58 protein-coding genes, 1 tRNA gene, 1 other RNA gene and 2 pseudogenes (2 of these 62 cut by a window edge) are annotated in these 57,671 nt (G+C 39.3%); 35 read left to right on the top strand and 27 right to left on the bottom strand.

The annotated features are described in order from the left end of the window. Both thiD and thiE read left to right on the top strand, forming a co-directional pair. Positions 1-777, top strand: the 3' portion of a protein-coding gene (thiD, locus tag EAL04_RS03010) for a bifunctional hydroxymethylpyrimidine kinase/phosphomethylpyrimidine kinase (RefSeq protein WP_162982467.1). 33 nt of this gene lie to the left of the window's left edge; only the last 777 of its 810 coding nucleotides appear in the window; the start codon falls outside the window, past its left edge; the stop codon is at positions 775-777. Then, entirely contained in the window at positions 770-1,432 is a 663-nt protein-coding gene (gene thiE, locus EAL04_RS03005) for a thiamine phosphate synthase (RefSeq protein ID WP_120973187.1), read from the top strand. Before thiD ends, thiE begins: the two co-directional genes overlap by 8 nt. A gap of 31 nt (positions 1,433-1,463) precedes the next feature. Here the strand turns inward: thiE and EAL04_RS03000 are convergent, their stop codons facing one another. The 9 genes from EAL04_RS03000 to der form a co-directional block, all read right to left on the bottom strand. Then, positions 1,464-2,201 carry a hypothetical protein gene (locus tag EAL04_RS03000; protein WP_120973185.1) on the bottom strand — a complete coding sequence of 246 codons (738 nt, stop codon included), beginning with the start codon at positions 2,199-2,201 and terminating at the stop codon, positions 1,464-1,466. Next, positions 2,201-3,478, bottom strand: coding sequence for a bifunctional phosphopantothenoylcysteine decarboxylase/phosphopantothenate--cysteine ligase CoaBC (gene coaBC / locus EAL04_RS02995; RefSeq protein ID WP_120973183.1), 1,278 nt, complete (start codon positions 3,476-3,478; stop codon positions 2,201-2,203). Before coaBC ends, EAL04_RS03000 begins: the two co-directional genes overlap by 1 nt. Then, on the bottom strand, positions 3,475-4,458 hold the full coding sequence (gene pseB, locus EAL04_RS02990) for a UDP-N-acetylglucosamine 4,6-dehydratase (inverting) (protein WP_162982472.1): 984 nt from the start codon (positions 4,456-4,458) through the stop codon (positions 3,475-3,477). Before pseB ends, coaBC begins: the two co-directional genes overlap by 4 nt. Positions 4,459-4,479: 21 nt before the next feature. Next, positions 4,480-6,243 (bottom strand): OmpP1/FadL family transporter, encoded by a 1,764-nt coding sequence (locus EAL04_RS02985; protein ID WP_120973179.1) that lies wholly within the window; start codon positions 6,241-6,243, stop codon positions 4,480-4,482. After that, positions 6,240-6,857 carry an HP0838 family lipoprotein gene (locus EAL04_RS02980; RefSeq protein ID WP_001268719.1) on the bottom strand — a complete coding sequence of 206 codons (618 nt, stop codon included), beginning with the start codon at positions 6,855-6,857 and terminating at the stop codon, positions 6,240-6,242. The genes EAL04_RS02985 and EAL04_RS02980 overlap by 4 nt, the downstream gene beginning before the upstream one ends. Before the next feature lie 18 nt (positions 6,858-6,875). Beyond that, positions 6,876-7,481 (bottom strand): LPP20 family lipoprotein, encoded by a 606-nt coding sequence (locus EAL04_RS02975; RefSeq protein WP_100980359.1) that lies wholly within the window; start codon positions 7,479-7,481, stop codon positions 6,876-6,878. 548 nt (positions 7,482-8,029) lie between these two features. Continuing rightward, positions 8,030-8,106, bottom strand: a tRNA-Arg gene (locus EAL04_RS02970). Positions 8,107-8,168: 62 nt separating this feature from the next. After that, positions 8,169-8,453 (bottom strand): HU family DNA-binding protein, encoded by a 285-nt coding sequence (locus EAL04_RS02965; RefSeq protein ID WP_001029061.1) that lies wholly within the window; start codon positions 8,451-8,453, stop codon positions 8,169-8,171. A 141-nt stretch (positions 8,454-8,594) separates the two neighbouring features. Continuing rightward, positions 8,595-9,983: a ribosome biogenesis GTPase Der gene (gene der, locus EAL04_RS02960; protein WP_120973177.1), complete on the bottom strand. Its 1,389-nt coding sequence runs from the start codon at positions 9,981-9,983 to the stop codon at positions 8,595-8,597. A gap of 76 nt (positions 9,984-10,059) precedes the next feature. Here der and EAL04_RS02955 point away from each other — a divergent pair, with 76 nt between their 5' ends. From EAL04_RS02955 to EAL04_RS02925, 7 genes are all read left to right on the top strand, one after another. Continuing rightward, the gene (locus tag EAL04_RS02955) at positions 10,060-10,941 is read left to right on the top strand and encodes a hypothetical protein (protein ID WP_120973175.1); all 882 of its coding nucleotides are present in this window, start codon (positions 10,060-10,062) and stop codon (positions 10,939-10,941) included. 86 nt (positions 10,942-11,027) lie between these two features. Beyond that, positions 11,028-11,816: a spermidine synthase gene (locus tag EAL04_RS02950; RefSeq protein ID WP_120973173.1), complete on the top strand. Its 789-nt coding sequence runs from the start codon at positions 11,028-11,030 to the stop codon at positions 11,814-11,816. A gap of 1 nt (position 11,817) precedes the next feature. Next, on the top strand, positions 11,818-12,408 hold the full coding sequence (gene coaE, locus EAL04_RS02945) for a dephospho-CoA kinase (protein WP_120973170.1): 591 nt from the start codon (positions 11,818-11,820) through the stop codon (positions 12,406-12,408). A 58-nt stretch (positions 12,409-12,466) separates the two neighbouring features. After that, complete coding sequence (gene gatA / locus EAL04_RS02940) at positions 12,467-13,828, top strand: Asp-tRNA(Asn)/Glu-tRNA(Gln) amidotransferase subunit GatA (RefSeq protein ID WP_120973168.1); 1,362 nt, start codon at positions 12,467-12,469, stop codon at positions 13,826-13,828. Positions 13,829-13,837: 9 nt separating this feature from the next. Further along, positions 13,838-15,283 carry an IMP dehydrogenase gene (guaB, locus tag EAL04_RS02935; RefSeq protein WP_053575352.1) on the top strand — a complete coding sequence of 482 codons (1,446 nt, stop codon included), beginning with the start codon at positions 13,838-13,840 and terminating at the stop codon, positions 15,281-15,283. A gap of 121 nt (positions 15,284-15,404) precedes the next feature. After that, on the top strand, positions 15,405-16,085 hold the full coding sequence (locus EAL04_RS02930) for a F0F1 ATP synthase subunit A (protein WP_000401209.1): 681 nt from the start codon (positions 15,405-15,407) through the stop codon (positions 16,083-16,085). Positions 16,086-16,413: 328 nt separating this feature from the next. Continuing rightward, a complete protein-coding gene (locus EAL04_RS02925) occupies positions 16,414-16,662 on the top strand; it encodes an RNA-binding protein (RefSeq protein WP_000790557.1) in 249 nt (82 codons plus the stop codon). 219 nt (positions 16,663-16,881) lie between these two features. On the opposite strand, the gene EAL04_RS02920 is transcribed toward EAL04_RS02925, so the two are convergent. From EAL04_RS02920 to EAL04_RS02890, 7 genes are all read right to left on the bottom strand, one after another. Beyond that, positions 16,882-17,703: a glycosyltransferase family 25 protein gene (locus tag EAL04_RS02920; RefSeq protein ID WP_120973166.1), complete on the bottom strand. Its 822-nt coding sequence runs from the start codon at positions 17,701-17,703 to the stop codon at positions 16,882-16,884. A 357-nt stretch (positions 17,704-18,060) separates the two neighbouring features. Further along, positions 18,061-18,996, bottom strand: a complete 936-nt coding sequence (trxB, locus tag EAL04_RS02915; RefSeq protein WP_108321668.1) for a thioredoxin-disulfide reductase — start codon at positions 18,994-18,996, stop codon at positions 18,061-18,063. Positions 18,997-19,001: 5 nt separating this feature from the next. Further along, positions 19,002-19,322 carry a thioredoxin gene (gene trxA, locus EAL04_RS02910; RefSeq protein ID WP_000020199.1) on the bottom strand — a complete coding sequence of 107 codons (321 nt, stop codon included), beginning with the start codon at positions 19,320-19,322 and terminating at the stop codon, positions 19,002-19,004. An 88-nt stretch (positions 19,323-19,410) separates the two neighbouring features. Then, positions 19,411-19,755 carry a YraN family protein gene (locus tag EAL04_RS02905; RefSeq protein ID WP_001211699.1) on the bottom strand — a complete coding sequence of 115 codons (345 nt, stop codon included), beginning with the start codon at positions 19,753-19,755 and terminating at the stop codon, positions 19,411-19,413. After that, a complete protein-coding gene (locus tag EAL04_RS02900; RefSeq protein WP_120973164.1) occupies positions 19,756-21,021 on the bottom strand; it encodes a homoserine dehydrogenase in 1,266 nt (421 codons plus the stop codon). It lies immediately after the preceding gene. 10 nt (positions 21,022-21,031) lie between these two features. Then, positions 21,032-22,816: an excinuclease ABC subunit UvrC gene (gene uvrC, locus EAL04_RS02895; RefSeq protein WP_120973162.1), complete on the bottom strand. Its 1,785-nt coding sequence runs from the start codon at positions 22,814-22,816 to the stop codon at positions 21,032-21,034. Beyond that, positions 22,817-23,278 (bottom strand): hypothetical protein, encoded by a 462-nt coding sequence (locus EAL04_RS02890; RefSeq protein ID WP_120973160.1) that lies wholly within the window; start codon positions 23,276-23,278, stop codon positions 22,817-22,819. It abuts the gene before it with no gap. Here EAL04_RS02890 and EAL04_RS02885 point away from each other — a divergent pair. Then, positions 23,270-23,449 carry a hypothetical protein gene (locus EAL04_RS02885; protein ID WP_039082895.1) on the top strand — a complete coding sequence of 60 codons (180 nt, stop codon included), beginning with the start codon at positions 23,270-23,272 and terminating at the stop codon, positions 23,447-23,449. The two genes, EAL04_RS02890 and EAL04_RS02885, sit on opposite strands and share 9 nt — an antisense overlap. 11 nt (positions 23,450-23,460) lie before the next feature. On the opposite strand, the gene egtV is transcribed toward EAL04_RS02885, so the two are convergent. The 7 genes from egtV to EAL04_RS02850 form a co-directional block, all read right to left on the bottom strand. After that, on the bottom strand, positions 23,461-24,102 hold the full coding sequence (gene egtV / locus EAL04_RS02880) for an ergothioneine transport ATP-binding protein EgtV (RefSeq protein WP_120973158.1): 642 nt from the start codon (positions 24,100-24,102) through the stop codon (positions 23,461-23,463). Positions 24,103-24,104: 2 nt separating this feature from the next. Beyond that, entirely contained in the window at positions 24,105-25,766 is a 1,662-nt protein-coding gene (gene egtU, locus EAL04_RS02875) for an ergothioneine transport permease/ergothioneine binding protein EgtU (protein ID WP_120973156.1), read from the bottom strand. A gap of 69 nt (positions 25,767-25,835) precedes the next feature. Further along, the gene (locus EAL04_RS02870) at positions 25,836-26,282 is read right to left on the bottom strand and encodes a hypothetical protein (RefSeq protein WP_001081239.1); all 447 of its coding nucleotides are present in this window, start codon (positions 26,280-26,282) and stop codon (positions 25,836-25,838) included. Continuing rightward, positions 26,279-27,052, bottom strand: coding sequence for a flagellar motor protein MotB (motB, locus tag EAL04_RS02865; protein ID WP_001085334.1), 774 nt, complete (start codon positions 27,050-27,052; stop codon positions 26,279-26,281). The genes EAL04_RS02870 and motB overlap by 4 nt, the downstream gene beginning before the upstream one ends. Before the next feature lie 2 nt (positions 27,053-27,054). After that, the gene (gene motA / locus EAL04_RS02860) at positions 27,055-27,828 is read right to left on the bottom strand and encodes a flagellar motor stator protein MotA (protein WP_000366185.1); all 774 of its coding nucleotides are present in this window, start codon (positions 27,826-27,828) and stop codon (positions 27,055-27,057) included. A 15-nt stretch (positions 27,829-27,843) separates the two neighbouring features. Next, positions 27,844-28,611, bottom strand: a complete 768-nt coding sequence (locus EAL04_RS02855; protein ID WP_120973154.1) for a HesA/MoeB/ThiF family protein — start codon at positions 28,609-28,611, stop codon at positions 27,844-27,846. After that, positions 28,612-29,229: an MBL fold metallo-hydrolase gene (locus EAL04_RS02850; RefSeq protein WP_120973152.1), complete on the bottom strand. Its 618-nt coding sequence runs from the start codon at positions 29,227-29,229 to the stop codon at positions 28,612-28,614. Positions 29,230-29,337: 108 nt separating this feature from the next. On the opposite strand from EAL04_RS02850, the gene EAL04_RS02845 reads away from it, so the two are divergent. From EAL04_RS02845 to EAL04_RS02820, 6 genes and pseudogenes are all read left to right on the top strand, one after another. After that, positions 29,338-30,372 carry a class I SAM-dependent methyltransferase gene (locus tag EAL04_RS02845; RefSeq protein ID WP_162982471.1) on the top strand — a complete coding sequence of 345 codons (1,035 nt, stop codon included), beginning with the start codon at positions 29,338-29,340 and terminating at the stop codon, positions 30,370-30,372. A 346-nt stretch (positions 30,373-30,718) separates the two neighbouring features. Next, entirely contained in the window at positions 30,719-31,045 is a 327-nt protein-coding gene (locus tag EAL04_RS02840) for a dihydroneopterin aldolase (protein ID WP_120973150.1), read from the top strand. Next, positions 31,024-31,626: a 16S rRNA (guanine(966)-N(2))-methyltransferase RsmD gene (gene rsmD / locus EAL04_RS02835; protein ID WP_120973148.1), complete on the top strand. Its 603-nt coding sequence runs from the start codon at positions 31,024-31,026 to the stop codon at positions 31,624-31,626. The genes EAL04_RS02840 and rsmD overlap by 22 nt, the downstream gene beginning before the upstream one ends. 8 nt (positions 31,627-31,634) lie before the next feature. After that, positions 31,635-32,186: a flagellar basal body-associated protein FliL gene (fliL, locus tag EAL04_RS02830; protein ID WP_000797032.1), complete on the top strand. Its 552-nt coding sequence runs from the start codon at positions 31,635-31,637 to the stop codon at positions 32,184-32,186. Between the two features lie 6 nt (positions 32,187-32,192). After that, complete coding sequence (acpS, locus tag EAL04_RS02825; protein ID WP_120973147.1) at positions 32,193-32,552, top strand: holo-ACP synthase; 360 nt, start codon at positions 32,193-32,195, stop codon at positions 32,550-32,552. 175 nt (positions 32,553-32,727) lie between these two features. Then, positions 32,728-35,106 (top strand): annotated as a pseudogene (locus EAL04_RS02820) (TonB-dependent receptor family protein). A gap of 10 nt (positions 35,107-35,116) precedes the next feature. Here EAL04_RS02820 and EAL04_RS02815 read toward each other — a convergent pair. Continuing rightward, positions 35,117-35,737 (bottom strand): M48 family metallopeptidase, encoded by a 621-nt coding sequence (locus EAL04_RS02815; RefSeq protein ID WP_120973145.1) that lies wholly within the window; start codon positions 35,735-35,737, stop codon positions 35,117-35,119. Between the two features lie 81 nt (positions 35,738-35,818). On the opposite strand from EAL04_RS02815, the gene EAL04_RS02810 reads away from it, so the two are divergent. From EAL04_RS02810 to EAL04_RS02735, 16 genes and pseudogenes are all read left to right on the top strand, one after another. Next, positions 35,819-36,664 (top strand): glycosyltransferase family 25 protein, encoded by an 846-nt coding sequence (locus EAL04_RS02810; protein ID WP_120973143.1) that lies wholly within the window; start codon positions 35,819-35,821, stop codon positions 36,662-36,664. Positions 36,665-36,761: 97 nt separating this feature from the next. Further along, positions 36,762-37,796: a bifunctional 3,4-dihydroxy-2-butanone 4-phosphate synthase/GTP cyclohydrolase II gene (locus tag EAL04_RS02805; protein ID WP_120973141.1), complete on the top strand. Its 1,035-nt coding sequence runs from the start codon at positions 36,762-36,764 to the stop codon at positions 37,794-37,796. A 179-nt stretch (positions 37,797-37,975) separates the two neighbouring features. Continuing rightward, complete coding sequence (locus EAL04_RS02800) at positions 37,976-38,722, top strand: DUF3943 domain-containing protein (protein WP_240454668.1); 747 nt, start codon at positions 37,976-37,978, stop codon at positions 38,720-38,722. Positions 38,723-38,810: 88 nt separating this feature from the next. Beyond that, positions 38,811-39,389 (top strand): GTP cyclohydrolase II, encoded by a 579-nt coding sequence (gene ribA / locus EAL04_RS02795; protein WP_000825061.1) that lies wholly within the window; start codon positions 38,811-38,813, stop codon positions 39,387-39,389. A gap of 88 nt (positions 39,390-39,477) precedes the next feature. Then, a complete protein-coding gene (locus EAL04_RS02790; protein ID WP_156594649.1) occupies positions 39,478-39,699 on the top strand; it encodes a MoaD/ThiS family protein in 222 nt (73 codons plus the stop codon). Continuing rightward, positions 39,700-40,137, top strand: coding sequence for a molybdopterin synthase catalytic subunit (locus EAL04_RS02785; protein WP_120973134.1), 438 nt, complete (start codon positions 39,700-39,702; stop codon positions 40,135-40,137). Positions 40,138-40,149: 12 nt separating this feature from the next. Continuing rightward, positions 40,150-40,680: a molybdopterin adenylyltransferase gene (mog, locus tag EAL04_RS02780; protein WP_001193317.1), complete on the top strand. Its 531-nt coding sequence runs from the start codon at positions 40,150-40,152 to the stop codon at positions 40,678-40,680. A gap of 8 nt (positions 40,681-40,688) precedes the next feature. Beyond that, positions 40,689-41,165, top strand: coding sequence for a cyclic pyranopterin monophosphate synthase MoaC (moaC, locus tag EAL04_RS02775; RefSeq protein WP_001131545.1), 477 nt, complete (start codon positions 40,689-40,691; stop codon positions 41,163-41,165). A 118-nt stretch (positions 41,166-41,283) separates the two neighbouring features. Beyond that, positions 41,284-42,066 carry a flagellar sheath lipoprotein HpaA gene (gene hpaA, locus EAL04_RS02770; RefSeq protein WP_120973132.1) on the top strand — a complete coding sequence of 261 codons (783 nt, stop codon included), beginning with the start codon at positions 41,284-41,286 and terminating at the stop codon, positions 42,064-42,066. Positions 42,067-42,095: 29 nt separating this feature from the next. Next, positions 42,096-42,932, top strand: a complete 837-nt coding sequence (locus tag EAL04_RS02765; protein ID WP_120973130.1) for an outer membrane protein — start codon at positions 42,096-42,098, stop codon at positions 42,930-42,932. A gap of 111 nt (positions 42,933-43,043) precedes the next feature. After that, entirely contained in the window at positions 43,044-44,399 is a 1,356-nt protein-coding gene (gene tig, locus EAL04_RS02760) for a trigger factor (RefSeq protein WP_120973128.1), read from the top strand. Positions 44,400-44,419: 20 nt separating this feature from the next. Further along, positions 44,420-45,007 (top strand): ATP-dependent Clp endopeptidase proteolytic subunit ClpP, encoded by a 588-nt coding sequence (clpP, locus tag EAL04_RS02755; protein WP_000540573.1) that lies wholly within the window; start codon positions 44,420-44,422, stop codon positions 45,005-45,007. A gap of 4 nt (positions 45,008-45,011) precedes the next feature. Further along, positions 45,012-45,536: a peptide deformylase gene (def, locus tag EAL04_RS02750; protein ID WP_120973126.1), complete on the top strand. Its 525-nt coding sequence runs from the start codon at positions 45,012-45,014 to the stop codon at positions 45,534-45,536. 5 nt (positions 45,537-45,541) lie between these two features. Next, on the top strand, positions 45,542-47,062 hold the full coding sequence (locus EAL04_RS02745; RefSeq protein ID WP_120973124.1) for a YifB family Mg chelatase-like AAA ATPase: 1,521 nt from the start codon (positions 45,542-45,544) through the stop codon (positions 47,060-47,062). A gap of 24 nt (positions 47,063-47,086) precedes the next feature. Continuing rightward, entirely contained in the window at positions 47,087-49,147 is a 2,061-nt protein-coding gene (locus tag EAL04_RS02740) for a heavy metal translocating P-type ATPase (protein WP_120973122.1), read from the top strand. A gap of 42 nt (positions 49,148-49,189) precedes the next feature. Beyond that, positions 49,190-50,488: pseudogene (locus tag EAL04_RS02735) on the top strand (restriction endonuclease subunit S). A gap of 319 nt (positions 50,489-50,807) precedes the next feature. On the opposite strand, the gene hofF reads toward EAL04_RS02735, so the two are convergent. The 3 genes from hofF to secA all read right to left on the bottom strand — a co-directional run bounded on the left by hofF (position 50,808) and on the right by secA (position 56,409). Next, on the bottom strand, positions 50,808-52,307 hold the full coding sequence (hofF, locus tag EAL04_RS02725; protein ID WP_120973120.1) for an outer membrane beta-barrel protein HofF: 1,500 nt from the start codon (positions 52,305-52,307) through the stop codon (positions 50,808-50,810). 282 nt (positions 52,308-52,589) lie between these two features. Continuing rightward, positions 52,590-53,822, bottom strand: coding sequence for an ABC transporter permease (locus tag EAL04_RS02720; RefSeq protein ID WP_120973118.1), 1,233 nt, complete (start codon positions 53,820-53,822; stop codon positions 52,590-52,592). After that, positions 53,812-56,409, bottom strand: coding sequence for a preprotein translocase subunit SecA (gene secA / locus EAL04_RS02715; protein WP_120973116.1), 2,598 nt, complete (start codon positions 56,407-56,409; stop codon positions 53,812-53,814). The genes EAL04_RS02720 and secA overlap by 11 nt, the downstream gene beginning before the upstream one ends. Positions 56,410-56,556: 147 nt before the next feature. On the opposite strand from secA, the gene lolA reads away from it, so the two are divergent. The 3 genes from lolA to EAL04_RS02700 all read left to right on the top strand — a co-directional run. Continuing rightward, complete coding sequence (gene lolA, locus EAL04_RS02710) at positions 56,557-57,111, top strand: LolA-like outer membrane lipoprotein chaperone (protein ID WP_120973114.1); 555 nt, start codon at positions 56,557-56,559, stop codon at positions 57,109-57,111. 55 nt (positions 57,112-57,166) lie between these two features. Next, positions 57,167-57,552, top strand: a transfer-messenger RNA (tmRNA) gene (ssrA, locus tag EAL04_RS02705). 42 nt (positions 57,553-57,594) lie between these two features. Beyond that, positions 57,595-57,671, top strand: the 5' portion of a protein-coding gene (locus tag EAL04_RS02700; RefSeq protein WP_001168785.1) for a hypothetical protein. Its footprint extends 451 nt past the window's final position; 77 of the gene's 528 nt are visible here — the first part of the coding sequence; it begins with the start codon at positions 57,595-57,597; its stop codon lies off the right edge, out of view.

The raw sequence follows: 57,671 nt of genomic DNA, 5'->3' as shown, positions 1-57,671 counted from the left end.
GGTAGCGATAGCGGTGGGGGCGCTGGGATACAGGCCGATTTGAAAGCGTTCCAAACTTTGGGCGTGTTTGGGACAAGCGTGATCACTTGTATCACCGCGCAAAACACACAGGGCGTGCATGGGGTGTATCCGTTGAGTGTAGAGAGCGTGAAAGCGCAAATCCTAGCCATTAGAGATGATTTTTCTATCAAAGCGTTCAAAATGGGGGCGTTATGCAACGCTAAAATCATTGAATGCGTGGCTGACACTTTAGAAACTTGTGATTTTGGGTTGTGCGTTTTAGATCCGGTCATGGTGGCAAAGAATGGGGCTTTGCTTTTAGAAGAAGAGGCGATTTTAAGCTTAAAAAAACGCCTTTTACCTAAAACCAATTTACTAACCCCTAACCTCCCTGAAGTTTATGCGCTCACAGGCGTTCAAGTGCGAGACGATAAAAGCGCTTCAAAAGCGATGGGCATTTTAAGGGATTTAGGCGTTAAAAACGCTGTGATTAAAGGGGGGCATACAGAGCGTTTTCAAGGGGAGTTTAGCAACGATTGGGTATTTTTAGAAGATATTGAATTTATCTTAAACGCCAAGCGCTTTAACACCAAAAACACGCATGGTACGGGTTGTGTTCTGTCTAGCTTGATTGTGGGCTTACTCGCTCAAGGACTGGATTTAAAAAACGCTATCACAAAGGCTAAAGAGCTTTTAACTACCATCATTCAAAACCCCTTAAACATTGGGCATGGGCATGGGCCTTTGAATTTGTGGAGCATCAAAAAGCATGTTTGATGCGAATTGTTTGAAACTCATGTTTGTGGCCGGCTCGCAAGACTTCTACCACATAAAGGGCGGCAAAAACGATAGGATAAACGCGCTTTTAGAGACTTTAGAATTGGCTTTAGAATCCAAAATCACAGCGTTTCAATTCCGCCAAAAAGGCGATTTAGCCTTACAAGATCCTACTCAAATCAAACAATTAGCCCTAGAGTGTCAAAAATTATGCAAAAAATACGGCGCGCCTTTTATTGTCAATGACGAGGTGCGACTCACGCTAGAATTAAAGGCTGATGGCGTGCATGTGGGGCAAGAGGACATGGCTATAGAAGAGGTAGTAACTTTATGCCAAAAGCGCCTTTTTATCGGTTTGAGCGTCAATACTTTAGAGCAAGCCCTAAAAGCGCGCCATTTAGACGCCGTAGCCTATTTAGGGGTAGGCCCTATTTTCCCCACACCATCTAAAAAAGACGCTAGAGAAGTTGTAGGCGTCAATCTTTTAAAAAAAATACACGATAGCGGGGTGAAAAAACCCCTCATAGCGATTGGGGGCATCACGATGCATAACGCTTCAAAATTGCGCGAATATGGGGGTATCGCAGTCATTAGCGCGATCACGCAAGCCAAAGATAAAGCCTTAGCGGTTGAAAAACTTTTAAACAATGCGTGAGGGATTCTAAAATCCCACAATGAAAATTTTTCTACCCTATCGTGTCTAATAAACGCTCTTCAAAGGCAAAAAGCATGGGGGTTTTTTCGCACACGATTTCCACAAAAGAAAAGCCTAAAAGGGTGTTTTGAGCCTCTTTTAAAACCTCTTTAGTCCTTTGGAGGGTGGTTTTTAAAAAAAGCTGTTTTTCTTTTTCTTTCAAGTAAATAACGCCGCCAATTTCGCCCAAGTTAGGATACAGAGCGTAAAAATCAACGCTTTGTTTTTTGGCTTTCATCTGTAAAAAAGCTTTTTTGCGTTCGTTTTCAACCACGAAGCTTAAAACCTGCGATTGCAAGCTCAAAAGCATGTTGGCCGTATTCAAAAACTCTTGCGAATTTTTAGCATGGACTAATTTTTCGCTCAAAAACTCTTTGTATTCTTTTAAAGGGGTATTGTCTTTAGTGCTCAATATTTCTTTGATTTTCTTCATTTCAATAGCGGGCAAATCGTCTAATGCGTCTAAGATTTTTGGGGCAGGCACTAAATTTTTAAGCACAATATCGCCCAGCTGATTTTTTTGCATGGTCGCAAAATAAGGCTGATTGATTTTCAATTCCTGTTCGCTTTTGGTGGGGATAATTTTATTACCCACTTGCAAAAGAAAAAGATCTTTATCTTGTTTTTCCAAAACCTTTAAAAGAATGGGTAAAGTGGCGTTAAAATGGTGCGAGGCGTTTTTGGAATGAAGGGCGTTAAGCTGGTTTAGGGCGTTTAGGGCTTCTAACATTAAAGGGCGTTGTCTTTGATAAAATCAAGGATTTTAAAACTCGCTTCTAATTTATTCATAGAAGGGATTTTCTGGGTTTTTTTATGGCTAAAAAGCCACAATTCATTCTCTAATGAGCCAAAGGGGCGTGAATCTTTAATGAGATTCAAAGCAACCACAGAGCAATCCTTGCCGTTATCTTGAAAAGGTTTTAAAAGATTTTGAGCGTTTTTGATAGCGTTTTGTTGATCGTCTTCAGCTTTAAAGCCGATTTTAACGAATTGATTGGGATTGACAGAAGCCAGTAGATCCTTATTTTGAACGCATTCAACGTTTAGGGTTTCACCGATTTCGCTTTTTTTAAGCTTATGGTTAAAAGAAATTTTAGGCAAATAATCGCTAATGGCGGCTAAATTGAAGAGTAGGGGTTTTAAGGCATGCTTTTGCAGGTTTTTAGCGGCGTTATTTAGGGCGTTTTCATAAGAAGCGGTGTCGCTAACTAAAACGCTTGTGATTTCTTTAGGCAAAGGGGTGGGGAATCTTGATGCAATCAAAGTCACTTTCGCTCCCTTAAAATATAACGCTAGGGCTAACGCGCTCGCTTGAATCCCGCTAGAAAGATTGCTAATGACTCTAACGCTATCAATCTTTTCCACGCTCGCGCCACCCATGACTATGACTTCTCTGTTTTCAAAATAAGCGTCTTTTAAGAGCGTTTGGGTGGCTTTAAAAAGGATTTCTAAAGGCTCAGCCATTGCCCCATCGCCTTTAGTGTCGCATGCTAAAAGGGCGTTTTGCGTGTCTAAAACAATATGATTGGAATCTTTCAAGCGTTTTAAATGGCTTTGAATGATAGGGGAATGAAGCATGTTAGTGTTCATGCTGGGGGCTAGGATTTTAGGGGAAGCGCAAGCTAAAAAAGTCGTGCTGATGGTATTATCCGCTAAAGCGTGAGCGATTTTAGACAAGCTGTTAGCGCTTAAAGGGGCAAAGATGAGTAAATCAGTATTAGCAGCACATGCGATGTGGTTATGGTGCAAGGCGTTTTGGTGGTTGTAATACCATTTTTCATTATGATCATGCAAGACTTTATGGTGGCTCAAAGCTTCAAAGCTTAAGGGCTTGATGAATTTTTTTGCGGCCTTGCTCATCACCACTTGAACACTGGCCCCACTTTTAAACAACAAACGCACTAATTCTAGGGATTTATACGCCGCAATAGAGCCGCTCACGAGCAATAAAACGCGCTTGTTTTCTAATAACCTTAAGGGGTAAAACAAATCTTCTAAAAAATTCATAGTAATTTTAACAAATCATCAGGCTCTAGCCATTGGTTATTATTGTGGCTACTGTATTCAAAATCAGGGGCGACTTTTTGGCCTTTTTCGTGGAGTTTGGTGAGCGTGTAATCTTTAGGCGTTTGGAAGCTTATGGTGGGCTGAATAATAAAAAAGTCTTCAAATTCTAGGGCCAAATGGCTTTCATCTTTAGGGATCATCACTTCATGGAGTTTTTCGCCCGGGCGAATCCCTATGATTTTAGTAGGAATATTGGGGGCTAGGGCTTTAGCGAGATCAGTCATTTTCATGCTAGGGATTTTAGGCACAAAAATTTCACCCCCATGCATTCTTTTCAAGCTTTTAAGCACAAAAGAAACCCCCTCATCTAAGGTGATCCAAAATCGTGTCATGCGAGTGTCGGTAATGGGGATTTCACTCGCTTTGTTTTGGACTAATTTCTTAAAAAACGGCACCACGCTCCCACGACTCCCCACCACATTACCATAACGCACCACGCCAAATTGCGTTTGAGAAGAGCCTTTAAAATTATTCGCGCTCACAAAGAGCTTGTCGCTGCACAATTTCGTTGCGCCGTAGAGGTTAATGGGGTTAGCGGCTTTATCGGTGCTTAGGGCGATAACCTGGCTGATTGCGTTTTTTAAACATGCGTTAATCACGTTGCTCGCTCCCATGATATTGGTTTTAATGCATTCTAGGGGGTTGTATTCAGCGATAGGCACATGCTTGAGCGCGGCTGCATGGATACAAATATCCACGCCCTCTAAAGCGTAATTCAAGCGCTCTAAATCCCTGACATCGCCGATAAAAAAACGCATCCTGGGATCATTAAATTCCATGGCCATTTCGCTTTGTTTCAATTCATCTCGGCTATAAACAATGATTTTTTTAGCGTTGGTGGTGTCTAAGACCTTACGAACAAAGCGTTTGCCAAAACTCCCAGTGCCACCGGTGATTAAAATCGTTTGGTTGTCTAGCATGTTTTGATGATTTGGCATGTTTTACCAGCGATAGCCTAAAGAAGCGCTAAAGATTCTCAATTGCCCAATACTTGGGGATTGATACAAACTAGAGCGGTTGCTTTTAAAAGTGAAACTCCCCGCTACGCCCAAATCAAAACCTCTAAAATTGTATTTCGTCCCAAAAGCCACGGTATAGCCATTAGAATCTGGGATACCTATCGCATCTTGAGGGCTTGGGGCTTGGTCATAATCAATAGCACCCATCAAACGCAAGCTTTTACCCATGTAAGTTACCCCTAATCTAAAGGTGTTAGTATCCCTCCAGCCAGCCCCCATGTTCATCACGCTTTTAAAATTCGCTAAGCCTACCATTTTTTTAAGCGTTTCAGAGTCTAGTGAAGCCACTGTTCCGCTCAAGCCCTTGTAGGTAGCGTTCGCAAAATCAGGGGTTACTAAAAATTTATTCCCTTGACTCCAAAAAGTGCGCTCAAACACCCCCTCTATTCTTAAATGGTCTTTAAAAAATTGGTGGGCGTAGGCTAGGCTTAGGGTTTGGGGGAGTGAAACATTGATATTCAAGCTGCCTTTAGTCAAAACGCTCCCTAAAGAAGGGCCAAGCTCTGTGATAGCCACTAAACCGCCTTTCATGTTAAAGGTAACTGAAGAATTATACACCACAGAAAACATGCCATGATCAAACACACGCAAACTCGAACCCACTCTATAGCCCCCCGATACGCCTTGTCCGTTAGATTTTTGCACGACTTGAGTCGTGCCGTAAAGATTCGCGCTCGCTTTGATTAAACCGCTATAACCCATGATTTTTTTCAAGCCGTTATAAAACTCTTGACAGCTTTGATCGCTCATATCCCCACCGGCTTTTTGGCAATTAAGCGCTGGTTGGTAGCCAATATTGCCTAATAAAGTCATCATGTTACTTGGCACTTGATCGGCAAAAACATTGTTGGGTAAATTTAAAATTTGCTCCGCGCTCAAAACCGAAGCACCCTCTAAAGGCACATAAACGGTGTTATTAAAGCTCCCGGTCGCATAAAGCCCTCTTAAGCCCACGCCCACAGAAAAGCGCTTATTAACAGTATAGCTCATGCTAGGGGCAAGCTCTACCATCATGATAAACACATCATGCAAAAATTCCCCCCCCTTACCATTCCATTTCATGCCTAGTCCGCTAGGAGCGGTGAAACTCCCCCCAAAAGTGAAGCCGTTATGCGTGCGCGTTTTATAAAAGAATTTGGGTAAAACAAAATTAGTCGTGCCCGTCCAGCCATTCACGATTTGAGAATCAGGATTTGAAGCGAGGGTTACGACTTTTTGATTGGTTAGATTCATAAGCCCTTGAACACGATTGATTGCTTGTGATAAGCCATTGGTAGCGGCCGTATTGCCAAGCGCTTTAAGGATATTGCCAAGCCCTATAGTGTTGATGATACCTAAAATATTTTGTTGGCTTTTATCAATTTCTAAACTCGTAACCGAATACAAGCCTTGATTAGTCGTAGGGACTTTAAAGCTAAAGGCCGGGATATTGATCACGGTGGTGGTCATTTCAAATTCGCTTCTGTTTTCACCCCAATCGTTAGTAAAGCCCATGTTAGCCGGGTTGTAAAAGGAAGCGTCAGCACCCCTAGCCCCAGCGACATACGCCGAGCCTAAAGCCGTGCCATTTAGGCTTTGTTCTTGGATCTTAAAGCCATTGGCATAAGAAAGCAAAGGCAGGCTCAGAGCGATTAAATGGCGTTTTTTGAGCTTTTTAAAATAATAAAGTGGGGAAAAGTTTTTCATTGAAGCTCGCTATCAGCGTTTTCATTATCTTCTAAATCTTGTAAAGAAGGCTCATAGGGCTCAATCCTAATAGCAATTTTTTGCGTCAAATTCTGGAAAGAAATCAGGCCATTTTTTCTTTCATAAAGGATAATTTCCCCGCTTTTTTGAAACCTTTGGATCACGTATTCAGGGGTTAGGTGGCGTTTTCCTAAGCCTTTAAAAATATCCCTCCCTAAAACAATGTCATCAAACAAATCCCCATAGCTCACCTTACCAAACAAATCCCTTGCAGCAATCCATTTAGCCGAACATTTTTGGCTAAAACAAATGTTCCGTTTAGTCATATAAATATCACCCACTCTTTGGCTGAGCTTATAAAGGGTTACTTCAATATTATGGTCTTTATCGGTTTTAATCGTGCCGTAATCATAAAAGCGAAAAACCGGCGTGTTAATATAAATGAGCCTGAATTGGCGCAAGGCATTCAAAGTCTCTTCTCTTTTTTTATTGGCTTCTTCTTGTCTGATTTGCTCCCTAGTTTTGGGGGTTTGCTTAGAAAAAGGGTGCTTGGAGCAAGAGACAAAAAAAAGCGTCATGAAAAATAATAAAAAAGCACTTCTAAAATACCGCATGATTAAGAGTAAGAGGGTTTATCCTCTCGCTCCGCTCAAAATACGATACCAAATCCTGCCGTCTAATTTAAGCTCCATGCTCACTTGACACAAGCCGTCTTTATAGATGGTCTCAGTGATTTCAGCGTTACGAATGAGAGCATTGACTCTGGTTTTAATCACGGAATTTTGTAAAACCATGTCTTTGACGGTGTCTTGAGCGTTCACCCTAATACCATACATTTTTTCACCCAATTGGCGGTAGCCATCAACGATAGCCGCCCGCTTGGCCAAAGCTAGGGCTTGAGAGGGCGAAATGGTGGATTCTGGAGCCACGCCCATGCCCACCGCGTTCAATTCAATGACATTATTAGGCGTGAGAATAGGGGTGTTAGGGATAGCGTTAGTGGGATTAGAGCTAATAATGGGCTGATCGTTATTCTCAAGGCGAGGGCTTGGGAGAGGCTGAATGCTCTTTCTGGGGGTGAAATTGGTTGGAGGATAAATGGGGGCTTGCAAGCCATTAGCTGAAGGGGGGATTAACTGAGCGTTAGTGTTACGCTTTTTAAAGAGACTGCAACCGCTTATCAAAAGAGCGACAACAAGCAATGAATTGATACCAAAAAAGGCAGTGTGCAAACGCATGGGCATTTTCCTTAAAATGAGTTCATCAAGTCTATTATATCATTTTTGAATGGATTTGTCATGTGGATATTCTCACTAAGCTTATAAGGTTAGTGGGTTTTAATTTAAGATCTAGGGGATTATGATCTATTTTTGGCTCTCCTAAATTTTTAATAGGGATCACTCAATTTTTTAAAAAAGGGGATTTTAATGGCTTTGTTTTATTGTTTTAAGGTTTTATTTTTTATGATAAAACCCATTTTTAAGTTTGATTTTTAAACCCATTTTCTTAATAGGATAGGGGGCATTTTGAAAAATCCTCCCCTACAACCCACAACTAAAAAACCCTTAAAGAGCGCTTTTTTAAGAGGTTATGGCTTGATTTGTGAAAGATCTTTTTAATTGTAAAAAATGCTTTGAATATTTTTTAAATAAGATGAGAAATAAAATATTTTTTTGAGTGCTTTTTAAGGATAAGGTTAAATTTTTAATTTCTTTTAACTACCTTTTTCACAAACAACACAAACAACAACTATTTTAAATCCCTATGATAGTAAAAATAGTGCGAGTGGTGTCCTTGGCGGGATTCGAACCCACGACCTTACGATTAGGAATCATACGCTCTATCCAGCTGAGCTACAAGGACATTTTATAAAAAAGCAAGAAACTTATAATCTATGATAAGCCCCTTGCCGAGTGGGATCAGGCTTACTTGCCTTCTTCAACTTTTTGTTTAAGGATTTTGCCGGGTTTGAATTTAGGTACTCGTTTGTCTTCGGTTTTATAAGTTTTATCGCTTCCTGGAACTTTACCTTCTTTACCTTTTTGCTCTGCGGTTTCAAATTTGCCAAAACCAATCAATTCCACGCTCTCACCCTTGCTTAAAGCTGTTTCTACCGCTAGAGTAAAGGCGTTGATCGCTTCTTCGGCTTCTCTTTTGCTGTTGTATTTACCCGCTTCTTTAACCAAATCAATAAATTCCGCTTTGTTCATGTGGATAACCCCTTTTCTAATAGATGCCAAAACCAAGCGATTTTAATGCTTAGCCTGACTGATTGAGCGGTAATTATAATCAAATCCTAAAGATAAATCAAGCAAAAACGCTTTTTTAAGGGGGTTTAATGCATAAAAAATTTAATTCTGTTGAGCACTCTTTTTATCTTTAGCGTTAAGGATTAAGGGCGTGCCTAAAAAATTAAATTCTTTCCTTAAAGTGTTAATTAAATAGCGTTTGTAACTGAAATGCAAGGCTTTAGGGCGATTCATGATAAGAGAGATTTGAGGGGGTTTGGTGGCAAATTGCGTGGCGTAATACACTTTCACTAATTTCCCGCCATCGCTTGGCAAGGGGTGTTTTTGGGTGGCTTGAGAAATCACGCTATTGAGCAAGCTTGTGGGAATGCGTTTGGAAAAACACTCATAGACTTCTATGATTTTATGCTTGATTTCATCTATATGGCGCGCTTTTAAGCAGCTGGTTGTGATCACAGGGGCGTATTCTAAAAAGCGGAATTTCCTTTTTAAGGTTGCCATGATCTCTTCATAGGGGGCGTAGCGGATGTCCCATTTGTTTAAAATAAGAATGATGCCTAAAGAATGTTTATCCGCTAAAGAGCTGATCTTTTCGTCCAATTCCACAAAAGGAGCGCTCACGTCTAAAACTAAAAGCGCGATGTGGGATTTTTCTAAGGCTTTTTGCGTGCGATCTAAGGCGTATTTTTCAATGCCTAAGATTTTACCCCTATGCCTGATGCCAGCGGTGTCCACAAAGCAGATTTTTTGATCGCCTATTAGAATGGTTTCATCTATGGGGTCAATGGTCGTACCAGCCACGCTAGAGACAAGACTCCTTTCTTTTTTCGTGAGCGCGTTTAAAAGCGAGCTTTTGCCCACATTCACCCTCCCAATGATGCCTACTTGAATGATCTCTTCTTCTTTAGTTGCTTCTAAAGCGTTATTAGGGGTTTCTAGGCTTTCTAAAATATCCGCATCCAGATCTTGCTCTATGATTTGGTTTAAATTCAATGCGTTCAATACCGCATCAATTAATGCGCTAATGCCCCTATTGTGCGAAACGGAGATATTAAAACTCTTTGGAATGCCAAAAGAAGAAAACGCATAAGCTCGCTCTTTTTCTTTGTCGTTATCAATCTTATTGATCACTAAAAAGCAGTTAGGGTTGATCTTAAAAACCTCTCTAAAAAGCTTGATGTCTTCATCGCTAGGGATAGACTTGCCATCCACAACATATAAAATCAAATCGCTCATTTGAGCGGCTTTTAAATTAAGGGCTTTGATTTCTTTAGACAAAAGAGCGTCTTTGGCCATGCCTCCTGTGTCTAATAGTTCCACTTCATGGCCATTCAATGCGATTTTTCGTTTGTTAATGTCTCGTGTAGTGCCTGCAAAATCTGAAGTGATAGCGATCCTTTCTCTAGCCAAGCGGTTAAATAATGAGCTTTTCCCCACATTAGGTTGGCCTAAAATCGCAATGGTTTTTAAAGTTTTATGGCTTGTATTCATCTTTTTTATCGCTTCAATTTAATCAAAATTAGATTACAATATTATAGTTATTTAAAGCTTAAATAAGGGTCTGACATTGTTTTTAGTCAAAAAAATAGGCGTGGTAATAATGATTTTAATATGCTTTTTAGCTTGCTCACAAGAGAGGTTTATTAAGTTGCAAAAAAAAGCCCAAGAGCAAGAAAATGACGGCTCTAAACGCCCCAGCTATGTGGATTCGGATTATGAAGTCTTTAGCGAAACGATTTTTTTACAAAACATGGTGTATCAGCCTATAGAGGAAAGAAGTGCTTTTTTCCAACTGACTAAAGATGAGGACAATTCTTTTAACCCTGAAACTTCTGTGATTTTGTTGAATGAGCCAAGCGATAACGATACAAAAAATCCGCCTTTATACCCAAATGAGTCTCACAACAACACTAATAATGCCAATAACGATACAAAAAACTTGTTCCTTTACAAACCTAAAAGAAAAACCAAAAATCCAAAACTCATTGAATATTCCCAACAAGATTTCTACCCCCTAAAAAACGGAGATATTATCATGAGTAAAGAAGGGGATCAATGGCTGGTAGAAATCAAATCCAAAGCCTTGAAGCGTTTTTTAAAAGATCAAAACGATAAAGATCGCCAGATCCAAACTTTCACTTTTAATGACACTAAAACGCAAATCGCGCAATTTAAGGGCAAAATTTCTTCGTATGTTTATACCACCAATGACAGCGATTTGAGTTTAAGGCCTTTTTATGAATCGTTTTTGTTAGAAAAAAAGAGCGATAATGTTTATATGATAGATAAGGCTTTAGACGCCATTGAGATTTCAAAGTGTCAAATGGTGTTAAAAAAGCATTCAACCGATAAATTAGACAGCCAGCATAAAGCCATCAGTATTGATTTGGATTTTAAAAAAGAGCGCTTTAAGAGCGATACGGAACTTTTTTTAGAATGCCAAAGTTAGGGCGTTTATTACAACAATTTAGATTTTTTTGGGTAGCATGTTAGCGTTTCAAAGGCATGGATATTGTTAAAAAGTAAGGAATGTTTATGTGGATCACCCAAGAAATCACGCCGTATTTGCGTAAAGAATACACCATAGAAGCGAAATTATTAGATGTGAGGAGCGAGCATAATATCTTAGAGATTTTTAAATCTAAGGATTTTGGTGAAATTGCGATGCTCAATTGCCAGTTGTTGTTCAAGAATTTTTTGCACATTGAAAGCGAGTTGCTCGCTCATATGGGAGGTTGCACCAAGAAAGAGCTTAAAGAAGTTTTGATTGTGGATGGGTTTGATTTGGAATTAGCCCACCAGCTTTTTAAATACGACACGCGTATAGATTTTGTGCAAGCGGATGAAAAGATTTTGGATAGCTTCATTAGTTTTTTCCCCCATTTCCATGAAGTGAAAAACAACAAGAATTTCACGCACGCTAAACAACTTTTAGATTTAGACATTAAGAAATACGATTTGATCCTTTGCTTGCAAGAGCCGGATATTCATAAAGTGGATGGTTTAAAAAGAATGCTTAAAGAAGATGGGGTGTTTATTTCGGTAGCCAAACACCCGTTATTAGAGCATGTGAGCATGCAAAACGCCCTTAAAAACATGGGCGACTTTTTTGCTGTTGCCATGCCTTTTGTAGCGCCTTTAAGGATTTTGAGCGATAAAGGTTATATTTACGCTTCTTTTAAAACCCACCCCTTAAAAGATCTAATGACGCCAAAAATAGAAGCGCTAAAAAGCGTGAAATATTATAACGAAGACATTCACAGGGCTGCATTCGCTTTGCCTAAAAATTTACAAGAAGTCTTTAAAGACAATATTAAATCTTAAAATGATCTTAAAAAACGCTATCGCTCTCACAGGGGGGATAGGCACCGGTAAAAGCACCACCATTAAAATATTGGAATCGCAAGGCTATAAAATTTTAGATGCGGATAAGATCGCCCACCAATTATTGCAAGAGCATCGGTTAAAAATCGCCCAACATTTTGGATCAGATATTTTAGAAAAAGATATTTTAAACAGAAAAAAACTTGGCGCGATCGTGTTTAAAGACTCTAATGAGTTAAAATGGCTAGAGGATTTTTTGCACCCCTTAATCCGTGAATGCATGCTTAAAAAAGCCTGTGAATTAGAGAAAAATCATCAAGCGTATTTTTTAGACATCCCTTTGTTTTTTGAAGTGGGAGGTAAAAAACGCTATCCTGTGAGTAAGGTAGTTTTAATCTATGCGCCTAGGGCTTTACAAATTGAGCGCCTTTTAGAGCGAGACAAACTCAAAGAATCTGAAATTTTGCAGCGCTTAGCTTGCCAAATGGATATAGAGCAAAAACGCGCCATGAGCGATTATGTTATAGACAACAGCTCCAGTTTGAAAGATTTAAATAAGCAGGTTGAACGCTTTTTAAAAACGCTCTTATAAGCTCGTTTTATCTCTAAGCATGTTAAACTACCATTAAATTTTTTGTAAGGCTAAACACATGATCACTTTAAAACAAGCCCTTTCTTTATCTCAAGATGAATTAGAAACCCTTAAAAACGAAATTGACGCTAAGGTTAGAGCTTCAGATTTGAACGCTTATATTAAAGCCCCTAGCCTTAATGGCGCTAGCGCTAAAGGGGTGCCGATCCTTATTAAAGACAATATCAGCGTTAAGGGGTGGGAAATCACTTGTTCTAGTAAGATTTTAGAAGGCTATGTCGCTCCTTATCATGCGAGCGTGATTGAAAACTTGCACCAAAACAGCATGGCAGGGTTTGGGCTTTCTAACATGGACGAGTTTGCGATGGGGAGCACCACAGAGTCTAGTTGCTATGGGATCACTAAAAACCCACGAGATAAAAACAGAGTGCCTGGAGGGAGTAGTGGGGGGAGCGCAGCAGCGGTAGCGGGCGGCTTAGCGGTAGCGGCTTTAGGGAGCGATACGGGCGGGTCTATCAGGCAGCCGGCGAGCTATTGCGGGTGCGTGGGGTTAAAACCCACTTATGGGAGGGTGAGCCGTTATGGTTTGATTGCGTATTGCTCTAGTTTTGATCAAATCGGGCCTATCACGCAAAATGTAGAAGACGCTTCTATTTTGTTTGACGCTATTAGTGGGTATGATAGCAAGGACTCCACGAGCATAAATCTCAAACCCACGCAAACCTTTAAAAACCTTAACAGAGACAAACGCTTTAAAATTGCTATCTTAAGGGATCACATTAAAGACGCGAGCAATGAAGTGCAACTCGCTTATGAGAATACTCTTAAAGCCTTGAAAGAAATGGGGCATGAGATTGTGGAAAAAAAGATGTTGGATTCGCATTATCAAATCTCTATCTATTATATTATCAGCATGGCTGAAGCGAGTTCGAATCTAGCCAGATTTGATGGGGTGCGTTATGGGAGGAGGGCTCAAAATATTAAAGATTTGAAAGAATTGTATCTCAAAAGTCGCAGTGAAGGTTTTGGCGATGAAGTGAAACGGCGCATCATGTTAGGGAATTTTGTCTTAAGCAGTGGGTATTATGACGCTTATTATTTGAAAGCCCAGCAAATGCGTTTGATAATTAAAGAGCAATACAACAAGATTTTTGAAGAAGTGGATTTGATTTTCACCCCTGTAGCCCCTACGACCGCCCACTTATTCAATTACCATGCAAGCCCTTTAGAAATGTATTTGAGCGATATTTACACGATTGGGGCGAATTTGAGCGGTTTGCCAGCCCTTTCCTTGCCGGTCGCTAAAGATCCTTTAGGCTTGCCCATAGGGATGCAATTCATTGCTAAGGCTTTTGATGAGCAAAGCCTTTTAGATGTTTCTTACGCTTTAGAGCAAGAATTAGATTTAAAATTAGATTAAGGATAGAAAATGAGAATTTTACAAAGGGCTTTGACTTTTGAAGACGTGTTGATGGTGCCTAGAAAATCTAGCGTTTTACCTAAAGATGTGAGCTTAAAGTCTCGCCTAACTAAAAACATTCGTTTGAATATCCCCTTTATTAGTGCGGCTATGGATACGGTTACAGAGCATAAAACCGCTATCGCTATGGCGCGTCTTGGGGGTATTGGCATCGTGCATAAAAACATGGATATTCAAACGCAAGTCAAAGAAATCACTAAGGTTAAAAAAAGCGAGAGCGGGGTGATTAATGATCCTATTTTTATCCATGCACACAGAACGCTAGCGGACGCTAAAGTCATCACGGATAATTACAAGATTTCAGGCGTGCCTGTGGTAGATGATAAGGGGTTGTTGATTGGGATTTTAACCAACAGAGATGTGCGCTTTGAAACCGATTTGAGTAAAAAAGTGGGCGATGTGATGACTAAAATGCCTTTAGTTACCGCTCATGTGGGCATTAGCTTAGATGAAGCGAGCGATTTGATGCACAAGCATAAGATTGAAAAATTGCCCATTGTGGATAAAGATAATGTTTTAAAAGGCTTGATCACGATCAAGGACATTCAAAAACGCATTGAATACCCTGAGGCCAATAAAGATGATTTTGGGAGGTTGAGAGTGGGGGCGGCTATTGGAGTGGGGCAGTTGGATAGGGCTGAAATGTTAGTTAAAGCGGGGGTAGATGCGTTGGTGTTAGACAGCGCGCATGGGCATTCAGCCAATATCTTACACACTTTAGAAGAGATTAAAAAAAGCTTGGTTGTGGATGTGATTGTGGGGAATGTGGTTACTAAAGAGGCCACAAGCGATTTGATTAGCGCGGGAGCGGACGCTGTTAAAGTGGGTATTGGGCCAGGAAGCATTTGCACCACTAGGATTGTGGCTGGAGTGGGAATGCCCCAAGTGAGCGCGATTGATAATTGCGTAGAAGTGGCGTCTAAATTTGATATTCCTGTGATTGCAGATGGAGGGATCCGCTATTCAGGCGATGTGGCTAAGGCTTTGGCTTTGGGGGCATCAAGCGTGATGATAGGATCTTTACTCGCTGGCACAGAAGAATCTCCAGGGGATTTTATGATCTATCAAGGGAGGCAATATAAAAGCTATAGGGGCATGGGCAGCATTGGGGCTATGACTAAAGGGAGCTCTGATAGGTATTTTCAAGAGGGCGTGGCGAGTGAAAAATTAGTTCCAGAAGGCATTGAAGGGCGTGTGCCTTATCGTGGTAAGGTTTCGGATATGATTTTCCAATTAGTAGGGGGCGTGCGTTCTTCTATGGGGTATCAGGGGGCGAAGAATATTTTGGAATTGTATCAAAACGCTGAATTTGTAGAAATCACTAGCGCGGGGTTAAAAGAAAGCCATGTGCATGGCGTGGATATTACTAAAGAAGCCCCTAATTATTATGGGTGAATTGTAAAAGAAAACAAGACAAATCGTTAAAAAACTCGTTAAAAAGCTTGGTTTAATGAGTTTTTAAAACTTAATTGCTACAATTAAGGAAATTTTCAATAAGGCTTAGAGAAACTTTTTCATGGAACACAGAGTATTTACTATTGCTAATTTTTTTAGCTCCAATCATGATTTTATCACTGGGTTTTTTGTCGTTTTGACAGCGGTTTTGATGTTTTTCATTTCGCTTGGCGCGTCGCGCAAAATGCAGATGGTGCCTATGGGTTTGCAGAATGTGTATGAGAGCATCATTAGCGCGATTTTGAGCGTGGCTAAGGATATTATAGGCGAAGAATTAGCCCGCAAATACTTCCCCCTAGCAGGCACGATCGCTTTGTATGTCTTTTTTTCTAACATGATAGGCATCATTCCTGGTTTTGAATCCCCTACGGCTAGCTGGAGCTTCACGCTGGTTTTAGCGCTGATTGTGTTTTTTTATTACCATTTTGAAGGCATCAGAGTGCAGGGATTTTTTAAGTATTTCGCTCATTTTGCAGGCCCTGTGAAGTGGCTCGCTCCTTTCATGTTCCCTATTGAGATCATCTCGCATTTTTCTAGGATCGTGTCTTTATCGTTTCGTTTGTTTGGGAATATCAAGGGCGATGACATGTTCTTGCTCATCATGCTTTTATTAGTGCCTTGGGCGGTTCCTGTAGCGCCTTTTATGGTTTTGTTTTTTATGGGGATTTTACAAGCTTTTGTTTTTATGATCCTCACTTATGTGTATCTGGCAGGGGCTGTTTTGACCGATGAAGGGCATTAAATAAAGCGTTCTTGTTTGGCTTTGATATGGTGTTTTAAAACTTTGTTTTATGGTAAAGTTTTTAAAAGGATAGGGGGGTGGTTTTGAAACCATGCTCCCCATATCCTTTAATGAAGCTTTTTAAAATTACCGCTTGCGTGTGTAAGCTCTTTCGTATTTTATTATCAATACCCAATTTTAATAGCTTTTATAATTTTTTAAGCAATCATTAGATAAAATCCACTATACTTCTGTTTTGGATGTGTTTGGGTTTTAGAAGTGTTACTTTTTTATAACTTTTTCATATTCTTATGGGTATGTTGTCATTTTTTTACCGGAGAATTTTATCTTGAAAAACATTTATGTAGGGAATTTGGTTTATAGCGCTACCAGTGAGCAAGTCAAGGAGCTTTTCAGTCAATTTGGCAAGGTGTTTAATGTCAAGCTGATTTATGACAGAGAAACGAAGAAACCTAAAGGTTTTGGCTTTGTAGAAATGCAAGAAGAGGGCGTTAGCGAAGCGATTGCTAAATTGGATAATACGGATTTTATGGGCAGAACGATTAGGGTAACCGAAGCCAATCCTAAAAAGTCTTAATCTTAAAGCATTAGAAAATTAGAAAATAATTTTCTAATGCGCTCCATTCTTTTAATGCGTCTTATTTAGATCGCACATAGAAGCTAAAAGGGGTTAAAACCCTTTTAAAATCCACTTAAAATTTTAATCCATTTTTAAAAGCGGTTAAAAACTAGTTTTGTTCTAATCAAATAGGGACAGCTAAAGCTTTAAAACGCTCTTTAGTATTTTTATTATTGATTATACAAACTGCCAATATTTCAAAAATTTGAAATGGAGTTCTCTCATTAGAGCGATTTTAGGGCTATAGGGTTCTTCTTTTCGCGCTATCGTAGAGATTTGCTCATCATCAGCGATCACAAAAGGTTGTAACACCAGATTTTTCACGCCATGGATAAAAGTAGCGTCCATTATCGTATCCACAGGAACAACCCATTTTTGGCTGTGTTTCAAAAAAACTTTGGCAATCTTGGGCGTGATCACATAGCCTTGCGTCCCCACCCCATGACTATAAGCTTTAATAATCCCCACACGCTCTTGTATCTCGTGGTTTTTATGGTTCAAAGGCTCACTTTTCACGCTGGCATCATACAATAAGTGCATCAAACGCGCATAGCCTAATTCTTGGATGTGTTTTTCTAAAAAATCCAAGCCCTCTTTAAAATCCTCTTTCAAGGTTATATCGTCTTCTAAAATACAGATCGCTTCATTGAGTTCTATGCATTTTTCCCACAAGGAATAATGGCTCGCATAGCACCCAAGCTCCCCCAAGCTCATAAACTTCGCATGGTATTTTAAAGCGTAATAAAACTTAGAAACCTCACTGATAGGATTTGGTTGTATCCCCATGCCTTTGATGTTTTGCGTGATGAAATAAGGGTGTAAATGCTTTTTAACTAGGGGGTGCAACCCGCCTTCAAAAGTCTTAGAATAAATCGCATCAAAAATTTGCACTTGGTGGTGGGTGGCATTGATATTATTGAGTAAAGTCGTGGTGTCTCTAAAAACCAAACCAAATTTATCGCACACTTTTTGATTTAAAGAAATGATAAAAACACGCAAAGCTTAGACTCCCATAATTTTTAATAGAGTATATCGTTTTTAGGCTCTGTTTTACAATAAAACTCTTAAGAGAATAGGGGGGTATTAAAATAGTTCTCACCCCTACAACCCCAACTAAATCCCCACAACCTCCTAAGGAGTGCTTTTTTGATCAAACAAGTTCTTTTATTATATTGATTGTAAAAAATGTTTTGAGCGTTTTTAAATTTTGTGATCAATATTTAATTAAAACAAAGCAAGAGAACGAAATGACATTGCAATTAAACAAAAAACTAAAATACATTACAAGTTTTGAAAATCCGATGAATGTTTGAAGCGAGAACTCATAGCCCTAAAATCTAGGGCTATAAGCTTGATTTAATGGTGTTCTAAATAAGAAATCACGCTTAAGGCTGCCGTAGCGCCATCGCTTGCAGCACAAACCACTTGTTTAGGGGCAAAAATGCGAATATCTCCTGCCGCAAACAAGCCTTGAACATTCGTTTTCATGGAAAAATCCACGACAATAGAGCCGTATTCATCGCATTTGCACAGCATAGAGCCGTCTTCTTGTTTTAACACAGCGTTATTCACATCATAACCCACAAAAATAAAAAACCCCGGCACGACTAATTCTCTTTTTTCGTTAGTGGCTGTGTTTTTAATGCTTAAAGAAGACACGCCAGAAGCATCGCCCTTGATTTCTTCCACCACATAAGGGGTTAAAAACTCAATCTTATCATTGTTTTTAGCATGCTCTAAAGTGATAGGTGCACACCTAAAACCATCTCTTCTGTGGATGAGATAGACTTTTTTGCAGATATTGGCTAAATAAATCGCCTCTTCTACGGCGGTATCGCCCCCACCAAGCACCGCTACTTCCTTATTTTTGTAAAAGAAGCCATCGCATGTCGCACAAGTGCTAACGCCTTTACCCCAATATTCTGACTCGCCCTTGATGCCTGTGCGTTTAGGGCTACCACCGGTAGCGATGATCACGCTCTTAGCTTCAAAAGTCTTGCCATCTTCTGCCAAAATAACAAAATGAGAGTCTTTTTTAGAAACCCTTTGAATGGCGGTCATCTCATGCTTTAAACCAAAGCGAAAGCATTGCTCTTGCCATGGTTGCATGAAATCCAACCCACTCACCACTTCCTTAACGCCCGGATAATTTTCAATCTCACTGCTGCCAGTGATTTGCCCCCCAGGCATTCCTTTCTCAAATAAAACGGCGTTTTTGACACCGCCTCTAGTGGCATAAAGCCCCGCACTCAAACCCGCAGGACCACCTCCAATAATCGCGCAATCTATCATGGCTACTAGCCTAGAAGTTTGTTCAATTGCTCTTTTAAAGCAACTTTAGTTTGCACGCCCACCAACTGATGGACCACTTCGCCATCTTTTGTGAATAAAAGCGTAGGAATGCTCCTGATACCAAATTTCGCGCTCAATTCTTCTTGCTCATCGGTATTGACTTTACAAATCTTAGCCTTACCTTCATATTCGCTAGCTAATTCATCAATCACAGGGGATAGCATCTTACAAGGACCACACCATGGCGCCCAAAAATCCACTAACGCAACCCCTTTTTTAATGGTGCTTTCAAAATTTTCTTCAGTTAATTCAATATAGTGACTCATTGGTTACTCCTAAATATATGATTTTGATTAACGAGAATTATATTAGCTTAAGAATGTTAATGAAAACGCATTGATTTTTTATAAAAATCTAAAAAGTGATATTTTCTAAAAGCTCAAATTTACCATTTTTCACAATAAGGGCGTCAATGCAAAAATCGCTATTGGGATCTTTTTGAGACAAATAACAGCGGATCGTTTTAATCATCTTTTTTAATTTGCTCGGCGTGATCGCATAAATGGGATCAAAATTTTCCCCGCTTTTGACTTCAATGAAATGCAAAACCCCTTTTTTCAAAGCGATAATATCAATTTCACCAAATTGTGAAAAAAAGTTCCTCTCCACCATTTCAAAACCCAACGATTTTAAAAATCCGCAAGCTTCTTCTTCAGCCTTTAAGCCCTTTTCTCTATGTTTGTTATTCAAAAAACGCATTCAATTTTCCAAACGAATCATTTTAGGGGTATCCAACACGCTTTGTAAATTTTCAAGCTCTTTAAGGGCGTTCAGCATAGATTTTTCGTTGGTGGTGTGCGTGGAAAATAAGATTTTAGCCTTGTTGGATTGCGGGATTTCTTTTTGCAAAACATTGTTGAGTGAAATATCATTTTGGGCTAAAATCGCGCTGATTTGAGAAAAAACCCCTTTTTCATCGCTCACTAACAAGCGCGCATAATAAGCGCATTGGATTTCTTCTTTAGGTTTTAGGGGGAGTTTTTGAGGGGTTTCAAAGCCTAGCATTAGAGAGCTTTTTTTCCTTGCGATTTCTATAATATCGCTAATGACCGCGCTTGCGGTAGGCTCTCCTCCAGCCCCAGCCCCATAATACAAAGTCTCGCCCACCTTATCCCCTATAACGCTGATAGCGTTCATCACCCCATCCACTTTAGAGAGCATGCACTCGTTTTTAATCATGCTTGGATGCACCCTTAATTCAATGCAATCTTGGTGTTTTTTAGCGATGCCTAAAAGTTTGATGCTATAACCAAACTCTTTTGCAAATTCCATGTCGTCTGGCTCTATCTTTTCAATGCCTTCAATCAAAATTTCTTCTAATTTCGCATCAATGCCATACGCTAAAGACGCTAAAATCAATAATTTGTGTGCCGCATCAATGCCCTTAATGTCAAATTCAGGGTTCAATTCCGCATAGCCTAAATGCTGCGCGTCTTTCAAAGCGTCCTTAAAGCTCGCTTGATTTTTAAACATCTGGCTTAAAATGTAATTGCTCGTGCCGTTTAAAATCCCTTTAAAAGAAAGGATATGATTAGCGCTCAAGCCGTCTTTTAAAGCCTTGATAATAGGGATACCCCCACACACGCTCGCTTCAAAGCCTATGGGGGTGTTTTTAGCGGTTTGCTCTAATTCATAGCGGTGGTACGCTAACATGGCTTTATTGGCTGTAACGAAGGCTTTTTGTTTGGCTAAAGTTTTTTTAGCTAAAAGATAAGGCGCTTCAACCCCACCCATAAGCTCCACAACAATATCAATTTCTTCATCTTCTATCAAGCTCTCTAAATCATTACTGATTTCAAAAGCATAGCCTTTGTGCTTTTTCACGTCTCGCACCACCGCTTTTTTAATCACAATTCCCACACCGGCTCTGTCTTTAATGATTTCTTGATTTTCTTGTAAGATTTTAGCGACCGCGCTCCCCACACACCCTAAACCCACAAGCCCTATATTCAATCTTTTTTTCATGTTTTTTCCTTTAGATTCGTTTTTTTAAAACGGCGTTTTTTTCCTGCTCGCTCGCTTTTTCTATCGCTTCAAAACTCCCAAAATAATCCAACAATTTTTTCACGCTGGCTTCTCCTATGCCCTTTTCTTTTAAAAGAGCGATTTGTTTCATGTTTTTAAGTTTAGTGGATCTATGGAAGTTTATCGCATACCGGTGGCTTTCATCGCGCAATTTTTGCACCCATTGCAAGCGTTTGTCGCTAGGGAGCAATTTAAAAGTGTTGCTAGGCGTATGGATAATGTCTTTAGCGCCCCCTTTAGAACGATAAGCTTTAGAATCCTTTTTTTCTTTAGAAATAGCGATCACTTCTACAAAACTCCCGCTGCTTTTTAAAATTTCTAAAGCGATGTTTAATTGCGCCCTCCCTCCATCAATCACCCACAAATTAGGCGGTGGTTCTTTAGCAAAGTCTAAAGCCCTTCTGGTGAGCAATTCGCTCATTTGAGCGTATTCGTTAGAGCCTTTTAGATGGTAGCGCCGATAAGAGTTTTTTTGAAATGCATTGTTTTCATACACGACCATTCCCCCCACGCATTGGCTGTTTGAATGGTGGCTTGTGTCAAAGATTTCCACCCTATAAGGCACGCACTCTAAATTGAAAAGCGATCGCGCTTCTTCTAAAATCCGATCTTCATTAGAGGTTTTTTCTTGGCTAAAAATCTCTTGAGCGTTTTTCATAGCGATTTCTATTAAAGCGAGCTTATCGCCCTTTTTAGGGATATTAAGAGCGATTTTTTTAGAATATTGATGAGAGATAAATTCTTGCAATTCTTTAAGCACTTCATTAGAGCAAGCGTTTAATAGAATTTGTTCAGGCATCAAAGGCAAATGCGATTGGTAATGATTGATAATGGCTTGTTTCATCGCCTCATCAGTGTCAAACCCATTGAGGGAGTGGATTTTTTCAAACGCTGAAGAAATGATTTTACCCCCACGCATGAACATTTTCACTAATACCGCCTTATTGTTCCCACCATAAAAAGCAAAAATATCCAAATCATAGAGTTTGGCCAAATCCATGCAAGTGAAAGGGGCGATTTTTTGGATTTTTGCAATCCTATCTCTATAAATTAGGGCTTCTTCAAAACGCAAGTTACTAGAAAGGCGCTCCATTTTCAATTCAAGCTCTTTGATGAGCCTGTCTTTATTTTCAATCATTTCTAAACATTCTTTAGCGATTTTTAAATACTCTTCTTTGGTGATTTTATCCTCGCATGGGGCTTTGCAACGCTCTATTTGATAAAACATGCATGCCTTTTTATCCTTGATGCAATTTTTCTTTTGAACTAACGGGAGCAATTCATACAAGCTGTCCAAAATATCCTTAGCCCCGCTCGTAAAAGGGCCAAAATATTTAACGCCAGGCTGTTTTAAAATTTTTCGTGTGATTAAAGGGATAGGGAAATCAATAGAAAAATCCATGTAAATATAAGGGTAAGTTTTATCGTCTCTTAAAAGAATGTTGTATTTAGGCTTGAGCTGCTTGATTAAAGAATTTTCCAAAATCAAAGCGTCTTGCTCGTTTTCCACTAAAATGGTTTCTAAAAAAGCGATTTGTTTGACCATCATTTGGATGCGTAAGCTTGCGCGATGATTAGGCGTGATTTCATTATTACGGACAGAAAAATAGCTTTTGATGCGCTTTTTTAAATTTTTCGCCTTACCGATATAGAGTAATTGGCGGTTTTTATCAAAATATTGATACACGCCACTGCTATTAGAAAGGTTTTTCAAACTGGACAATAAATCAGCCATTCACTTCTCAAAAAGACTGCGTTGGTAGTGGATCAAAGCGCGCGCTTTTTCAAAACATTCATGTAAACGAGCGTCTTTAATGGGGTTATGGAACAACCCTAAAGCGCTAGGGCGATAAAATCGGGCTTGTTTTTTAATGGGGGCATAAAAATTGGCTTTTTCTAAGGAATCTTTAGGCACATAACCTAAAATTTCTAACCCATTCAACCCGTCAAACCCATAAGCATGCCCTTGCGTGTTTAAAAAATGGCTGATTTCTTTAGCGAATCGCTGGTTAAATTCCTTAGAAGCCCAAAGATCTTTAAACGCAAAAAGCAATTTAGAATCTTTTATGAAGATAAAAAGCAAATTTTCTTGTAAACTTAAAGGCATAAAAACCTTAAGCTTTTTGAGTTTCAAAAGAGTTTCAAGCTTTTTATAAGACTTTTTTTGAATGAGTAAGGAGAAAATATTTTGTTCCATAAACTGATCTTAACATGCTTTTTAACGCTTGTGGCAATAACGATTCAAGCTTGCGGCTATAAAGCCCCCCCATTCAATGAAAAACCCGCTAAAAAAACTTCAAACAGCTCTAATTCTTCTATGCAAACGCCCGCTAATAACACCACGCCAGAATTTTTAAACGAGCCTTAAAATCATTGCTCTTATTTAAGGGCTTTGATTTCTAGGGTTTTTGTGGCCAACTTTTGCGCCTCTTTCTCATCATGCGTTACCATAATGAAAGTAGCGCAAGAATTTTGGTGTATTTCTTTGATGAGATCCTGTAAATTCTTACGATTGGAACTATCTAAAGCGCTAAAAGGCTCGTCTAATAAAATGAGTTCTGGCTTGTGGATAATCCCCCTAATAATGCCCACTCTTTGGGCTTGCCCCCCACTCAATTCATTAGGGAATTTATCCATAAGGCTCTCGTCTAACCCCATTTTTAACGCTAAGGCTTTGGCTTCTTTTTGAGCGGCTTGTTTGTTTATGCCTTGTAAATTAAGGCAAAAGGTCATGTTTTGTAGAGCGTTTAAATGAGAGAATAAGGAATTGCCTTGAGCGATATAGCCTATTTTTTGGCGTAAAAAAGCGTTGTTTGAAAGGGTCTCATTAAAGATTTTAACGCTCCCAAGATTAGGTTTTAAAAGCCCTAAAATCAAGCCTAAAAGCGTGCTTTTACCGCTCCCGCTCTCCCCTAAAACGCATAAAAAATCCCCTTTTTCAATGCTTAAATTAAAATCCTTAAAAATAGCGCGATTGTGGTAGTTAAAAGACACATTCTCTATTGTAACGATTTCTTTCATGCTTATAACCCTATGCTTTCTAAAAAATCTTTAGCGACTATTTGGGGGCTTTTTTTCAACACTTCCACCTGATAGTTTAAATCCTGCATTTTCTCATCGTTAATTTTTGAATCCAATTTTTCTAAGATTTCTAGTGCTTCAGGATACTTTTTTATAGTTTCTTTTCTTATAACGATACCGGCCTGATAATTAGGGAAAAACCCTTTATCGTCCTTAAGCACCTTTAAATCCAGCTCTTTGATTTGAGCGTCTGTGGTGAAGACATCTAAAGCGTTGATTTTATGGGATTCAAAACTTTTATAACGCAAATTAATATCCATTTCATGCAAACTTCTAAAATGAAAGCGATAAGCTTTGATTAAGCCCTTAAAAGCGTCCTCTCTTTCAAAAAAGTCAAACTCCGCGCCAAAATCAAAATTGGGGCTATGAAAGGCTAAATCGCTGAAAGTTTCAATCGCGTATTTTTGAGCGTCTTCTTTAGAAATCGCTAAAGAATAGGTGTTGTTAAAGCCCAAAAGCCCCACCCATAAAAGATTAAATTCCTTCTCATAACGCTTTTTAATCGTTTCAAAATCCACTTTTTGAGTCAAAGGGTTTTTGAGCGTGTTCACCCAAGCGGTGCCGGTATATTCCACATACAAATCAAAATCGCCCCTAATTAATGCCGGATGGATATTCATCGTCCCCCCACCAATACCAAACGCTCGCTTGATAGGGATATGGTGTTTTTCTAACAAAAGGCTTAAAATCTCGCCCAAAATATACTGCTCGCTGTTAGGTTTTGTCGCCACGACCAAGGGCTTTTCTTCTATGGCGTTTCTAGGAATGAGCCATAAAGCACTCGCTAGCAATAAAAAAAGAAACACCGCTAAATTAGTATAAACTCTTCTTTTTTGTTTTTGGGTGGCGTTTTGAGAAAATAGGCGTTGCAAGGCGTTTTCATGCTGGAACACACTCACAAATTGATCCGCTAAAACGCTAAAAAGAGCAATGATCAAACTACCCGCCACTAAAAGCGTGGTATTTTGCGTGTTTAGCCCTCTAAAAATCGCCTGACCTAAGCCCCCAGCCCCAATGAGCGCCCCAATCCCAGCCATCGCCACTAACATCACCACCGCAATCCTTAAGCCCACTAAAATTTGGGGGATAGCGAGCAAGAATCGCACCCTAAAAAACAACTCTTTGGGATTGCACCCTAGCCCAATAGCGGCCTTAATCACCTCTTCTCGCGCTTCTTTTAAAGCGTTATAAGTGCTATGGACAATGGGCAATAAGCCGTATAAGACCAACACTAAAAGCGCGTTTTTTAACCCCACCCCAATCAAAGGAATGAATAACGCGAATAACGCAAGCGATGGGATGGTGTAGAGGAAATTCACCACAGGGAGCAAAAACGCCCTAGCCTTTGAGTTATAAAACACAAAAACCCCGATCAAAACCCCAAACACCAGCACGAGAAGACTGGAAAGCGCAACGATGATAAAATGTTGCGCGATCAAATCTATAAAATAAATGAAGCGATCATGAAATTCTTTTATCAAATATTTTACCACGCTTATTTTTAACGCCATAGCAATTAAATGCTGCGTAATTACATCTATAGAATGGAGCAACCATTCATGCAATTCTTTGATCCATTGTTTAAAAACGCCCATGCCTAGCATTATAACCAAACTTATTTGATATAAAAAGGTTTTAAAACGCTAAAGGCATTCTTTAATGTTGGTTGTAGGTTAAAACTGAAAGGTGCGTTTGCCTAAATTAGTGCTCACTTCTATCCATAGCGGTTGGTTTTCGCATAAAATTTCATAGGCTACGCTTTGATTCCTCACTAAAGAAACGCTTTTAGGCGTGGGGTAGAGCGAGCAAGAACGCCCCTGATTGATGTCAATTTTTAAAATAACCACGCTCTCCACTACAGCGCTCACTTTCAAATAATACGACTCCCTAGCCCCTTGCCATTCTAAATAGGGCGTTTCTTGGGGGACAATCTCTAACGCTACTAAAGGGCTTTGAGCCAGTTTCAAGCGCGTTTTTTGCTCCTGCTCTTTTAGTTCTTGTTCTCTGTTGATCCCCTTATCAATCAAATCAAAAAGGTTTGAAGAAGCGTCCTTTTCTCTAGCAATAAGGCTCGCTAACAACAAAAAGATTAAAAGATAATTTTTATTCATGCGATTCATTCTTGTTGTTTGTGGGGATTGAATTCTTCATCTAAAATAGAATGGATCTTACTCAAATCGTTCGCATCGGTTGAAAAAAAGATTTCCACACGATTGTTTTTCATTCTGTTTTCTAGGGAATCATTAGGCGCGATAGGGTTGGTAGAGCCATAAGAAGAAAAAGACAATTGGTTAGGATCCACGCCGTATTGTATAAGGACTTTCATCACCCTATAAGCGCGATTGGCGGCTAATTCATAGTGGCTTTTAAAACGGGTTTTATTTAAAGGCGTATTATCCGTAAAACCTCTCACATTGATATGCACTCTTTTAGGGAGTTTTTGAATGATTTTAGCGATCCGTTCAAGATAAAGCATCATGTCTTGATTGATGGCATCTGATGTAGCGTTTTCAAATAATAAACTAGAGGGGAGCTTTAAAATAGAGCCTTGATCAATTTGCTCTAAAACACTGCCTTCGCCTTTGCGAGCGATAGTGGCTTTTGTTTCGGTATTTTGCGAAGCCGGCTTGGAGCTTTCGCTCGCCATTTGCTCTTCTTCTTTCCCTGAATCAGGGGGGATCACTACAACCGGCTGCATCGCCTCTGGCTTGGGAGCGTAATTAAAAATCTTAATAAATTCGGTTTTTAAGGCTTCCACTTTGGATTTATTGACCGCTGAAATGGCATAAAGAGCGATAAAAAGCGCGAGCAACAACGACAAAAAGTCCGCATAAGGAACCGCCCATTTTTCGCCGGCGGGGCATTCGGTGGGTTTGTTTTTCTTAGCCATGTTTATCCCTCAAATTGAGATTTTTTAGGCTCACCGGGAGCGATGTAGTTTAAGAGTTTGTTTTCTAGATCCCTTGGGTTTTCCCCATTAGCGATACCTAAAATCCCCTCTAAAAGAACGGTTTTTTCTTTGATAATGTCTTTAGATTTAGCCTTGAGCTTATGCCCAAAAGGGCCAAAAATCGCATAAGAACACATAATCCCTGTAACAGTGGCCGTAAAAGCCCCAGCGATCCCTGCTGCCATTTCAGCCGGGTTGTCTAGTTTTTGCAAGGCTAACATAAGCCCCATAACCGCCCCCACTAACCCCATAGTAGGAGCGGTCTCACCGGCAGTCTCCCAATAATGAGCGGCACCGTGGTAATACTCTTCCATTTCTTCAATGCTGATTTCTAAACTTTCCTTAACGGATTTTAAATCCTTGCCATCTATGATCATAGACAAGCCATTACGGGTGAAATCGTCTTCAATTTGCGCCACTCGCCCCTCCAAACTCAACACCCCATCTTTTCTGGCTAAAGTGGCTAATTCCACTAAATTTTTAATAGTTTCGTTTAAATTGATTTTAGGGTTTAAAAAAACAATTTTTATCTCTTTGTAAGCGGCTTTCACGTAACGAGCATGCGTGCCTGTCATGGCGGCAAAAAGCGAAGTAGGCACGATGATAATGACTGAACTCAAATGGATAATGTGCAACGGGTTGCCATCTTCTAAAATATCGCCTAACGAAATAGAAGCGACCGCCAATACCAAGCCTAGTATGGTTGATAAATCCAAAACTTACCCCTTAATCTAAATTTCATAATCTTGTAAATGCGTGATTTTATGCGTGCCACAAACCCTACATTCAGGGTTTTTGGGTGCTTGAATTTTTTTAAAATCCATCGTTTTAATATCGGCTATAAGTAAAGTATTTATAAGTAAAGTTTCAAACCCTAAAAAATATTTAAGGCATTCGCTCGCTTGGATACACCCTAAAACCCCAGGTAAGACCCCAAAAAGCCCTGAAAGTGGATTTAATCCTTTTTTAGGGGGCTTATCAAAAACACACGCTAAGCATGCACTATTAGGCAAAACGCTCATGCTTTGCCCCCTATATTTTAAAACCCCGGCATGCGAATAGGGTTTTTGGGCTAACACGCAAGCGTCATTGATCAAAAATTTAGCGTTAAAATTGTCTGTAGCGTCTATGATAAAATCATAAGGCTCTATGAGAGGAAGAGCGTTATGGGCCTTAAAGCGTTCTTCAAAGGTTTCTACTTCAATACCAGCATTGAGTTGTTTTAAGCGGGCTTTCGCGCTAGAGGCTTTAGGTTGGTTTAAAAAATCCTGTGAATGGATGATTTGGCGTTGCAAATTACTCATACCCACCACATCAAAATCCACAATGCCTATTTTTCCTATCCCAGCGGCGCACAAATACATCAAAACCGCTGATCCAAGCCCTCCGGCTCCAATGACTAAAACGCTAGATTTTAAAAGCTTCAATTGGCCTTCTTCGCCCACATCTTCTAGCATGATATGGCGCAAATAACGCTCTTTGTCTAGCCGGCTTAGCAATTAAGCCATCCTTGAAACCCAAATTTTAGAATGCTCTCTTTCGGCAAAAAAACTTGTTTTATCCCCATGCCCTGGATAAATCTCTATGTCTTTAGGGAAATCCAAACTTTGAAACCTTAACAGGGACTCTTTCATGTCTTTTTCATTAGAATAAGGGAAATCATAACGGCCAATGCTGCGATAAAAAATAAAATCCCCGCTAAAAATCACCCCTTCTATTTCTATGATAGAACAACCGGGTGTGTGTCCGGGAAAATGCCAGTATTTAATGGTAGTGTTTGCTATCTCTAAAGTCGTGCAACCCTTATTGCAAGGCACGCTAAATGTGGGGCTAAAAACCGGCATGCCTAAATGGAAAATATCATTTTCTAGCATAAAAACATCGTCTTTTGGGGCGTAAATGGGGGTGTCTTTAAGGGCTTTGGACAATTGAGCACTATCCCATACATGATCATAATGCCCATGCGTGATTAAAATCGCCTTAGGGTTTTTGGCGTTTTCTAACACCCATTCGTTGCTAGAAAATCCGGGATCAATAATAAAATCCACCCCACTAGAAAGCTTCACAATATAAGCGTTTTCTTCCACCGCCCCGCACTCTCGCCTTAAAATTTCCACACTACTAACTCCCTACTAAATTAGCTTAAAAAGTCTTTATTATTGAATATCATAGCGCAAAAATAAGGCGATTTTGACTAGAATAGCGGTCTCTTATTGTTGGTTGAGATGAGTTTGAATGAAAGGAAAATCGTGCGATCGTTTGGGAATTACATGCAAGAGTGGCTTTATGGCGAAAAAGGGTATTACAGAAAGGCGCTAATCGGTCCAAAAGGGGATTTTTACACTTCGGTGTCTTTGAGTAAGTTTTTTGGGGGCGCTATTGCGTTTTATATCATCAAGCTTTTAGAAGAAGAAAAATTATTTTTGCCTTTAAAAATTGTAGAAATTGGCTCTCATCATGGGCATTTTTTGAGCGATATAGCCAGTTTTTTAAACGCTTTGAGCGTGGGTGTAATGGAAAAATGCGAGTTTGTCAGCTGTGAGCCTTTAAAGGAGTTGCAAAAACTCCAACGAACCATTTTCAAACAAGCCACGCAATTGGATTTGACGATCTGCGATCTGAAAGATCTAGATTTCAAGGGGCATGAAAGCGCGTTTGTTGTCTCTAATGAATTGTTTGACGCGTTCGCTTGCGAGATTGTTAAAGATGACAAAATGCTTTTCATCACCCATGATCATCAGGGCGTTTGGGGCGGTATTGATGAACCCACTAAAGAACTTCTTAAAAATTTGAATTTAAAACAAGGGTGCGCGCCGTTGTTTTTAGAGGCTTTTATTAAGGGTTTGTTAGAAAAATTGAATGAGACTTCTTCTTGGGTGTTTTTGAGCTTTGATTATGGCGATGAAACAGAGAGGAAAGACATGCATTTAAGGGCTTTTAAAAACCACCAAGTGCTGGATTTTAAGGATATTTTAAACCATCTAGCTTCTTTGTATCAGCAAAGCGATTTGACTTATGATGTCAATTTTTCTTTGGTGCGCTTTTTGTTTGAAAAACACCACGCACAATTTTCATTTTTTAAATTGCAGGCTAACGCTTTGCTGGATATGGGGCTTATGGAATTGTTAGAAACATTTTCAAAGAGCGTTGGTTATGAAAGGTATTTAAAAGAAGCGGCTAAAATCAAGCCCCTAATTAGCCCTGGGGGTTTGGGGGAGCGTTTCAAAGCGTTAGAATTTGTGAAAAAAAATAAAATGTAAATTAAAAGCATTTTGACAATCTAATAATAATTAATAAAATAAAGAGTTTGCGTATTTTTAAAGGGGGAAAGGTAAGAGCGTCAGGACATTTTAATGAAAAAGTTGATTAAAATGCTAAGTTATAGTAAAGAAGGAAGGAATATAATACGCCCTTCGCTCTTACCTTAAGTGGCATTATACCAAAAAAAAAGATGTTATTTGAGCTTTATTTTTAACATTCTGTTTTTCTTTTTTATAAAATGAAACACTTTTTAAGTTTATTTATTTATTTAATATTGGTGTTTAAAAGAAAGAATCGCTATAATTTTGAAACAATTTAAGCCTATTGATGGAGTAAAGGGGTTTTTTGAAAATTTTTCTTTCTTGTAAGTCTTTGTTGAGCCAAAAGAGTTTGGAATTTTACTTGAGCGATTGCCTTTCTCCTATAGAAGTTTGCGACTTTGTTTTAAGCGATGATGAAACGCTAGAGATTAATAAGCCCCTATGCTTTATAGAAGAACGCTTAAGAAAGCCTTTCACCAAACAGAGCGTGAGAGAAGATATCAAAAATTTTTATCGCGCTTTAAAGACGAGCGAAAAACCTTGCGAAGAAATCCAATTTTCTAAAGAGCAAAAGATTCAGCAATTACTAGAAGAATACACCCAAAAATTATGCCAAATCATCAGCCAGTAAAAAAATTTAAGATTATTGGGGGGGCTTGTAAGGGATTGGGCTTGAATTTGCCTAACATTTCTAGCACGCGCCCCACCAAAGCGATCGTAAGAGAGTCGTTTTTTAACACCTTGCAAGCAGAGATTATAGGAGCGCATTTTATAGAAGTGTTTTCAGGCAGTGCTTCTATGGGTTTAGAAGCTTTGAGTAGGGGGGCTAAAAGCGCGGTGTTTTTTGAGCAAAATAAAAGCGCTTATGCCACGCTTTTAGAAAATATCGCCCTCTTTAAAAACCGCCTGAAAAAAGAAATGGAAATTCAAACTTTTTTAGATGACGCTTTCAAGCTTTTACCCGCGCTGAGTTTAAAAAATGGCGTTTTGAATATTGTTTATTTGGATCCTCCTTTTGAAACAAGCGGGTTTTTAGGGATTTATGAAAAATGTTTTCACGCTTTAGAAAGGTTATTAAAACGCTTTAATCCAAAAAATCTTTTAGTGGTTTTTGAGCATGAAAGCCTGCATGAGATGCCTAAAAATCTTGTAACTTTAGCTATAATCAAACAGAAAAAATTCGGGAAAACCACTTTAACTTATTTTCAATAGGAATAGGCATGGCAGAAGAACAAGAAAATACCGCGCAACAACCCCAAAAAAAAAGCAAAGCCCTTTTATTTGTCATTATTGGAAGCGTGTTAGTGATGCTTTTGTTGGTGGGGGTGATTATCATGTTGCTTATGGGGAATAAGGAAGAATCTAAAGAAAACGCTTCTAAAAACACCCAAGAAGTTCAAGCTAATCCTATGGCGAATAAAAATCAAGAAGCCAAAGAAGGCTCTAATATCCAACAATATTTGGTGCTTGGGCCTTTGTATGCGATTGATGCGCCTTTTGCGGTGAATTTAGTCTCTCAAAATGGCAGACGCTACCTTAAGGCTTCTATTTCGTTAGAATTGAGTAATGAAAAGCTTTTGAATGAAGTCAAGGTTAAAGACACAGCGATTAAAGACACGATTATAGAGATTCTATCGTCTAAAAGCGTGGAAGAAGTGGTTACCAACAAAGGCAAAAACAAGCTTAAAGATGAAATTAAGAGCCATTTGAATTCGTTTTTGATTGATGGCTTTATTAAAAATGTCTTTTTCACTGATTTTATCATCCAATAATTTTAAATGATTGGCATAGATATTGTCTCTATTGCTAGGATAGAAAAGGTTGTGAAACGCTTTAAAATGAAATTTTTAGAGCGTTTTTTATCGCCAAGCGAGATTGTTTTATGCAAGGATAAATTTAGCAGTATCGCCGGGTTTTTCGCGCTTAAAGAGGCTTGCTCTAAAGCCCTTCAAGTAGGCATTGGTAAGGAATTGAGCTTTTTGGATATGCGTATTTCTAAAAGCCCTAAAAACGCCCCCTTAATCACCCTTTCTAAAGAAAAGATGGACTATTTTAACATCCAAAGCTTGAGCGCGAGCATCAGCCATGACGCTGGTTTTGCGATAGCGGTTGTGATGGTTTCTTCGTCAAATAGATAAATAACGCATTCTAAAACCCCCTAACATTCTGTTTTAAAAAACACTAAAAACCTTTTTCAAATCGTTTTGATAACAAATTGTAAATTAAAAAAATCAAACTTCAAAATTTAAGTTAACTATAATAATTATTTTTGTAATATGCATCGGTTTGAATTAAATAAGAAAGGTTATCATAATGAATGGTTATTTGAGGGTAAAAACCCCGTATTTTTTAGCGTTGGGCGTTTTGACTTTTTTATCTTTTAATTCTTTTGTAGGTGCGAAAGATAAGCACCATTTTTTAAAAAAAGTTACAACTACCGAGCAAAAATTCAATCCAAGCGCCCCGCTTTCATGGCAAAGCGAAGAGGTGCGCAATTCCACAAGCTCTCGCACGGTGATTTCCAACAAAGAACTCAAAAAAACGGGTAATTTGAATATTGAAAACGCTTTGCAAAATGTGCCAGGGATTCAAATCAGAGACGCTACAGGCACAGGCGTACTGCCTAAAATTTCGGTGCGCGGTTTTGGTGGGGGCGGTAACGGGCATAGCAATACAGGCATGATTTTAGTCAATGGTATCCCCATTTATGGTGCGCCGTATTCCAATATTGAGCTGGCGATTTTCCCTGTTACTTTCCAGTCAGTGGATAGGATTGATGTGATTAAGGGGGGAACGAGCGTCCAATACGGCCCTAACACTTTTGGAGGCGTGGTGAATATCATCACCAAAGAAATCCCTAAAGAGTGGGAAAATCAAGCGGCTGAAAGGATCACTTTTTGGGGGCGCTCCTCTAATGGGAATTTTGTCGATCCCAAAGAAAAAGGCAAGCCCTTAGCCCAAACTTTAGGAAACCAAATGCTGTTTAACACTTATGGGCGAACGGCCGGGATGTTGGGTAAATATATAGGCATTAGCATGCAAGGCAATTGGATTAATGGGCAAGGTTTCAGGCAAAACAGCCCCACAAAGGTGCAAAACTACTTGTTGGATGCGATTTATAAGATTAATGCGACCAATACTTTTAAAGCTTATTACCAGTATTATCAATACAACTCTTACCATCCAGGCACTTTGAGCGCGCAAGATTACGCCTATAACCGCTTTATTAATGAGCGCCCTGACAATCAAGATGGAGGGCGGGCCAAACGCTTTGGGATCGTATATCAAAACTACTTTGGCGATCCGGATAGGAAAGTGGGGGGCGATTTTAAATTCACTTATTTCACGCATGACATGAGCAGGGATTTTGGGTTCTCCAACCAATACCAAAGCGTGTATATGAGCAGTCAAAACAAGATTTTACCCTTTAAAGGCAAGGGAGAAATTAGCGCGAAAAACCCTAATTGCGGTTTGTATTCTTATAGCGACACGAATAGCCCTTGCTGGCAGTTTTTTGACAATATCCGCCGTTTCGTGGTGAATGCTTTTGAACCAAAACTCAATCTCGTTGTCAATACTGGTAAAGTCAAACAAACTTTTAACATGGGAATGCGCTTTTTAACTGAAGATTTATACCGCCGATCCACCACCAGGAAAAACCCTAGCGTGCCTAATAATGGGAGTGGTTTTGATGCAGGAACTTCACTCAATAATTTCAACAATTATACCGCTGTGTATGCCAGCGATGAAATCAATTTCAATAACGGCATGCTAACGATCACGCCGGGCTTGAGATACACTTTTTTAAATTACGAAAAAAAAGACGCTCCCCCTTTTAAAGCAGGTCAAACAGGAAAAACCATTAAAGATCGTTATAACCAATTAAATCCGGCAGTCAATGTCGGCTATAAACCCATTAAGGATTGGTTGTTTTATTTCAACTATCAAAGGAGTTATATCCCGCCCCAATTCAGCAATATCGGTAGTTTTACAGGCACAAGCACGGATTATTTTCAAATCTTTAATGTCATGGAAGGCGGCTCAAGATATTATTTTAACAACCAAGTGAGTTTTAATGCGAATTATTTTGTGATTTTTGCGAATAATTATTTTACCGGACGCTATGGGGATAACAGAGAGCCGGTCAATGCGAGGTCGTAAGGCGTGGAGCTGGAACTCTACTACACGCCTATTAGAGGGCTTAATTTCCATGCGGCTTATACTTTCATAGACGCTAATATCACAAGCCACACGATGGTTACTAACCCTGCTAATCCTAAAGGGCCTAAAAAAGATATTTTTGGCAAAAAACTCCCTTTTGTAAGCCCGCACCAATTCATTTTAGACGCGAGTTACACTTACGCCAAAACCACGATTGGGTTGAGCTCTTTCTTTTATAGCCGCGCTTATACAGATGTGTTAAACACCGTGCCTTTCATTCAATACGCACCCACGATTAAAAATGGGGCCATTACCACCAAAACAGCGGGCATGACGCCGTGGTATTGGGTGTGGAATTTGCAAATTTCTAGCGCTTTGTGGGAACGCAAAAATCAAAGCGTTCATGCGAGCTTGCAAATCAATAACATTTTTAACATGAAATATTGGTTTAGCGGGATAGGCACTAGCCCTAACGGGAAAGAAGCTGCGCCTCCTAGAAGCATCACAGCGTATGTGAGCTATAATTTTTAAGGCTTAATCTTTATGGCTGTAATGGCTTGAGCAGTTGGGTATAAAAAACAACCCTTTGCTTTAAATGCTCCCTTAGAGCGCGGTAATTAGGGCAAAAGATTTTTACGCAACGCCAGAAATTTTTGGAATGGTTTTTGTGGATCGTGTGGGCGAGTTCATGAATGATGACATAATCAATCGCTTCTTTTTGGGCGCAAACCAATAAAAGGGCGAAACTCAAGCGGTTATGATAAGAGCAGCTCCCTAAAACTTTGGCGTTGTTTCTAATATTAAAACCGGTATAGGAAGTTTGCATTTTTTGAGCGATCAAAGGGAGTTTTCGCTCCAAATAAGTTTTTAAGATTTTTTTAAGTTCTGTTAGGGTGTAATCGTTGGCGTTTTTTGTCTCATCAAACACAAGGATTTTGTTTTGATAGGTTTCTAGGCGCGAGTGTAAAAGGGAGTATTTTTCTTGCATGGCTGAAAGGGTTTTTTTTAGCCAAGCTTCTTGTTCTTTTAAAAAAGCGTTCGCTCTAGCTTGAGAGCAAGAATTGGGCATTTTTAGAATCACTTCTAAAGAGGGCGTGATATTCAAGCTCAGGGTTTTGATTTTTTTACTTTTTTGAATGGTAATAGGAATATCATCTAGCATGATGCGTATTTTACTAAAATTTGTGCTAGAATGTAAGTCTGTTTAATATTGATTTTATTTGTATTAAGAATTAAGGCTAGCATGCGTGTTTTTATTATTCATTTAAGCCCAAAAACCTGTCAAAATTTTTCTTTAAAAGAAACTCATATAACCCCCCTTTTAGAGAGCCTTAAACTTCAAGGGATCTCTTATGAAATTTTTGATGCGATCTATTCTAAAATCTCTCCCACTCAATTACACCCCTTGATTTTAGAGCATTTGCACCCTTCTTTTATGGTTGAAGATTTATTGGCTTTTTGTAAAAATAAAAAACACCCCCCTTGCGCGTTAGAAAATTTCTTTTACGCGCTCAAGCATTGCGGGAAGAGGATGGGGTTTGGGGAGCTTGGGTGCTATGCGAGCCATTATTCCTTGTGGCAAAAATGCATAGAGTTTAATGAGGCGATCTGTATTTTAGAAGACGATATTATTATAAAAGATCGTTTTAAAGAAAGCTTGGAATTTTGCCGCCAACACATCAACGAATTAGGCTATATCCGTTTGATGCATTTAGAAGAAAATGTGGCTAAACAAAAGACTCCCGTTAAAGGGGTTTCTCAAATCTTAAATTTTAAAGATGGCATTGGCACTCAAGGGTATGTTTTAGCCCCAAAAGCCGTGCAAAAATTATTGAAATACAGCGCGAAAGAATGGGTGATGCCTATAGATTGCGTGATGGATAGGCATTATTGGCATGGGGTCAAAAACTATGTGTTAGAAGAATTTGCGATCGCATGCGATGGGATGAACGCTCAAAACTCTAACACAGAAAAACAAAGGCCCAAAAAATTACCTTTAAGTATTAGGATTGGCCGTTTTTTGCATAAAAGTGCGATTCAACAATGGAATATTTTGAAATCGTTTTTTCCTAATCATATAATCAAGTGATAATCGTTATTAAACATGCTATATTTCTTTTTTTTATAATCTAAATTAAATTTTAATTTGAATTAGACTAGGGGGAATGAGACTTTAGGGAGTTAGAATGATTTTAAAACGAGTTACTGAAGCTTTAGAAGCGTATAAAAATGGCGAAATGCTCATTGTCATGGACGATGAAGACAGAGAAAATGAGGGGGATTTGGTTTTGGCTGGGATTTTTTCTACCCCTGAGAAAATCAATTTCATGGCCACGCATGCTAGGGGGTTGATTTGCGTGTCTTTGACCAAAGATTTAGCGAAAAAATTTGAATTACCCCCTATGGTTAGCGTGAATGATTCTAACCATGAGACCGCTTTCACGGTGTCCATTGACGCTAAAGAAGCCAAAACCGGGATTTCTGCTTTTGAAAGGCATTTGACGATTGAATTATTGTGTAAAGACACCACCAAACCGAGCGATTTTGTGCGCCCGGGGCATATTTTCCCTTTGATTGCAAAAGATGGAGGCGTGTTAGCGCGCACGGGCCATACTGAAGCGAGCGTGGATTTATGCAAATTAGCTGGATTAAAACCCGTGAGCGTGATTTGTGAAATCATGAAAGAAGACGGCTCTATGGCGAGGAGAGGGGATAAATTTTTGAGCGACTTTGCCCTTAAGCACAATCTTAAAACCCTCTATGTCTCTGATTTGATTAGCTATCGTTTGGAAAATGAAAGTTTGCTGAAAATGTTTTGCCAAGAAGAGAGAGAATTTTTAAAACACCAAACGCAATGCTACACTTTTTTAGACCACCAGCAAAAAAACCATTACGCTTTTAAATTTAAAGGTGTAAAAACCCATGATTTAGCCCCTTTAGTGCGTTTCCACCCTATCAAAGAGGATTTTGATTTTTTGACGACTGATGCGTTTGAAGTGTTTTTTAAAGCGTTAGAGTATTTGAAGCGTGAAGGGGGTTATTTGATCTTTATGAACACGCATTCTAAAGAAAACAATATCGTTAAAGATTTTGGGATCGGGGCGTTAGTGTTAAAAAATTTGGGGATAAAGGATTTCAGGCTTTTAAGCTCTTGTGAAGACAGGCAGTATAAGGCTTTGAGCGGGTTTGGGCTTAAGCTTGTAGAAACGATTAGCCTTTGAGGCTTGTTGAGCTTCGTTGAATGTGTTGTAATGTTTTTAAGGTATAATAAACTCTTTTTAAGTCAAGCAATAAAGTTTGCAACCTGATGAGAGTAATAATAGAGTTTATGCTGATTTCATTAAGAACATTCCTAAAAATATTATTGAAAATATTCCTAAAAACCTTCCAAAAGATTTGGATGGTTTGCGTTATTATTTGGGGGTTGGGCTGTAGTTTTTTAAACGCTAACAGCATTCAATTAGAAGAAACGCTGAGACGAAATCCTAAAAATCTTATTTGGCAACACTTTAAAAAGAAGTTTAAAAAGAGCAATACGATCCCTTATGCCCCAAATAGCCGTTGGAAATATTTAGGCACAAGTATAGGGATTTTGGGCGTGTCGTTGGTGATAGGGATTGCGGGGTTGTATCTCATGCCAGAGAGCGTAACGAATTGGGATAGAGAAAAGTTTGGCGTCAAAAGTTGGTTTGAAAATGTCCGCATGGGGCCAAAACTAGACAATGATAGTTTTATTTTTAATGAAATTTTGCACCCTTATTTTGGGGCTATGTATTACATGCAACCGCGCATGGCTGGGTTTAGCTGGATGGCCTCAGCGTTTTTTTCTTTTATCACTTCTACGCTTTTTTGGGAATATGGCTTGGAAGCGTTTGTGGAAGTGCCTAGCTGGCAGGATTTGGTGATCACCCCTTTATTAGGCTCCATTTTAGGGGAAGGGTTTTACCAGCTCACGCGTTATATCCAACGCAATGAAGGCAAGCTTTTTGGCTCTTTATTTTTAGGGCGTTTAGCCATCGCTCTTATGGATCCTATAGGCTTTATCATTAGGGATTTAGGGCTTGGGGAAGCCTTAGGGATTTATAATAAACATGAAATCCGTTCTAGTTTAAGCCCCAATGGTTTGAATTTGACTTACAAATTTTAAGAATTTAAAATTTAAGAAAATTATAAAGAGTTTTGATAGAATACCTTTTTTTAAAAGACGCGTTTTAAAACTAATTTTAGGAGTATCCTTGAAACGATTAGAAGTTTCTAACCAAGCCAAATTACCCACTCAATTTGGGGAGTTTTATATCCAGTGTTTTAGAGAAAAGGGTTCTAATGGCTCTAAAGATCATTTAGTCATTTTCACCCCTAATTTTTCTCAAAACCCCTTAGTGCGTTTGCATTCAGAATGTTTAACGGGTGATGCTCTAGGCTCTCAAAAATGCGATTGCGGAGGGGCGTTGCAAATGGCGTTAGAAAGGATTTCTAAAGAAGGGGGGCTAGTGATTTATTTGCGCCAAGAAGGGCGTGGGATAGGGCTATTTAATAAAGTCAATGCCTACGCTTTACAAGATAAGGGCTATGATACCATTCAGGCCAATGAAATGATAGGGTTTAAAGACGATGAAAGGGATTATAGTGTTGCGGGTGAGATTTTAGAATATTACCGCATTAAAAAAATGCGCTTGCTCACGAATAACCCTAAAAAAATCGCTGCTTTAGAAAAATACGCTGAGGTAACAAGAGAGAGCTTGATCGTGTGCGCTAATGAACACAATCAAGGGTATTTGGAAGTTAAAAAGCTCAAAATGGGGCATTTATTGTGAAGACTAAAAGCACTTTTCAAAGAGATTTTAAAGAGGTTTTAAAAATATTTAAAATCATGCTTTAAAAGATTGAATATAAGGGTAAATGATGGTAGAAGTGCGATTTTTTGGACCCATAAAAGAAGAAAATTTTTTCATCAAAGCGAGCGGTTTAAAGGAATTAAGGGCGATTTTACAAGAAAAAGAGGGCTTAAAAGAGTGGTTGGGCGTTTGCGCAATAGCCCTTAATGATCGTTTAATAGACAATTTAAACACGCCTTTAAAAGATGGCGATGTGGTAAGTTTGTTGCCACCGGTTTGTGGAGGTTAGGTGTTAAAAATCATTCAAGGGGCATTAGATACGGAGAAGCTTTTGAAAGCCTACCAAGAGGAAGCTTGCGCGAAAAACTTTGGAGCGTTTTGTGTGTTTGTTGGGATTGTGAGAAAAGAGGGTAACATTCAAGGCTTGAGTTTTGATATTTATGAAGTGCTATTAAAGACTTGGTTTGAAAAATGGCACCATAAAGCCAAAGATTTGGGCGTGGTGTTAAAAATGGCGCACAGCTTGGGCGATGTTTTGATAGGACAAAGCTCATTTTTATGCGTTTTAATAGGAAAGAATAGAAAAAACGCTTTAGAACTATACCAAGATTTTATTGAAGATTTTAAGCATAACGCTCCTATTTGGAAATACGATTTGATTGATAATGAACGCATTTACGCTAAAGAAAGAAGCCACCCTTTAAAAGGGAGTGGGCTTTTAGCTTAAAAAGGAGTTAAAATGCAAACGATTCATATAGGCGTTTTGAGTGCGAGCGATAGGGCGTCAAAAGGGATTTATGAAGATTTAAGCGGGAAGGCGATACAAGAAGTGTTGAGCGAATATCTGCTCAATCCTTTAGAATTTCATTACGAAATCGTCGCTGATGAAAGGGATTTGATTGAAAAATCGCTCATTAAAATGTGCGATGAATACCAATGCGATCTAGTCGTTACTACAGGAGGCACAGGCCCTGCTTTAAGAGATATAACCCCAGAAGCCACAGAAAAAGTGTGCCAAAAAATGCTTCCTGGGTTTGGAGAGCTTATGCGAATGACTAGCTTAAAATATGTGCCTACAGCGATTCTATCGCGCCAGAGCGCTGGCATTAGGAATAAGAGTTTGATCATCAATCTTCCTGGTAAGCCAAAAAGCATTAGAGAGTGTTTAGAAGCGGTTTTTCCAGCGGTTCCTTATTGCGTGGATTTGATTTTAGGGAATTATATGCAAGTGAATGAAAAAAACATTCAAGCGTTTCGCCCCAAACAATAGGATAAAAAATGCCGCTCACTCATTTGAACGAAGAAAATCAGCCTAAAATGGTGGATATAGGGGATAAAGAAACCACTGAAAGAATCGCTCTAGCGAGCGGTCGTATCAGCATGAATAAAGAGGCTTATGACGCTATTATCAATCATGGCGTTAAAAAGGGTCCGGTGTTGCAGACTGCTATTATTGCTGGGATCATGGGGGCTAAAAAGACAAGCGAGCTCATTCCCATGTGCCATTCAATCATGCTCAATGGGGTGGATATTGATATTTTAGAAGAAAAAGAGACTTGTAGTTTTAAACTCTATGCCAGAGTCAAAACTCAAGCTAAAACGGGCGTGGAAATGGAAGCGCTAATGAGTGTGAGCATAGGGCTTTTAACCATTTATGACATGGTGAAAGCCATTGATAAGAGCATGACAATTAGCGGTGTGATGTTGGAGCATAAAAGTGGAGGCAAAAGCGGGGATTATAACGCTAAAAAATAGAAAAAGACTAATAATCTAAAGATGTTAGGGTAAAATAACATTTTGACAACAAAAGCGTGTTGGTTGCTTCGGGTTTGTTGTTATAGAAGTCTAAAATATTACAATCAAGGATAGAACGATGAAAGCAAATAATCATTTTAAAGATTTTGCATGGAAAAAATGCCTTTTAGGTGCGAGCGTGGTGGCTTTGTTAGTGGGATGCAGCCCGCATATTATTGAAACCAATGAAGTCGCTTTGAAGTTGAATTACCATCCAGCTAGCGAGAAAGTTCAAGCGTTAGATGAAAAGATTCTACTTTTAAAGCCAGCTTTCCAATACAGCGATAACATTGCTAAAGAGTATGAAAACAAATTCAAGAATCAAACCACGCTCAAGGTTGAACAGATCTTGCAAAATCAGGGCTACAAGGTTATCAATGTGGATAGCAGCGATAAAGACGATTTTTCTTTTGCGCAAAAAAAAGAAGGGTATTTGGCGGTTGCTATGAATGGCGAAATTGTTTTACGCCCCGATCCTAAAAGGACCATACAGAAAAAATCAGAACCTGGGTTATTATTCTCCACTGGTTTGGATAAAATGGAAGGGGTTTTAATCCCGGCTGGGTTTATTAAGGTTACCATACTAGAGCCTATGAGTGGGGAATCTTTGGATTCTTTTACGATGGATTTGAGCGAGTTGGACATTCAAGAAAAATTCTTAAAAACCACCCATTCAAGCCATAGCGGAGGGTTAGTTAGCACCATGGTTAAGGGAACGGATAATTCTAATGATGCGATCAAGAGCGCTTTGAACAAGATTTTTGCAAATATCATGCAAGAAATAGACAAAAAGCTCACTCAAAAGAATTTAGAATCTTATCAAAAAGACGCCAAGGAATTGAAAAACAAGAGAAACCGATAAAGACAAATAACGCATAAGATAAAGAACGCTTGAACAAACTGCTTAAAAGGGGTGTTTTAGCGTTCTTTTTGAGCGTGTGTTTAAGGGCTGATGATCTGGTTACTTACACCATCATCAAAAAAGAAGATCTAGGGTACCAGCGGTTTTTAGCTAAGAAGTGTTTAAGGGGTAAAACCCACCCCCCATGTTTTACTGAGCCTAAAAAGCCCAAAAGAAAACTTTTTAACATAGACAAAAGCTCCCATTATTACGGCACAAGCGTGGTGCAAATGTCATGGCTACAGAGCAGGGAAAAATTTGAAAACCATTCAAAATACCGAGACATTCCTTTTGCTGAAGTCAGTTTGATTTATGGCTATAAACAATTTTTTCCTAAAAAAGAGCACTATGGTTTCCGCTTCTATATTTCCTTGGATTACGCTTATGGGTTTTTTCTTAAAAATAAAGGCGCATTAGGCGATAGTTTGAGGGAGAGTTCGCAGATCCCTAAAAGCTATAGAGAAAAATTGCAAAGAAAAGAGACTTTTATTAACGCTATTTTTTATGGCGTGGGGGCTGACTTTTTACACAAACGCGCTTTCGGGACGCTGATTTTAGGGGTGAATCTCGTGGGAGAAACCTGGTTTTATGAAACAAAGATTTTTAAAAAGTGGGCTAAAGATCCTTCAAGCGTTTATCACCCTTACATGTTTCAAGTGATGTTGAATGTGGGGTATCGTTACCGCTTTTCAAGGTATAAGAATTGGGCGATAGAATTTGGCGCGCGCATCCCTTTTTTAACCAATGATTATTTTAAAACCCCTTTATACACCCTTCATTTCAAGCGCAATATTTCTGTCTATCTCACTTCAACTTATGATTTTTAGTTTTTTCAATTTTTGAAAACCAGAATTAAAACCGCTTTTTATCAACCGGAATTAAAACAAATTAAGCTATAATGATACAAAAATTTAATTTTTTAACCATTAAGGAAAGAAATGAATCTTGAAGTGAAAAAGATTGACACCGCTAACGCCCGTTTGAGCGCTAAACCTTCCATTGAAAATTTAGAAAAGCGTTATGATAAAATCGCTCAAAAAATCGCCCAAAAAGTTAAAATTGATGGCTTTAGAAGAGGTAAAGTCCCCCTTAGTTTAGTGAAAACCCGTTATCAAGCCCAAATTGAACAAGACGCTCAAGAAGAGATGATTCAAGAGGTTTTAAAAAACGCTTTTAAGGAATTAGGGATTGAAAATAAGGATCTCATCGGTAGCCCCAATCTCACTAAATTTGAAAAAAAAGACACGCATTTTGAAATAGAAGCAGATATTGGCTTAAAACCCACGATTGTTTTAGACAAGATCAAAGAGTGCGTGCCTAGCGTGGGAGTGGAAATTCCAAATGAAGAAAAAATTAATGAGCGTTTGAAACAGCTCGCTAAAGATTACGCGAAATTTGTGGATGCTGACGCTCAAAGAAAAGCACAAAACGACGATAAATTGACGATTGATTTTGAAGGCTTTATAGATAATGCGCCTTTTGAAGGGGGCAAGGCTGAGAATTTCACTTTGATTTTAGGCAATAAGCAAATGCTAGAAGATTTTGAAAAGGCTCTTTTAGGCATGCAAGCTAGCGAAGAAAAAGAATTCCCTTTGACTTTCCCTAGCGGATACCACGCAGAGCATTTGGCCGGTAAAGAAGCCCTTTTTAAAGTGAAATTACGCCAGATTCAAGCGCGTGAAGCGTTAGAAATCAATGACGAACTCGCTAAAATCGTGCTAGCTAATGAAGAGAATGCGACTTTAGAGCTTTTAAAAGAAAGGGTTGAGGGGCAGTTGTTTTTAGAAAATAAAGCCAGACTCTATAACGAAGAGCTGAAAGAAAAATTGATTGAAAATTTAGATGAAAAGATCGTTTTTGATTTGCCTAAAACGATCATAGAGCAAGAAATGGATTTGTTGTTTAGGAACGCTCTTTATTCCATGCAAGCCGAAGAAGTCAAATCCTTACAAGAAAGTCAAGAAAAAGCCAAAGAAAAGCGTGAGAGCTTTAGAAACGATGCGACAAAAAGCGTGAAAATCACTTTTATCATTGACGCTTTAGCGAAGGAAGAAAAAATTGGCGTGCATGACAATGAAGTTTTTCAAACTTTGTATTATGAAGCGATGATGACAGGGCAAAACCCAGAAAATCTCATTGAGCAATACCGCAAAAATAACATGTTAGCGGCGGTGAAAATGGCGATGATTGAAGATAGGGTGTTAGCTTATTTGTTGGATAAAAATTTGCCTAAAGAACAGCAAGAAATTTTAGAGAAAATGAGGCCTAACGCTCAAAAAACTCAAGTGGGTTGAACGGCTAAAAAGGAGAGATGATGGGATACATTCCTTATGTAATAGAGAATACCGATCGTGGGGAGCGTAGCTATGATATTTATTCGCGCCTTTTAAAGGATCGCATTGTTTTATTGAGCGGTGAAATCAATGACAGCGTGGCGTCATCTATCGTGGCCCAACTCTTGTTTTTAGAAGCCGAAGACCCTGAAAAAGACATTGGCTTGTATATCAATTCCCCCGGTGGGGTGATAACAAGCGGTCTTAGCATTTATGACACCATGAATTTTATCCGCCCTGATGTTTCCACGATTTGCATCGGTCAAGCGGCTTCTATGGGGGCGTTTTTACTAAGCTGTGGGGCTAAGGGCAAGCGCTTTTCACTGCCCCATTCAAGGATTATGATCCACCAGCCTTTAGGGGGGGCTCAAGGGCAAGCGAGCGATATTGAAATCATTTCTAACGAGATCCTTAGGCTTAAGGGTTTGATGAATTCTATTCTGGCTCAAAACTCAGGGCAGAGTTTGGAACAAATCGCTAAAGACACGGACAGGGATTTTTATATGAGCGCTAAAGAAGCTAAAGAATATGGCTTGATTGATAAAGTGTTGCAGAAAAACGTGAAGTGATTGCATGGCGTTATTAGAGATTATCCATTACCCTTCTAAAATCTTAAGAACGATTTCTAAAGAGGTCGTTTCTTTTGATTCAAAACTCCACCAACAACTAGATGACATGCATGAGACTATGATCGCTAGTGAGGGGATAGGCTTAGCCGCTATTCAAGTGGGTTTGCCTTTAAGGATGCTCATTATCAATCTCCCACGAGAAGACGGCGTGCAACACAAAGAGGATTGCCTAGAAATCATTAACCCTAAATGGATAGAAACGGGGGGGTCAATAATGTATAGAGAAGGGTGCTTGTCTGTGCCGGGATTTTATGAAGAGGTGGAGCGTTTTGAAAAGGTTAAGATAGAATACCAAAACCGCTTCGCTGAAGTGAAAGTTTTGGAAGCGAGCGAGCTTTTAGCGGTAGCCATTCAGCATGAGATAGATCACCTCAATGGCGTGTTGTTCGTGGATAAATTATCCATTTTGAAGCGTAAGAAATTTGAAAAAGAACTCAAAGAGCTGCAAAAAAAACAAAAACACAAGTAACAACCATGATCAACACGATATTTTGCGCGACCATGCAAAGGGGGGTGGCAGAAATCGTGGCTGTGGAGGCGACTTTCACAAGGGCTTTACCGGCGTTTGTGATTTCAGGCTTGGCTAATAGCTCTATCCAAGAAGCCAAGCAACGGGTCCAATCGGCTTTACAAAATAACGATTTCACTTTCCCGCCTCTAAAAATCACCATCAACCTTTCCCCCTCAGATCTGCCTAAATCCGGGAGCCATTTTGATTTGCCTATCGCTCTTTTAATCGCTTTGCAAAAACAAGAGTTGGCTTTTAAAGAGTGGTTTGCTTTTGGGGAGTTAGGGCTTGATGGCAAGATCAAACCCAACCCTAACATTTTCCCCATGCTCTTAGACATTGCCATTAAGCGCCCCCATGCTAAAGTCATTGCGCCTAAAGCGAATGAAGAGCTTTTTTCGCTTATCCCTAATTTGCAATGCTTTTTTGTGGATCATTTTAAAGAAGCGTTAGAAATCTTGCAAAACCCTGAAATCAAAGCAGACACCCACACGAAAAAACTACCCTTTAAAACGATAGAGTTGAACGATAAAGAGTATTATTTTTCAGACGCCTATGCCTTAGATTTTAAAGAAGTTAAGGGGCAAGCTGTCGCTAAAGAAGCCGCTTTGATCGCTAGCGCTGGGTTTCATAATTTGATTTTAGAGGGAAGTCCAGGGTGTGGGAAAAGCATGATCATTAATCGCATGCGTTATATTTTGCCTCCATTGAGCCTGAATGAAATCTTAGAAGCGACAAAATTACGCATTTTAAGCGAGCAAGACAGCGCCTATTACCCCTTAAGGAGCTTTAGAAATCCCCACCAAAGCGCTTCAAAATCCAGCATTTTAGGCTCAAGCTCTCTCAAAGAGCCAAAACCCGGCGAAATCGCGCTAGCGCATAACGGCATGCTTTTTTTTGATGAATTGCCTCATTTTAAAAAGGATATTTTAGAAGCCTTGAGAGAGCCTTTAGAAAACAATAAATTGGTGATCTCACGAGTGCACAGCAAGATTGAATACGACACCTCTTTTTTATTCGTAGGGGCTCAAAACCCTTGCTTGTGCGGGAATTTACTCAGCGCTACCAAAGCATGCCGTTGCCAAGATAGAGAGATCACGCAGTATAAAAACCGCTTGAGCGAGCCTTTTTTGGACAGGATTGATTTGTTCGTGCAAATGGAAGAGGGGAATTATAAAGACACGCCGTCGCATTCTTGGACTTCAAAAGAGATGCATGAATTGGTGTTATTAGCTTTCAAACAGCAAAAGTTAAGGAAACAGAGCGCTTTTAATGGTAAGCTTAACGAAGAGCAGATAGAACGATTTTGCCCTTTAAATACTGAAGCGCAAAAGTTGTTAGAGCAGGCGATTGAAAGGTTTAATCTGTCCATGCGCTCTGTTAATAAGGTCAAAAAAGTCGCTAGGACGATTGCGGATTTAAACGCTTGCGAGAATATAGAAAAATCTCACATGCTTAAAGCGCTGAGTTTTAGAAAGATTTCTTAAAAGGATTTTTATAAGGGAGAGAAAATGCAAGAATACCACATTCACAATTTGGATTGCCCTGATTGCGCGTCTAAATTAGAAAGGGATTTAAACAAATTAGACTATGTGAAAAAGGCTCAAATCAATTTCAGCACCAGTAAGCTGTTTTTGGACACGAGCGATTTTGAAAAAGTTAAGGCTTTTATTAAGCAAAACGAACCGCATTTGAGCCTGTCTTTTAAAGAGGCTACAGAAAAGCCCTTGAGTTTTACGCCACTCATCGCTACGATCGCTGTCTTTTTAGGCGCGATTTTAATCTTACACCTAAATCCTAGCCCTTTGATTGAAAAAGCGGTGTTTGTGGTGCTAGCCTTAGTGTATCTAGTGAGCGGTAAAGATGTGATTTTAGGGGCGTTTCGTGGGCTTAGAAAAGGGCAATTTTTTGATGAAAACGCTTTGATGCTCATTGCAACTATTGCGGCTTTTTGCGTGGGGGCTTATGAAGAGAGCGTCTCTATCATGGTGTTTTATTCAGCGGGCGAATTTTTGCAAAAACTCGCTATCGCTCGCTCTAAAAAATCCCTTAAGGCTTTAGTGGATGTCGCTCCTAATTTGGCTTATTTGAAAAAGGGCGATGCATTAGTGAGCGTCGTGCCTGAAGATTTAAGAATTAATGACATCGTGGTGGTGAAAGTCGGCGAAAAAGTGCCTGTGGATGGCGTGGTAGTTAAGGGCGAAAGTTTGCTAGATGAAAGGGCGTTGAGTGGGGAGTCTATGCCTGTTAATGTCAGCGAACGCTCTAAAGTTTTAGGGGGGAGCTTGAATTTAAAAGCGGTCCTTGAAATCCAAGTAGAAAAACTTTATAAAGATTCTTCTATCGCTAAAGTGGTGGATTTAGTCCAACAAGCCACGAATGAAAAGAGCGAAACCGAGAAATTTATCACTAAATTTTCACGCTACTACACCCCAAGCGTTTTATTCATTGCTTTAATGATTGCTATATTACCGCCCTTGTTTTCTATGGGGAGCTTTGATGAGTGGATTTATAGGGGGCTTGTGGCTTTAATGGTGAGCTGCCCTTGCGCGTTAGTGATTTCTGTGCCTTTAGGGTATTTTGGGGGCGTGGGAGCGGCGAGCCGAAAGGGGATTTTAATGAAAGGCGTGCATGTTTTAGAGGTGCTTACCCAAGCTAAAAGCATCGCTTTTGATAAAACCGGCACTTTGACTAAAGGCGTTTTTAAAGTAACAGATATTGTGCCACAAAACGGGCATTCTAAAGAAGAAGTTCTGCATTACGCTTCTTGTTCACAGCTCTTATCCACGCACCCTATCGCTTTATCCATTCAAAAAGCATGCGAAGAAATGTTAAAGGACGATAAGCACCAGCATGACATTAAAAATTACGAAGAATTGATCGGGATGGGGGTTAAAGCGCAATGCCATACGGATCTAATCATCGCAGGGAATGAAAAAATGCTCGATCAATTCCATATCGCGCACAGCCCTTCCAAAGAAAACGGCACGATCGTGCATGTGGCTTTTAACCAAACTTATGTGGGCTATATCGTCATTAGCGATGAGATTAAAGACGACGCCATAGAGTGCTTAAGGGATTTAAAAGCGCAAGGGATAGAAAATTTTTGCATTTTGAGCGGGGACAGGAAAAGCACGACTGAAAGCATCGCTCAAGCTCTAGGCTGTGAATACCATGCGAGCTTGTTGCCTGAAGAAAAAACGAGCGTGTTTAAAACCTTTAAAGAGCGCTATAAAGCCCCGGCGATTTTTGTAGGCGATGGCATCAATGACGCTCCGACTCTAGCGAGCGCTGATGTGGGGATTGGCATGGGGAAAGGCTCAGAGTTGAGCAAACAAAGCGCAGACATTGTGATCACTAATGACTCCTTAAGCTCTTTGGTGAAAGTTTTAGCGATCGCTAAAAAAACTAAAAGCATTATTTGGCAAAATATCTTGTTCGCTTTAGGGATTAAAGCGGTTTTTATCGTGCTAGGGCTTATGGGGGTAGCGAGCTTGTGGGAGGCGGTCTTTGGCGATGTGGGGGTTACGCTTTTAGCCTTAGCCAATTCCATGCGCGCGATGAGGGCTTAAAGCCTTTTTATCGCTAGCGTTTTAGAAGCTTAAAGGGGCAACATGCATAAAATAGAGCGATTACTCCACACTCTAGCGCCTAAGGGGGTGGAGTTTAAAACGCTTGAAGAGGTTTTTGAAATTAGAAATGGTTACACCCCATCAAAAAACAATCCTGAATTTTGGAAAAATGGGACTATCCCTTGGTTTAGAATGGAAGACCTTAGAGAAAATGGGAGGATTTTAAAAGACTCAATCCAACACATTACCCCAAAGGCTTTGAAAGGTAAGAAATTATTCCCTAAAAATTCTATTATTATTTCTACAACAGCAACGATAGGAGAGCATGCTCTTTTAATCGTTGATTCGCTAGCGAATCAACGATTCACTTTTTTAAGCAAAAAAGCGAATTGTGATCTTGCTTTAGACATGAAATTCTTTTTTTACCAATGCTTTCTTTTAGGGGAATGGTGTAAAAACAATACCAATGTTTCAGATTTTGCTTCTGTGGATATGACCGCTTTTAAAAAATATAAGTTCCCCATCCCACCCCTAGAGATCCAGCAAGAGATCGTTACGATTTTGGACGCTTTCACAGAATTAAACACAGAATTAAACACAGAATTAAACGCGCGAAAAAAGCAATACCAGTATTACCAAAACATGCTTTTAGACTTTAACGACATTAACCAAAGCCATAAAGACGCCAAAGAAAGATTAGCGCAAAAACCCTACCCCAAACGCCTAAAAACCTTACTCCACACTCTAGCGCCTAAGGGGGTGGAGTTTAGGAAGTTGGGGGAGGTAATCAATATTCTTAAAGGAAAACAACTTAATAAAGAACTTCTTTTGGATTATGGAAAATATCCTGTTATGAATGGTGGAATTTATGCTTCTGGGTATTGGAATGAATATAATACAGATTATCCAAAGATTATTATAAGTTAGGGCGGTGCTTCTGCCGGTTATGTAAATTACATGACTTCAAAATTTTGGGCGGGCGCTCATTGTTATACGATTGAATTGAATTTAGAAAAACTCAATTATAAATTTCTATATTATTTTTTAAAAAATTCTCAAACCATTCTTATGAAATCTCAATTTGGTGCCGGTATCCCCGCACTCAATAAAGCAGATATTGAAGCTTTAACCATCCCCATCCCACCCCTAGAGATCCAACAAGAGATTGTTAAGATTTTGGATCAATTTTCACTTTTAACCACCGATTTATTAGCCGGTATCCCCGCTGAAATCAAAGCCCGAAAAAAACAATACGAATATTACCGAGAAAAACTACTGACCTTCAAACCCCTAACCCCACTAAATAACAAAGAGCTTGCGGTAGCAAGTGATATTTTCTAAAAAAGCGGTCTTTTAGGGGGATCTTAAGGGGGGTTGTAGGGGGAGAATTATTTCAAAATACCCCCCTATCCCCTTATAAAATGAATTTGAAATATTTTTTAAAATGAGTTTTAAAATGACAAAGCAAAAAAAGCCCATTTTTAAAAAGTTTTAGTATCACAGAGCCAAAAATACCCATAGCGCAATGAAATAAAAAAGTTTAAAATTCTAACGCTTTTTAAAAACAAGTCCTAAAATAGGCACCAAAGCGGTTTGTAATGGCTACTTTATGGCTAGGCGTTTTTAACAAACCCTTAAAGGGTTGTTATTTGAAGAGATTTTAAAGCTTCCACACTATCTCGGTAAAAATGTGGCTTCTGTCTTGATCGGTGGCGGGTTGGCTGTCTAATTTTGGCCCGTTCCACCCCATTTTATAGCCTTGATGCATCAACACATTATAATATTCAAATTTAATGTCGGCTGAGAAATTTTTAGTGAATTTATAGCCCAAGTTGAGCGATAGGACTTGTTCATTAGCTCTAGGCCCATAAGTCAAACGCCCTAATAAGCCCCAAAGGAATTTCCTATGCACCCCACCGCCAAAGGCAAACACGGTAAAAGCGTTCGCATCCATCATGTAAGACAAAGAGTTAAGGGTGTTGGCATAAACGGTGTTCGTCCAAAAGTCAAAGCCCAAGCGGTTACCATGGTAGCCTATCATCCAGTTAGCGTTCCCAAAGGATTTATAAATCCCAAAACCAAAATTGTATTCATTCCATTCAAATTTTTGTTTGATCATCAAGCTGTGTGCGTTTTTACCGGCTGGCATGCCAAACTGGTAGGTGTCCCAAAACCTTTTAGCGTAAAAGGGATTAAGCACGGTAATATCCGTTTGAGAGCGAAACCCTAATCCGGTAAAAGTGGGGTTACTATCATAAGTGATCGTGAAGTTAGGGTCGTATTCGTTAAAGGGTGAAAAATAGACAAAAGGCTGAATGCTGAAACCCTTGTAATTCCAAATGATATAAAAGGCATGCACCCCTGGGTTTATGGTTTGCCCGTTTTTAAGAGTGTAGGTTTTAGGCGAATAGAAATTATAAAGCCACTCGTTATAGGCAAAGCCACGACCAAAAGAGCTAAACCACCAGAATTTGAAATTCCCTAAATTTAAGGTCATGTCCAAGCCTTGGTTGTAACCACTCATATAATCCGCTGGGGATTCGTACCTCCCGCCTCTAATTTGAAAAATATCCTTGTAGTTGTAGCGCAAGTAAGCGTTATAAATCACATAGTTTCTCGTGTGATCGGCATAGGTTTTTGCGCAAGTGGAAGCCGCTAAAGCTTCTTGATTAGACAACTGCGTCATTTCAGCTTGAGTCATCTTATCGTATTGGCCTTGGGTCAAATTCCCTGTAGCTAACCCGCAACTAGCCCATGGTTTTTGCCCTACAAGACCGCCCCAATAGCCCACATAGTTCCACGTCATAGCCCCATAGGGTTTTCCTGTAACTTCGTTAATAAAATCCTTAGTGCTATCATAAATCACAGCACCCCCCCAACCCCCAAGGCTCCCATCTAAATGGTGCCCGTTAGCCGTAGCGCTTTTGGGCAAGAGCTCCGTAAAATCTACTTGCATGTAGGCCATAATCGTCATAAAGGTTTCGGTAGGGTAAATCCCTTTATTAGTGTTGATAGGTTTGTTATTGAAACCGACTTTAGAGAAACTTTCAGCACCCGCTTTGATTTTAGCGATTTTACCCAAATCAAAAGCTTCACTTTGAGAAGAGAATAAAAAAAGAAGCGTTGCGATATTTCTAGCAGATGCAACTTTGTAGTTCATGTGTTTAACCTTTAGTATAAACCAAAAATTCTAAATAGAGTAAGCCAACACCGTTCAAAGAAAATTTTTTCTTGCAGATCTTAAACATCTAATCAGTCTGTTCATCTTTCATCCTTTTTTTCTACGAAGTCTGACTTACAAAGTTAATTCTTAACTAAGTCGTGCGTTAATACTAACATAATATTATGGTTTTTTTTAATTTTGAGAATAAAATTTTTCTTTGTTAGTCAAATATGGACACTCAAAGCCTTATTTCATCTCAATATTATTTAATCTTTTAATTTATTCATTCCTTAACACGCTTAAAGCGTCAATAGTAGAAGCTTTTTTAGACGGGTAATAAGAAGAAAGGGCTACGATAATCACAGAACCTATGAGAGTGAGCGTAAAATCCATTAAAGACAGATCTAAAGGCAAAGTGTTGATGCCATAGACATCTGCTGGGAGCGAGATGATAGGGAACACGCTTAAAAGATACATGCTTAAAAACGCTAAAACCACCCCAAGCACCACACCGCCCAAACCAATGATATTACCCAAATAAAAAAAGGTTTTTTGGATTTCTTTTTGACTGCTCCCCATGCTAAAAAGCAAAGCGATTTCTTTACGCCTGTTCATCACCACCATTAAAAGCGAGCTGATGATATTCAAAGACGCCATTAAAATAATGAGCATGAGCACAATGAATAACGCTCTTTTTTCTAATTCCATCGCTGAGAAAAAATTCCCGTTTTGCTGCCACCACCCTTCAATGCCTATGCCATGGTGGTTGATGGTTTTTAAAGCGTTGCGTAAAATTTCAATATCCTTCATGGGCGTTTTAGAATAGACATGCACCCCATCATAAAGCCCTAAGGGCAACCTCCTGATCGCGCTTATAGCTTGAAGGCTCGCATACATGTAACTCATGTCGTAAGATTTTAGCCCTGAATCAAAATCGCCTTTGATAGTAAAACGCTTCATGATAGGGGAGAGGGTTAGGCCTGTTGGTTCTAATTCGGTGAAAAACAGATCGGCTTTTTGATTGAGATCTAAATTCAAGCTGTATCTCAAGCTTTTCCCCACGATCAAATTAAAAGGGTTTTTAAAAAGATCGTTTGTATTGGTGTTTTTTAAAGCGTCGTTTAAAACTTCATTGATGCGCCTTTCTTTAGAAAAATCAACCCCAAACACCACGCCACCATTCATGGAATGCGCGCTTTTAATCAGGCTTTGGGTTTGCAAATAGGGGCTAAAAAGCAAATTAGGGAACTTTTTTTCTAAAGCTTGAACCACTTCTTCGCTGATCCCATAAGGGCTTGTGGTATAGAGCGTTAAGGGGTAGTTCATCACAAAAAGCTTTTTTTCAAATTCCTTACTCATGCCGTTCATGATTGCCATAGCCACAATTAAAACCATCACGCCAACCGCCACGCCAAAAAAAGCTAACAAAGCGGTGATGCTAATAAAAGGCTGGCTTTTATCAAAACGCAAATAACGCTTGATAAGGAAAAAAATTAAGGATCTATTTGGCAAATAAGCCCTTTTTAGGCCCGCTTTTAGCGCAACAATCTTTGTATTTTTTCCCGCTCCCACAAGGGCAAGGCTCGTTTCTTTTAGGGGTTTTAGAAAAAGCTTTTATGGACATATTCAAATCTTCATCTAAGGTTTCTTCATGGCGGTAAGTTACGCTCTCATGCTCTCTTTCTTCGCTGAAGTTATCCAAATAACGCTCGGCATCGCTAGAATCTTGCTCGTTTTCAAACTGGATCTTAGAAAAGGTTTTGATCGCTTCTATTTTAATGTCTTCAATGAGTTCTAAGAAAAGGTTGTAACTCTCTTTTTTGTATTCTACAAGGGGGTCTTTTTGGTTATAGCCTCTTAAATTGATACCGGTTTTGAGATTATCCATCGTATAAAGGTGCTCTCGCCATGCGTTGTCTAAAATCTGCAAATACACGATGCGTTCAATCCGGCTTCTTTGTTCGCTATCCAAAACTTTCATTTTGTTTTCATAATCGCTTTTTAATTTTTCAGCTACAAAGCTTTCAATAGGAGCGGCTTTTTTTAAATCTTCTAATTTAACATGAGCGTTAAAATCTTCTTTTAAGACGTTTTTAAGCCCTAAAAGTTCCTCTTCAGACAGGTTTTGATGGTCAAAGGCTTTGAGTTTAGAAAAGATTTGATTGAGCGCGTATTCTCTGTTTTCAGCGATTTTAGCGCTAATATCGTAATTGGCATCTAATAATTCATCTCTAAATTTATACACGCTTTTTCGTTGCTCATTAGCCACATCATCGTATTTTAACAAATGCTTACGGCTTTCAAAATGCAAGTTTTCCACTTTTTTTTGCGCGTTTTCCACCGCTCTTGTAACGAGTTTGGATTCAATGTGTTCGCCGTCTTTAAGCCCTAATTTTTCCATCACCCCCTTAATCCTATCGCTCCCAAAAATGCGTAACAGATTGTCTTCTAAACTCAAATAAAACTGACTCACCCCCGGATCGCCTTGGCGCCCGCTTCGCCCCCTTAATTGGTTGTCAATCCTACGGCTCTCATGCCTTTCAGTGCCAATGATATACAGCCCCCCAAGCTCTTTAATTTCATCGGTGAGCTTAATATCAACGCCCCTGCCTGCCATGTTAGTCGCAATCGTAACCGCCCCCTTAAGCCCGGCGTCTTTGATGATTTCAGCTTCTTTAGTGTGTTGCTTAGCGTTTAAAACGGTGTGAGGGATGCGCTCTTTTTTGAGTAAAGCGTGCAAGGTTTCACTTTTTTCAATGCTAGCCGTGCCGACTAAAACGGGCTGCCCCTTATCGTGTAATTCTTTAATTTTAAGGATCACGGCGTCAAATTTTTCTTTTTCACTCTTATAGATGAGATCGTTCAAATCTTTTCGCTTGATCGCTAGATTAGTAGGGATAGACACCACTTCTAAATTATAGATTTCTAAAAATTCTGTGGCTTCAGTTTGAGCCGTGCCTGTCATGCCTGAAAGTTTAGAAAACATCCTGAAATAATTTTGGAAAGTAATATCGGCTAAGGTTTGGCTCTCTTCTTTAATGCTCACGCCCTCTTTAGCCTCTAAAGCTTGGTGTAAGCCCTCACTAAAGCGTCTCCCCTCAGACAAGCGGCCGGTAAATTCATCTACAATCACCACTTCATTATTGGCTACAATATAATCTTTATCAATAAAAAAGAGGTAGTTCGCTTTCAAAGCCTGGTCTAAATGGTGCGATAAGGCGGCGTTTTCAATCTTGTATAAATTATCCACGCCAAAGAGGTTTTCGGCTTTTTTAATCCCCTCTTCAGTGATTAAAATCGCGCGGTTTTTTTCATCTATGGTGAAATCGGTTTCCACTTGCATGCTTTTAGCGACTTCATCAGCCTTGTTGTAATTTTCCATGCGCCTATCCACAGGCCCTGAAATGATTAAAGGGGTTCTCGCTTCATCAATTAAAATGGAATCCACCTCATCAACAATAGCGAACGCATGGGATTTTTGCACCTTATGCTCTAAAGAATATTTCATGTTATCCCTTAGATAATCAAAGCCAAATTCATTATTAGTGCCATAAACAATGTCTTTAGAATAAATTTCTAAACGCTCATCATCATCGCGTACGCTCGCGGTGATCGTGCCTACGCTATAACCTAAGAATTGATACAACGGCTCCATTTCCTTAGAATCCCTATGGGCTAGGTAATCATTGACCGTTACCACATACACGCTCTCGCCCTTTAAAGCGTTCAAAGCCACCGCTAAAGTAGCGACTAAAGTCTTACCCTCCCCGGTTTTCATTTCAGCGATTTTGCCATCGTTTAAGACCATGCCCCCAATGAGTTGCACGTCAAAATGGCGCATCTTTAAGATCCTTTTACTCGCTTCTCTGGTGATAGCAAAACTTTCTGGTAAGACTTCTAAAAGGGTTTTTTCTTGCAAATCTTTTTCTGTGGATCGCACGCGATTTTTTAATTCTTCAAAAGCGTTTTGCAGCTCAACATCGCTCATTTTTTCATAAGTAGGCTCTAAAGCATTGATAGTTAGGACTTGTTTTTTGTATTGTTTGATCCACCGATCGTTTCTGGTGCCAATGATTTTTCCAATGATTGCTTTTATCATAGTAGTAATAACCTTATTAAGAGTGCTTCAATCTCATTTATTTGATTAAAGCGTCAGTTTTTAATCCCATTTTAGCATGGATAAAATAAAAGTCTTGTAAAATAAAGGGTTTTATTAAAGATGAGAGATTGTTTTAAGGTTTGATTAATGAAAGCTTTTTTAAAGATTTTAATGGTTTTGATTTTTATAGGCGTTGCTTACGCTAAAAATCCTCCAACCCTTTCTAAAGAAGAAGAGGTTTTACAAAATTTGCAAAGTTTTAGCGCGCATTTCAAGCAGGTTTTAAAAAACGAAAAACCCTTAGTTTATTATGGGGTTTTAAAGGCTAAAGCCCCTAATTGGGCTTTATGGGTTTATGAAAAGCCTTTAAAAAAAGAAATTTACATGAACGATAAAGAAGTGGTGGTTTATGAGCCTAATTTGTTTCAAGCGACCATCACGCCCTTAAAAGACAAGACGGATTTTTTCACCATTCTCAAGCGGTTAAAAAAGCAGACTGACGGATCTTTTAAAACGACTATCAACAAGACCACTTATCGTTTGACTTTTAAAGACGGCAAGCCTTTTTCGTTGGAATTTAAAGATGAAATGAATAATCTTGTTACGATCACTTTTTCTCAAGCAGAAATTAACCCCACCATTGCTGATGAAATCTTTGTTTTTAAGCCTAAAGATGAAAACATTGATATTGTGCGCCAATGATTTTTAGCCGCTCATTAATAAAAGTTAGTTACAATAACCAAGCTTTTAAAATCATGGGGCTGACTTGGATTTCGACAGATTTCTTGTCGCACAGATAGCATGCCAAGCGCTGCTTGTAAAACAGCAACAAAAATAACTGTAAACAACGCAGATTACGCTCCAGCTTACGCTAAAGCTGCGTGAGTTAATCTCCTTTTGGAGCTGGACTGATTAGAATTTCTAGCGTTTTAATCGCTCCATAACCTTAAGCTAGACGCTTTTAAAAGGTGGTTCGCCTTTTAAACTAAGAAACAAGAACTCTTGAAACTACCTTAAGGTTTTAGAAAATTGGACCAGAGCTAGTTTTAAGGCTAAAAAGCTAATCAATTTTCTAAGCATTGTAGAAGTTTGTGTTTAGGACAAGATTTTTGGACTGGGGTTCGATTCCCCACAGCTCCACCATATTAAAAAGTATCATTTTTATAGCGTATTTAAGGAAGGTAAATGCAGAAGTTTTTCTCTCGTTTTAGAAGGTGGGCGTTGCCCTTTTATTTTGTGAGCGCTTTAGCAGCGATTGATAT

Origin of the sequence: Helicobacter pylori (assembly GCF_003638305.1) — a bacterium.
Lineage (GTDB): Bacteria > Campylobacterota > Campylobacteria > Campylobacterales > Helicobacteraceae > Helicobacter > Helicobacter pylori_DJ.
Note: the sequence above shows the minus strand (reverse complement) of the source record. Positions and strands in the feature narration are given on the sequence as shown.

Bases quoted from the DNA above. Each gene is read 5' to 3' on its own strand.
- thiE (WP_120973187.1), top strand. From the start codon at position 770: ATGTTTGATGCGAATTGTTTGAAACTCATGTTTGTGGCCGGCTCGCAA.
- EAL04_RS03000 (WP_120973185.1), bottom strand. From the start codon at position 2,201: ATGTTAGAAGCCCTAAACGCCCTAAACCAGCTTAACGCCCTTCATTCC.
- coaBC (WP_120973183.1), bottom strand. From the start codon at position 3,478: ATGAATTTTTTAGAAGATTTGTTTTACCCCTTAAGGTTATTAGAAAAC.
- pseB (WP_162982472.1), bottom strand. From the start codon at position 4,458: ATGCTAGACAACCAAACGATTTTAATCACCGGTGGCACTGGGAGTTTT.
- EAL04_RS02985 (WP_120973179.1), bottom strand. From the start codon at position 6,243: ATGAAAAACTTTTCCCCACTTTATTATTTTAAAAAGCTCAAAAAACGC.
- EAL04_RS02980 (WP_001268719.1), bottom strand. From the start codon at position 6,857: ATGCGGTATTTTAGAAGTGCTTTTTTATTATTTTTCATGACGCTTTTT.
- EAL04_RS02975 (WP_100980359.1), bottom strand. From the start codon at position 7,481: ATGCGTTTGCACACTGCCTTTTTTGGTATCAATTCATTGCTTGTTGTC.
- EAL04_RS02965 (WP_001029061.1), bottom strand. From the start codon at position 8,453: ATGAACAAAGCGGAATTTATTGATTTGGTTAAAGAAGCGGGTAAATAC.
- der (WP_120973177.1), bottom strand. From the start codon at position 9,983: ATGAATACAAGCCATAAAACTTTAAAAACCATTGCGATTTTAGGCCAA.
- EAL04_RS02950 (WP_120973173.1), top strand. From the start codon at position 11,028: ATGTGGATCACCCAAGAAATCACGCCGTATTTGCGTAAAGAATACACC.
- coaE (WP_120973170.1), top strand. From the start codon at position 11,818: ATGATCTTAAAAAACGCTATCGCTCTCACAGGGGGGATAGGCACCGGT.
- gatA (WP_120973168.1), top strand. From the start codon at position 12,467: ATGATCACTTTAAAACAAGCCCTTTCTTTATCTCAAGATGAATTAGAA.
- guaB (WP_053575352.1), top strand. From the start codon at position 13,838: ATGAGAATTTTACAAAGGGCTTTGACTTTTGAAGACGTGTTGATGGTG.
- EAL04_RS02930 (WP_000401209.1), top strand. From the start codon at position 15,405: ATGGAACACAGAGTATTTACTATTGCTAATTTTTTTAGCTCCAATCAT.
- trxB (WP_108321668.1), bottom strand. From the start codon at position 18,996: ATGATAGATTGCGCGATTATTGGAGGTGGTCCTGCGGGTTTGAGTGCG.
- trxA (WP_000020199.1), bottom strand. From the start codon at position 19,322: ATGAGTCACTATATTGAATTAACTGAAGAAAATTTTGAAAGCACCATT.
- EAL04_RS02905 (WP_001211699.1), bottom strand. From the start codon at position 19,755: ATGCGTTTTTTGAATAACAAACATAGAGAAAAGGGCTTAAAGGCTGAA.
- EAL04_RS02900 (WP_120973164.1), bottom strand. From the start codon at position 21,021: ATGAAAAAAAGATTGAATATAGGGCTTGTGGGTTTAGGGTGTGTGGGG.
- uvrC (WP_120973162.1), bottom strand. From the start codon at position 22,816: ATGGCTGATTTATTGTCCAGTTTGAAAAACCTTTCTAATAGCAGTGGC.
- EAL04_RS02890 (WP_120973160.1), bottom strand. From the start codon at position 23,278: ATGGAACAAAATATTTTCTCCTTACTCATTCAAAAAAAGTCTTATAAA.
- egtV (WP_120973158.1), bottom strand. From the start codon at position 24,102: ATGAAAGAAATCGTTACAATAGAGAATGTGTCTTTTAACTACCACAAT.
- egtU (WP_120973156.1), bottom strand. From the start codon at position 25,766: ATGCTAGGCATGGGCGTTTTTAAACAATGGATCAAAGAATTGCATGAA.
- EAL04_RS02870 (WP_001081239.1), bottom strand. From the start codon at position 26,282: ATGAATCGCATGAATAAAAATTATCTTTTAATCTTTTTGTTGTTAGCG.
- motB (WP_001085334.1), bottom strand. From the start codon at position 27,052: ATGGCTAAGAAAAACAAACCCACCGAATGCCCCGCCGGCGAAAAATGG.
- EAL04_RS02845 (WP_162982471.1), top strand. From the start codon at position 29,338: ATGAGTTTGAATGAAAGGAAAATCGTGCGATCGTTTGGGAATTACATG.
- rsmD (WP_120973148.1), top strand. From the start codon at position 31,024: ATGCCAAATCATCAGCCAGTAAAAAAATTTAAGATTATTGGGGGGGCT.
- fliL (WP_000797032.1), top strand. From the start codon at position 31,635: ATGGCAGAAGAACAAGAAAATACCGCGCAACAACCCCAAAAAAAAAGC.
- acpS (WP_120973147.1), top strand. From the start codon at position 32,193: ATGATTGGCATAGATATTGTCTCTATTGCTAGGATAGAAAAGGTTGTG.
- EAL04_RS02815 (WP_120973145.1), bottom strand. From the start codon at position 35,737: ATGCTAGATGATATTCCTATTACCATTCAAAAAAGTAAAAAAATCAAA.
- EAL04_RS02810 (WP_120973143.1), top strand. From the start codon at position 35,819: ATGCGTGTTTTTATTATTCATTTAAGCCCAAAAACCTGTCAAAATTTT.
- EAL04_RS02805 (WP_120973141.1), top strand. From the start codon at position 36,762: ATGATTTTAAAACGAGTTACTGAAGCTTTAGAAGCGTATAAAAATGGC.
- EAL04_RS02800 (WP_240454668.1), top strand. From the start codon at position 37,976: ATGGTTTGCGTTATTATTTGGGGGTTGGGCTGTAGTTTTTTAAACGCT.
- EAL04_RS02790 (WP_156594649.1), top strand. From the start codon at position 39,478: ATGGTAGAAGTGCGATTTTTTGGACCCATAAAAGAAGAAAATTTTTTC.
- mog (WP_001193317.1), top strand. From the start codon at position 40,150: ATGCAAACGATTCATATAGGCGTTTTGAGTGCGAGCGATAGGGCGTCA.
- moaC (WP_001131545.1), top strand. From the start codon at position 40,689: ATGCCGCTCACTCATTTGAACGAAGAAAATCAGCCTAAAATGGTGGAT.
- hpaA (WP_120973132.1), top strand. From the start codon at position 41,284: ATGAAAGCAAATAATCATTTTAAAGATTTTGCATGGAAAAAATGCCTT.
- tig (WP_120973128.1), top strand. From the start codon at position 43,044: ATGAATCTTGAAGTGAAAAAGATTGACACCGCTAACGCCCGTTTGAGC.
- clpP (WP_000540573.1), top strand. From the start codon at position 44,420: ATGGGATACATTCCTTATGTAATAGAGAATACCGATCGTGGGGAGCGT.
- def (WP_120973126.1), top strand. From the start codon at position 45,012: ATGGCGTTATTAGAGATTATCCATTACCCTTCTAAAATCTTAAGAACG.
- EAL04_RS02745 (WP_120973124.1), top strand. From the start codon at position 45,542: ATGATCAACACGATATTTTGCGCGACCATGCAAAGGGGGGTGGCAGAA.
- EAL04_RS02740 (WP_120973122.1), top strand. From the start codon at position 47,087: ATGCAAGAATACCACATTCACAATTTGGATTGCCCTGATTGCGCGTCT.
- hofF (WP_120973120.1), bottom strand. From the start codon at position 52,307: ATGAACTACAAAGTTGCATCTGCTAGAAATATCGCAACGCTTCTTTTT.
- secA (WP_120973116.1), bottom strand. From the start codon at position 56,409: ATGATAAAAGCAATCATTGGAAAAATCATTGGCACCAGAAACGATCGG.
- lolA (WP_120973114.1), top strand. From the start codon at position 56,557: ATGAAAGCTTTTTTAAAGATTTTAATGGTTTTGATTTTTATAGGCGTT.